At 72.3% G+C, this 55,352-nt stretch carries 51 protein-coding genes and 3 pseudogenes (1 of these 54 running past the window's edge); 20 read left to right on the top strand and 34 right to left on the bottom strand.

Annotation, left to right across the window (positions count from 1 at the left end):
- Together egtC and egtD are read left to right on the top strand one after the other, a co-directional pair.
- Window positions 1–154, top strand: the end of a protein-coding gene (gene egtC, locus ACGF8A_RS15330; RefSeq protein WP_393108195.1) for an ergothioneine biosynthesis protein EgtC. Its footprint begins 638 nt before the window's first position; only the last 154 of its 792 coding nucleotides appear in the window; its start codon lies beyond the left edge, outside the window; the stop codon is at window positions 152–154.
- Window positions 151–1,113, top strand: coding sequence for an L-histidine N(alpha)-methyltransferase (gene egtD / locus ACGF8A_RS15325; RefSeq protein WP_393108193.1), 963 nt, complete (start codon window positions 151–153; stop codon window positions 1,111–1,113). Before egtC ends, egtD begins: the two co-directional genes overlap by 4 nt.
- Here the strand turns inward: egtD and ACGF8A_RS15320 are convergent, their stop codons facing one another.
- A complete protein-coding gene (locus ACGF8A_RS15320) occupies window positions 1,114–2,373 on the bottom strand; it encodes an extracellular solute-binding protein (RefSeq protein WP_393108191.1) in 1,260 nt (419 codons plus the stop codon).
- 220 nt (window positions 2,374–2,593) lie between these two features.
- Here ACGF8A_RS15320 and ACGF8A_RS15315 point away from each other — a divergent pair, with 220 nt between their 5' ends.
- Window positions 2,594–2,809: a dodecin gene (locus tag ACGF8A_RS15315; RefSeq protein WP_393108189.1), complete on the top strand. Its 216-nt coding sequence runs from the start codon at window positions 2,594–2,596 to the stop codon at window positions 2,807–2,809.
- 16 nt (window positions 2,810–2,825) lie between these two features.
- Here the strand turns inward: ACGF8A_RS15315 and ACGF8A_RS15310 are convergent, their stop codons facing one another.
- Window positions 2,826–3,317: a hypothetical protein gene (locus tag ACGF8A_RS15310; RefSeq protein WP_393108187.1), complete on the bottom strand. Its 492-nt coding sequence runs from the start codon at window positions 3,315–3,317 to the stop codon at window positions 2,826–2,828.
- Between the two features lie 160 nt (window positions 3,318–3,477).
- Here ACGF8A_RS15310 and ACGF8A_RS15305 point away from each other — a divergent pair, with 160 nt between their 5' ends.
- On the top strand, window positions 3,478–4,476 hold the full coding sequence (locus tag ACGF8A_RS15305; RefSeq protein WP_393108185.1) for an LLM class flavin-dependent oxidoreductase: 999 nt from the start codon (window positions 3,478–3,480) through the stop codon (window positions 4,474–4,476).
- Here the strand turns inward: ACGF8A_RS15305 and ACGF8A_RS15300 are convergent.
- The 6 genes and pseudogenes from ACGF8A_RS15300 to ACGF8A_RS15275 form a co-directional block, all read right to left on the bottom strand.
- A pseudogene (locus tag ACGF8A_RS15300) lies at window positions 4,471–5,016 on the bottom strand (AAA family ATPase); the annotation flags it as partial. The gene ACGF8A_RS15305 and the pseudogene ACGF8A_RS15300 overlap by 6 nt on opposite strands.
- Window positions 5,017–5,200: 184 nt before the next feature.
- Window positions 5,201–6,010 carry a lysophospholipid acyltransferase family protein gene (locus ACGF8A_RS15295; RefSeq protein WP_393108183.1) on the bottom strand — a complete coding sequence of 270 codons (810 nt, stop codon included), beginning with the start codon at window positions 6,008–6,010 and terminating at the stop codon, window positions 5,201–5,203.
- Complete coding sequence (locus ACGF8A_RS15290) at window positions 6,010–6,783, bottom strand: GNAT family N-acyltransferase (RefSeq protein ID WP_393108181.1); 774 nt, start codon at window positions 6,781–6,783, stop codon at window positions 6,010–6,012. Before ACGF8A_RS15290 ends, ACGF8A_RS15295 begins: the two co-directional genes overlap by 1 nt.
- A 240-nt stretch (window positions 6,784–7,023) precedes the next feature.
- Window positions 7,024–7,773 (bottom strand): succinate dehydrogenase/fumarate reductase iron-sulfur subunit, encoded by a 750-nt coding sequence (locus tag ACGF8A_RS15285; protein WP_393108179.1) that lies wholly within the window; start codon window positions 7,771–7,773, stop codon window positions 7,024–7,026.
- Window positions 7,770–9,716 (bottom strand): fumarate reductase/succinate dehydrogenase flavoprotein subunit, encoded by a 1,947-nt coding sequence (locus ACGF8A_RS15280; protein ID WP_393108177.1) that lies wholly within the window; start codon window positions 9,714–9,716, stop codon window positions 7,770–7,772. Before ACGF8A_RS15280 ends, ACGF8A_RS15285 begins: the two co-directional genes overlap by 4 nt.
- Before the next feature lie 2 nt (window positions 9,717–9,718).
- On the bottom strand, window positions 9,719–10,390 hold the full coding sequence (locus ACGF8A_RS15275) for a succinate dehydrogenase (protein ID WP_393108512.1): 672 nt from the start codon (window positions 10,388–10,390) through the stop codon (window positions 9,719–9,721).
- Window positions 10,391–10,509: 119 nt separating this feature from the next.
- Between ACGF8A_RS15275 and ACGF8A_RS15270 the strand changes: the two genes are divergently transcribed.
- Window positions 10,510–11,394, top strand: a complete 885-nt coding sequence (locus ACGF8A_RS15270; protein WP_393108175.1) for a LysR family transcriptional regulator — start codon at window positions 10,510–10,512, stop codon at window positions 11,392–11,394.
- A 259-nt stretch (window positions 11,395–11,653) separates the two neighbouring features.
- Here the strand turns inward: ACGF8A_RS15270 and ACGF8A_RS15265 are convergent, their stop codons facing one another.
- The 3 genes from ACGF8A_RS15265 to ACGF8A_RS15255 all read right to left on the bottom strand — a co-directional run bounded on the left by ACGF8A_RS15265 (window position 11,654) and on the right by ACGF8A_RS15255 (window position 15,898).
- On the bottom strand, window positions 11,654–13,795 hold the full coding sequence (locus ACGF8A_RS15265; protein ID WP_393108174.1) for a putative bifunctional diguanylate cyclase/phosphodiesterase: 2,142 nt from the start codon (window positions 13,793–13,795) through the stop codon (window positions 11,654–11,656).
- Window positions 13,792–14,604 (bottom strand): SAM-dependent methyltransferase, encoded by an 813-nt coding sequence (locus ACGF8A_RS15260; RefSeq protein ID WP_393108172.1) that lies wholly within the window; start codon window positions 14,602–14,604, stop codon window positions 13,792–13,794. The genes ACGF8A_RS15265 and ACGF8A_RS15260 overlap by 4 nt, the downstream gene beginning before the upstream one ends.
- A 322-nt stretch (window positions 14,605–14,926) precedes the next feature.
- On the bottom strand, window positions 14,927–15,898 hold the full coding sequence (locus tag ACGF8A_RS15255) for an SCO0930 family lipoprotein (RefSeq protein WP_393108170.1): 972 nt from the start codon (window positions 15,896–15,898) through the stop codon (window positions 14,927–14,929).
- Window positions 15,899–16,709: 811 nt separating this feature from the next.
- Here ACGF8A_RS15255 and ACGF8A_RS15250 point away from each other — a divergent pair.
- Window positions 16,710–16,838: a hypothetical protein gene (locus tag ACGF8A_RS15250; RefSeq protein ID WP_393108168.1), complete on the top strand. Its 129-nt coding sequence runs from the start codon at window positions 16,710–16,712 to the stop codon at window positions 16,836–16,838.
- 16 nt (window positions 16,839–16,854) lie between these two features.
- Entirely contained in the window at window positions 16,855–17,619 is a 765-nt protein-coding gene (locus ACGF8A_RS15245; protein WP_393108166.1) for a hypothetical protein, read from the top strand.
- Window positions 17,620–18,039: 420 nt separating this feature from the next.
- Here ACGF8A_RS15245 and ACGF8A_RS15240 read toward each other — a convergent pair whose 3' ends face one another.
- Entirely contained in the window at window positions 18,040–18,528 is a 489-nt protein-coding gene (locus ACGF8A_RS15240; RefSeq protein WP_393108163.1) for a hypothetical protein, read from the bottom strand.
- Between the two features lie 334 nt (window positions 18,529–18,862).
- Between ACGF8A_RS15240 and ACGF8A_RS15235 the strand changes: the two genes are divergently transcribed.
- Window positions 18,863–19,525: a class F sortase gene (locus ACGF8A_RS15235; RefSeq protein ID WP_393108160.1), complete on the top strand. Its 663-nt coding sequence runs from the start codon at window positions 18,863–18,865 to the stop codon at window positions 19,523–19,525.
- A gap of 30 nt (window positions 19,526–19,555) precedes the next feature.
- Here ACGF8A_RS15235 and ACGF8A_RS15230 read toward each other — a convergent pair whose 3' ends face one another.
- Together ACGF8A_RS15230 and ACGF8A_RS15225 are read right to left on the bottom strand one after the other, a co-directional pair.
- The gene (locus tag ACGF8A_RS15230; RefSeq protein WP_393108157.1) at window positions 19,556–20,389 is read right to left on the bottom strand and encodes a polysaccharide deacetylase family protein; all 834 of its coding nucleotides are present in this window, start codon (window positions 20,387–20,389) and stop codon (window positions 19,556–19,558) included.
- Window positions 20,390–20,493: 104 nt separating this feature from the next.
- Window positions 20,494–20,737 (bottom strand): annotated as a pseudogene (locus ACGF8A_RS15225) (amino acid--tRNA ligase-related protein); the annotation flags it as partial.
- A gap of 200 nt (window positions 20,738–20,937) precedes the next feature.
- Here ACGF8A_RS15225 and ACGF8A_RS15220 point away from each other — a divergent pair.
- Together ACGF8A_RS15220 and ACGF8A_RS15215 are read left to right on the top strand one after the other, a co-directional pair.
- The gene (locus tag ACGF8A_RS15220) at window positions 20,938–21,399 is read left to right on the top strand and encodes a universal stress protein (protein WP_393108154.1); all 462 of its coding nucleotides are present in this window, start codon (window positions 20,938–20,940) and stop codon (window positions 21,397–21,399) included.
- A gap of 86 nt (window positions 21,400–21,485) precedes the next feature.
- Window positions 21,486–22,898 carry an amino acid permease gene (locus tag ACGF8A_RS15215; protein WP_393108151.1) on the top strand — a complete coding sequence of 471 codons (1,413 nt, stop codon included), beginning with the start codon at window positions 21,486–21,488 and terminating at the stop codon, window positions 22,896–22,898.
- A 198-nt stretch (window positions 22,899–23,096) separates the two neighbouring features.
- Here ACGF8A_RS15215 and ACGF8A_RS15210 read toward each other — a convergent pair whose 3' ends face one another.
- Window positions 23,097–24,257, bottom strand: a complete 1,161-nt coding sequence (locus ACGF8A_RS15210; protein WP_393108148.1) for a CapA family protein — start codon at window positions 24,255–24,257, stop codon at window positions 23,097–23,099.
- A 212-nt stretch (window positions 24,258–24,469) separates the two neighbouring features.
- Between ACGF8A_RS15210 and ACGF8A_RS15205 the strand changes: the two genes are divergently transcribed.
- From ACGF8A_RS15205 to ACGF8A_RS15195, 3 genes are all read left to right on the top strand, one after another.
- Window positions 24,470–25,015: a sigma-70 family RNA polymerase sigma factor gene (locus ACGF8A_RS15205; protein WP_393108146.1), complete on the top strand. Its 546-nt coding sequence runs from the start codon at window positions 24,470–24,472 to the stop codon at window positions 25,013–25,015.
- Between the two features lie 134 nt (window positions 25,016–25,149).
- On the top strand, window positions 25,150–25,665 hold the full coding sequence (locus tag ACGF8A_RS15200; protein ID WP_393108144.1) for a hypothetical protein: 516 nt from the start codon (window positions 25,150–25,152) through the stop codon (window positions 25,663–25,665).
- Window positions 25,666–25,834: 169 nt separating this feature from the next.
- Window positions 25,835–26,485: a zf-HC2 domain-containing protein gene (locus tag ACGF8A_RS15195; RefSeq protein ID WP_393108142.1), complete on the top strand. Its 651-nt coding sequence runs from the start codon at window positions 25,835–25,837 to the stop codon at window positions 26,483–26,485.
- Here ACGF8A_RS15195 and ACGF8A_RS15190 read toward each other — a convergent pair.
- A complete protein-coding gene (locus ACGF8A_RS15190; RefSeq protein WP_393108140.1) occupies window positions 26,482–27,351 on the bottom strand; it encodes a SigB/SigF/SigG family RNA polymerase sigma factor in 870 nt (289 codons plus the stop codon). The two genes, ACGF8A_RS15195 and ACGF8A_RS15190, sit on opposite strands and share 4 nt — an antisense overlap.
- A 607-nt stretch (window positions 27,352–27,958) precedes the next feature.
- Between ACGF8A_RS15190 and ACGF8A_RS15185 the strand changes: the two genes are divergently transcribed.
- Window positions 27,959–28,213, top strand: coding sequence for a SpoIIE family protein phosphatase (locus tag ACGF8A_RS15185; protein WP_393108138.1), 255 nt, complete (start codon window positions 27,959–27,961; stop codon window positions 28,211–28,213).
- A 4-nt stretch (window positions 28,214–28,217) separates the two neighbouring features.
- On the opposite strand, the gene ACGF8A_RS15180 is transcribed toward ACGF8A_RS15185, so the two are convergent.
- From ACGF8A_RS15180 to ACGF8A_RS15170, 3 genes are all read right to left on the bottom strand, one after another.
- On the bottom strand, window positions 28,218–29,081 hold the full coding sequence (locus tag ACGF8A_RS15180; protein ID WP_393108136.1) for an Fpg/Nei family DNA glycosylase: 864 nt from the start codon (window positions 29,079–29,081) through the stop codon (window positions 28,218–28,220).
- 64 nt (window positions 29,082–29,145) lie between these two features.
- The gene (locus ACGF8A_RS15175) at window positions 29,146–31,224 is read right to left on the bottom strand and encodes a SpoIIE family protein phosphatase (RefSeq protein WP_393108134.1); all 2,079 of its coding nucleotides are present in this window, start codon (window positions 31,222–31,224) and stop codon (window positions 29,146–29,148) included.
- Window positions 31,225–31,301: 77 nt separating this feature from the next.
- Entirely contained in the window at window positions 31,302–32,543 is a 1,242-nt protein-coding gene (locus ACGF8A_RS15170) for a DUF6777 domain-containing protein (protein WP_393108132.1), read from the bottom strand.
- Between the two features lie 150 nt (window positions 32,544–32,693).
- Between ACGF8A_RS15170 and ACGF8A_RS15165 the strand changes: the two genes are divergently transcribed.
- Window positions 32,694–34,115, top strand: a complete 1,422-nt coding sequence (locus ACGF8A_RS15165; protein WP_393108130.1) for a lipase maturation factor family protein — start codon at window positions 32,694–32,696, stop codon at window positions 34,113–34,115.
- On the opposite strand, the gene ACGF8A_RS15160 is transcribed toward ACGF8A_RS15165, so the two are convergent.
- From ACGF8A_RS15160 to ACGF8A_RS15150, 3 genes and pseudogenes are all read right to left on the bottom strand, one after another.
- Entirely contained in the window at window positions 34,103–34,231 is a 129-nt protein-coding gene (locus tag ACGF8A_RS15160) for a hypothetical protein (protein ID WP_393108128.1), read from the bottom strand. The two genes, ACGF8A_RS15165 and ACGF8A_RS15160, sit on opposite strands and share 13 nt — an antisense overlap.
- A 162-nt stretch (window positions 34,232–34,393) precedes the next feature.
- A complete protein-coding gene (locus ACGF8A_RS15155) occupies window positions 34,394–37,414 on the bottom strand; it encodes an alpha-mannosidase (protein ID WP_393108126.1) in 3,021 nt (1,006 codons plus the stop codon).
- A pseudogene (locus tag ACGF8A_RS15150) lies at window positions 37,407–38,147 on the bottom strand (endo-beta-N-acetylglucosaminidase); the annotation flags it as partial. The pseudogene ACGF8A_RS15150 and the gene ACGF8A_RS15155, both read right to left, overlap by 8 nt.
- Window positions 38,148–38,336: 189 nt before the next feature.
- On the opposite strand from ACGF8A_RS15150, the gene ACGF8A_RS15145 reads away from it, so the two are divergent.
- Window positions 38,337–39,716, top strand: coding sequence for an amidase (locus ACGF8A_RS15145; RefSeq protein ID WP_393108124.1), 1,380 nt, complete (start codon window positions 38,337–38,339; stop codon window positions 39,714–39,716).
- Here ACGF8A_RS15145 and ACGF8A_RS15140 read toward each other — a convergent pair.
- Together ACGF8A_RS15140 and ACGF8A_RS15135 are read right to left on the bottom strand one after the other, a co-directional pair.
- Window positions 39,713–40,195, bottom strand: a complete 483-nt coding sequence (locus ACGF8A_RS15140) for a GNAT family N-acetyltransferase (protein WP_393108122.1) — start codon at window positions 40,193–40,195, stop codon at window positions 39,713–39,715. The genes ACGF8A_RS15145 and ACGF8A_RS15140 overlap by 4 nt on opposite strands.
- Before the next feature lie 54 nt (window positions 40,196–40,249).
- Window positions 40,250–40,423, bottom strand: coding sequence for a hypothetical protein (locus ACGF8A_RS15135; RefSeq protein ID WP_103782545.1), 174 nt, complete (start codon window positions 40,421–40,423; stop codon window positions 40,250–40,252).
- Between the two features lie 477 nt (window positions 40,424–40,900).
- On the opposite strand from ACGF8A_RS15135, the gene ACGF8A_RS15130 reads away from it, so the two are divergent.
- Window positions 40,901–41,461, top strand: a complete 561-nt coding sequence (locus tag ACGF8A_RS15130; RefSeq protein ID WP_393108118.1) for an HD domain-containing protein — start codon at window positions 40,901–40,903, stop codon at window positions 41,459–41,461.
- Between the two features lie 450 nt (window positions 41,462–41,911).
- The gene (locus ACGF8A_RS15125) at window positions 41,912–42,082 is read left to right on the top strand and encodes a lytic transglycosylase domain-containing protein (protein ID WP_393108116.1); all 171 of its coding nucleotides are present in this window, start codon (window positions 41,912–41,914) and stop codon (window positions 42,080–42,082) included.
- Between the two features lie 16 nt (window positions 42,083–42,098).
- On the opposite strand, the gene ACGF8A_RS15120 is transcribed toward ACGF8A_RS15125, so the two are convergent.
- From ACGF8A_RS15120 to ACGF8A_RS15100, 5 genes are all read right to left on the bottom strand, one after another.
- Window positions 42,099–43,592: an SDR family NAD(P)-dependent oxidoreductase gene (locus tag ACGF8A_RS15120; protein WP_393108114.1), complete on the bottom strand. Its 1,494-nt coding sequence runs from the start codon at window positions 43,590–43,592 to the stop codon at window positions 42,099–42,101.
- 104 nt (window positions 43,593–43,696) lie between these two features.
- Window positions 43,697–45,037: a wax ester/triacylglycerol synthase family O-acyltransferase gene (locus tag ACGF8A_RS15115; protein ID WP_393108112.1), complete on the bottom strand. Its 1,341-nt coding sequence runs from the start codon at window positions 45,035–45,037 to the stop codon at window positions 43,697–43,699.
- A gap of 306 nt (window positions 45,038–45,343) precedes the next feature.
- A complete protein-coding gene (gene glgC, locus ACGF8A_RS15110) occupies window positions 45,344–46,564 on the bottom strand; it encodes a glucose-1-phosphate adenylyltransferase (protein WP_393108110.1) in 1,221 nt (406 codons plus the stop codon).
- A 57-nt stretch (window positions 46,565–46,621) separates the two neighbouring features.
- Window positions 46,622–47,773, bottom strand: coding sequence for a glycogen synthase (gene glgA / locus ACGF8A_RS15105; RefSeq protein ID WP_393108107.1), 1,152 nt, complete (start codon window positions 47,771–47,773; stop codon window positions 46,622–46,624).
- Window positions 47,774–47,856: 83 nt separating this feature from the next.
- Window positions 47,857–48,603, bottom strand: coding sequence for a (2Fe-2S)-binding protein (locus ACGF8A_RS15100; protein WP_393108105.1), 747 nt, complete (start codon window positions 48,601–48,603; stop codon window positions 47,857–47,859).
- A gap of 210 nt (window positions 48,604–48,813) precedes the next feature.
- Between ACGF8A_RS15100 and ACGF8A_RS15095 the strand changes: the two genes are divergently transcribed.
- A complete protein-coding gene (locus ACGF8A_RS15095) occupies window positions 48,814–49,884 on the top strand; it encodes a DMT family transporter (RefSeq protein WP_393108103.1) in 1,071 nt (356 codons plus the stop codon).
- Here ACGF8A_RS15095 and ACGF8A_RS15090 read toward each other — a convergent pair.
- Window positions 49,874–51,058, bottom strand: a complete 1,185-nt coding sequence (locus ACGF8A_RS15090; protein WP_393108100.1) for a transglycosylase family protein — start codon at window positions 51,056–51,058, stop codon at window positions 49,874–49,876. The two genes, ACGF8A_RS15095 and ACGF8A_RS15090, sit on opposite strands and share 11 nt — an antisense overlap.
- Before the next feature lie 330 nt (window positions 51,059–51,388).
- On the opposite strand from ACGF8A_RS15090, the gene gndA reads away from it, so the two are divergent.
- Entirely contained in the window at window positions 51,389–52,828 is a 1,440-nt protein-coding gene (gene gndA, locus ACGF8A_RS15085; RefSeq protein WP_393108097.1) for an NADP-dependent phosphogluconate dehydrogenase, read from the top strand.
- Window positions 52,829–53,271: 443 nt separating this feature from the next.
- On the opposite strand, the gene ACGF8A_RS15080 is transcribed toward gndA, so the two are convergent.
- The 4 genes from ACGF8A_RS15080 to ACGF8A_RS15065 all read right to left on the bottom strand — a co-directional run.
- Window positions 53,272–53,940 carry an aspartate/glutamate racemase family protein gene (locus tag ACGF8A_RS15080; protein WP_393108095.1) on the bottom strand — a complete coding sequence of 223 codons (669 nt, stop codon included), beginning with the start codon at window positions 53,938–53,940 and terminating at the stop codon, window positions 53,272–53,274.
- 2 nt (window positions 53,941–53,942) lie between these two features.
- Window positions 53,943–54,287 carry a GNAT family N-acetyltransferase gene (locus ACGF8A_RS15075; RefSeq protein ID WP_393108093.1) on the bottom strand — a complete coding sequence of 115 codons (345 nt, stop codon included), beginning with the start codon at window positions 54,285–54,287 and terminating at the stop codon, window positions 53,943–53,945.
- A gap of 21 nt (window positions 54,288–54,308) precedes the next feature.
- Complete coding sequence (panD, locus tag ACGF8A_RS15070; protein WP_393108091.1) at window positions 54,309–54,728, bottom strand: aspartate 1-decarboxylase; 420 nt, start codon at window positions 54,726–54,728, stop codon at window positions 54,309–54,311.
- Between the two features lie 355 nt (window positions 54,729–55,083).
- A partial coding sequence (locus ACGF8A_RS15065) for a transposase family protein (protein WP_393108089.1) occupies window positions 55,084–55,352 on the bottom strand: 269 nt, incomplete at its 5' end.

The raw sequence follows: 55,352 nt of genomic DNA, 5'->3' as shown, positions 1-55,352 counted from the left end.
GGTGGCCTCGGAACCCTACGACGACGATCCCGCATGGCACGAGGTACCCGACCGCACCCTGGTGGTCGCGAGCGGCACCGACGTGCAGCTCACCCCGCTCAAGGAGCCGAGCGACGCCTCGGCGGACCCACCCTCGAAGGAGCCCCGCACGTGAGTCCGTTCCTTCTCACCCGCACCCTGCCCGAGGACGCCACCGAGGCCGCCCTGCGCGCCGACGTCCTGCGGGGTCTGACGAGTTCGCCCAAGACACTGCCGCCGAAGTGGTTCTACGACGCCCAGGGCAGCGAGCTCTTCGAGCAGATCACCGAACTGCCGGAGTACTACCCGACCCGCGCCGAGCGGGAGATCCTCATCGACCGTGCCACCGAGATCGCCGCGGCGAGCGGCGCCCGCACGCTGGTCGAGCTGGGTTCCGGCTCCTCGGAGAAGACCCGGCACCTGCTCGACGCGCTGACCGGACTGCACACCTACGTCCCGGTCGACGTCAGCGAGAGCGCCCTCACCCAGGCCGGCCAGGCGCTCGTCGCGGAGCGGCCCGGACTGGACGTGCACGCGCTGATCGCCGACTTCACGGTGGCGCTCGAACTGCCGGACACACCGGGCCCGCGGCTGGTGGCGTTCCTCGGCGGCACGATCGGCAACCTGCTGCCGGACGAGCGCGCCGCGTTCCTCGCCTCGATCCGCTCCCTGCTCTCCCCCGGCGACGCGCTGCTCCTCGGCACCGACCTGGTCAAGGACGAGCGGGTGCTGGTCCGGGCCTACGACGACGCTGCCGGGGTGACGGCGGCGTTCAACAAGAACGTCCTGTCGGTCGTCAACCGTGAACTGGGCGCCGACTTCGACCCCGGCGCCTTCGACCATGTGGCCCGGTGGGACGCCGGGAACGAGTGGATCGAGATGCGGCTGCGCTCACGTGGCGCGCAGACCGTGAAGATCCCCTCGCTCGACCTCGCCGTCGACTTCACGGCGGGCGAGGAGTTGCGCACGGAGGTGTCGGCGAAGTTCCGCAAGGAGCGGGTGCGCACCGAACTGGCCACCGCGGGACTCGGGTTGTCCCACTGGTGGACGGACGGCGAGGGCCGGTTCGCGCTCTCGCTGAGCACCGCCGGCTGATCAGCCGAGGGGGACCGCCAGCGCCTCGGTGATCCGCCGGGAGGCGCGGCGGGCCTCCGCCGCCGGGTCGCCGCCGGTGAGCACCCGGGTCATGTACTCCTTGATGGGGTTGTCCGCCTCGACGGCGGCCCACTCGGGCGTACTGGGGGTCGCCCGCCCCCGCGCGGCTCCGGCCGCCATGGCGGCGACCCCCTCCTCTCCCGCGACGGCCGCGGCGAGGGTCGTCTTGTTGGGCACGTAGTTCATGGTCCGGGCCAGTTCGGTGTTCCACTTGGCACCGGTGAGCTCCTCGACCACGGCGACGGCGCCGTCGCGCTGATCGGTTCTCTTCGGTACGACGAGGTCGGAGCCGCCGGTGAAGACCGCCCCGGGAGTGCCGGCGGACTTGCCGGGCACGGGGAAGAAGCCCAGTTCGCCGTCGAGTCCGGGGTTCTGCTGGACGATCGCGGCGGCCTGGCCCGGTACGGCGACGATCTGGGCGATCCTCCCCTTGGCGAACTCCTCGGCCTGCGGCGGGTGTTCCTCGTCGGCGTCGACGGGGCCCTGGCCGAGCGCCTGGAGACGGCGGTAGAAGTCCATGCCGCGCAGGGCGGCGGGGCTGTCGAGGGTGCCGGTCCAGACACCGCCGCTCTCCTTCGCGAGGTCGCCGCCCTCGTCCCAGATGAAGCCGGAGAGCGTGTACCAGTCCTGTCCGGCCAGGTAGATCCCCTGGTTGCCGCCGGAGTCGAGCTTCTCGGTGGCCGCGAGCCACTCCTCGCGTGTCTTCGGCGGGGCCGCGACGCCGGCCTGCTCGAAGAGGTCCTTGCGGTAGATGACGACGCGGTTCGCCGCGTACCAGGGGATGCCGTACTGCGTCGACCGCTGCCGGCCCGGCTCGGCGAGGCCGGGGAGCCAGTCGCGCATCCCCCAGTCCCGCAGCGACTCCAGCGTCAGGTCGAGCAGACCGCCGCCGTCGACGTACTGCGGGACCTGGGTGTTGCCCACCTCGATCACGTCGGGCCCGTCGGGGGTCCCGGCCTCCAGCGCCGCCTGCACCTTCTCGCCGATGCCGGTCCACTCCTGGATGCGGATGTCGAGGTCGAGGTCCTCGTGCGTGCGCTCGAACTCCTCGGTGAAGCGCTCCAGGAACTGCGGCGAGGCGCTGCCCTTCATCAGCCATACGGTGACCGTGCGCCGTTCGGCCCCACTCGACGGCACGAGCGCGCACCCGCCGAGGAGCGAGGCGGAGACGCAGGCGAGGGCAAGGAGACGAAGCTTCACGGCGGTCCTGTTCTGTCTGGCGGACAGGGGTGGGGGGCCCGGCGTGGGGGGAACGAGCATGCACTCGTACGGGTGTCTGGATTTTGGTATGGACCAATGCCGAGGTCAAGCGGTTCCGGAAAGGCGGCCGACGCCTCGCGCTCCGCTGCCCCTTGGGGCACGGTGGAGTCACGCGGGACACAACCGACGCCGCCGTCACCCCGCGGAGAGGAGTATCCGCATGTCGAATCACACCTACCGGGTCACGGACATCGTCGGCACCTCGCCCGAGGGCATGGAGCAGGCCGTCCGCAACGGCATCAGCCGCGCCTCGCAGACCCTGCGCAATCTCGACTGGTTCGAGGTGACGGAAGTGCGGGGCCAGCTCGAAGGCGGGCAGATCGCGCACTGGCAGGTGAGCATGAAGGTCGGCTTCCGCCTGGAGGACGCCGACTGAGACCGGGGCGCCCCTCTCAGGTCCGCCCCTCGCGCTCCTGCGCCACCTTGAGCTCGGCGGAGGGGGTCGCCCAGCGCGCCCGCACGACGGTGAACCCGGCCCGCTCCGCGTCCTCGCACACGAGTTCGTCATCGTCCACGAGCATCCGGACCTGCCGGGTCCGGGCGAGTCTGCGCAGCGTCTCCAGCTTGGTGTGCCGGGCGGGCCTGCGGTCGGCGTCGCGCCGCATGTGGACCCGCCCCTCGGGCAGTCGCTGGGCGGCGAGCCAGTCGAGCGTGTCCCGCCGGCACCGCTCGGGCCGCCCGGTGAGGTACACCACCTCGCACTCCTCGGCACTGGACAGCACCAGCGCGATGCCTTCGGCGAGCGGCGGATCCGCGGGCGCGGCGGCGAAGAACCCGTCCCAGTCCCGCGGCCTGCGCTCCAGGAAGTGCTGGCGGTGGGCCGTGTCGGCGAGGGTGTTGTCGAGGTCGAACACGGCCACCGGCCGTTCGTCACGAGCTGTCACAGCACCACCCTAGACAGCCCCCGCCCCCGTCCTCCCACGGCGACCCCGCGCGGTGGGAGGTCGGGCCCGGTCGGTGCCGGGCGGGAACCTCGGAGGCCTCCGGCGCGGATCGCGGCCGGTGCGGCGGGAATGCCGGGCCCCGCCGGGTGTTGACGGATGTGTGAACTCCGTGATCGGCTCCGTCCGCTTCTCCGTGCTCGACCGTTCGCGTACCCGTGAGGGGCATACGGCGGCGGAGGCGTTGCGGGACACGGTGGAGCTGGCGCGGGAGGTGGAGGCGCTGGGGTACCACCGCTTCTGGGTGTCCGAGCACCACGGCGTGCCCGGCGTCGCCGGTTCCGCGCCGACCGTGCTGGCGACCGTCGTGGCCGGTGCGACCCGGACCATCCGGGTGGGCACCGGCGGGGTGATGCTGCCCAACCACCAACCCCTGGTCGTCGCGGAGCAGTTCGGTGTGCTGGAGTCGCTCTTCCCGGGCCGGATCGACATGGGGCTCGGCAGGTCGGTGGGGTTCACCGACGGCGTGCGCAAGGCGCTGGGCCGGGACAAGGACGACGCCGAGGACTTCGACGGCCAGCTCCAGGAACTGCTCGGCTGGTTCCGCGGCACCTCCCCGACGCGGGTCCACGCCCGCCCGGCGGAGGGTCTGCGCGTGCCGCCCTTCGTGCTGGCGACGGGTGAGGGCGCCGCGGTCGCGGCCCACGCGGGCCTGCCGATGGTCATCGGCGACCTGCGCAACCGGGAGAAGATGCGGCGCGGCATCGACCATTACCGCACGCGCTTCCGTCCGTCGCGGTGGGCGCGGGAACCGTACGTCGTCGTCTCCGGCACCGTCGCCGTGGCCGCGACCCCCGAGGTCGCCCGGCGGCTGCTGATCCCGGAAGCCTGGTCGATGGCGTACTCGCGCACGCACGGCACCTTCCCGCCGCTGCCGCCCGCCGGGCGCGTGGAGTCGCTGCGCATGACGGACAGGGAACGCGGCTTATACGAGGCCGCTCTGGCCGGCCATCTCGCCGGCACCGAGGAGCAGGTCGCGCACGAGCTGGCGAGCGTGCTGAAGGAGACGGACGCCGACGAGGTGCTCGTCACGACCAGCACCTACGACCGCGAGGCCCTCCTGGACTCCTACCGGCGGCTGGCAGCGGTCGTCCGCTCATAGCCCGGCCGGCTGTTCCGCCCGTACCTGCACCGCCCCGTCGACGGCGTCCACCCGGGCCCGGTCGCCCGGCTTCAGCTCACCGGACAGCAGCAGGTCGGCGAGGCGGTCGTCGACCTCGCGCTGGATGGTGCGGCGCAGCGGGCGGGCCCCGAATTCGGGCTGATGACCGATGTCGGCCAGCAGGTCCTCGGCGGCTCCGGTGACCTCGAAGGTGACGTCCTGAGCGCGCAGGCGGCGCCGGGTGTGCTCCAGCAGGAGCTCCACGATCCGGCGCAGCTGGGCCCGGTCCAGGCCCCGGAAGACGATGATCTCGTCGATGCGGTTGAGGAACTCGGGACGGAAGTGCTGGTTCAGCACCTCCGTCACGGACTCACGCACCGACGCGTGGTCCTCGACGCCGGCGGCGAGGATCCGGTCGGCGCCGATGTTCGACGTCATGACGACGACCGTGTTCTTGAAGTCGACCGTGCGGCCCTGGGCAGCCGTCAGCCGCCCGTCGTCCGGCAGCTGCAACAGCGTGTTGAACACGTCCGGGTGCGCCGACATGGGGCCGGGCGGCGGCGAGGCGGGCGGCCGCGTCGTGGCGGCGGGACCGCCCCAGGTCGTGGCGGGGGCGCGGGAGAGCCGGACGGCGCCCTGCCTGGCCCGAGTGCTGCCGGGCGGACGGCGAGAGGCCCCCGGGCGCCGGTGAGTGCCCGGCTGCCGGAGGCCTCCGTACGCCCGTCTAGGACGCCAGTACCGCGTGCGTCCAGCCAGGCTGCGGGGTCGCCGCGGGCTGGGCGGAGCGGGCCAGGGCCCGGCGGTCGGGGTGGGTTCCCGGCATGATCGGGTCCTCGACGTGCACCTCGGCGATCAGGCCGCGAGCCGTCATCACCCGCCACAGGGAGGCGAGCAGGGAGTCCTCGCCCACGAAGGCCGGGGCCGTGCTGGCGTGGCCGTCGGCGAGGCGGTAGTGGATGCGGACCGGCTGGACGGGGACCTGGGCGTCCAGCGCCGCCTGGAACACGGCCCTGCGGAACGTGCCCTGGGCGCGGCCGCACCAGGTGCTGCCCTCGGGGAAGACGCCGACCGCGGCGCCCGACCGCAGCAGCTCGGCGATGTGCGCGACCGTGCCCGGAAGGGCTCGCAGGCGGTCGCGTTCGATGAACACGACACCGGCGCCCGCGGCCAGCGGCCCGGCGACCGGCCACTGCCGTATCTCGGTCTTGGCGATCATCCGGGCCGGGCGGACCGAGGCGAGCAGCGGGATGTCCAGCCAGGAGATGTGGTTGGCGACCAGCAGCAGGCCACCGGTGGGTGCGGCGGAGCCGGTGATACGGACCCGGACCCCCGCGGCCCACGCGATGCTCCGGGCCCACCGGCGCACCCACGGCGCGGGAACGCGCCGGCCGAGCGGCAGGAGCACGATCCCGCCCAGCAGCAGCACCAGCACCGCGACGAACCGCAGCACGCCCCACAGGGCGACCGCGCCCCGCCCCGCGGGCTCCACACACGCCCTGGGGGTGCAGGGCGCGCTGGGCAGCCAGACGCTCATCAGGCCGGGACGAGTGAGAGGAAGTGCTTCAGATAGCGCGGGTTGACCCGGCGCATCGAGAGCAGCACGTACAGGTCGGCGACGCCGAAGTCGGCGTCGTGCGCGGGCTCGCCGCACACCCAGGCGCCGAGGCGCACGTAGCCGCGCAGCAGCGGCGGGAGTTCGGTGCGCCCGGCGGGGCGGGCGACGCCCTCCGCGGACCACGGCAGCAGCGGGTGTACCCGGTACTCCTCGGGGGCGAGGTTCTTGGCCTGGACCCGGTCCCAGGTGGCGGCGGCGACGGAACCGCCGTCGGCCAGCGGGATGGAGCAGCAGCCCGCGAGCCACTCGTGGCCGCGGTCGACCATGTAGCGCGCTATGCCCGCCCAGATCAGGCCGATGACGGTGCCGTCCCGGTGGTCCGGGTGCACGCAGGAGCGGCCGACCTCGACGAGGCCGGGGCGGATCGGGTCGAGGCGGGTCAGGTCGAACTCGCCCTCGGAGTAGAGCCGGCCGGCCACCGAGGCGCGCTCGGGCGGCAGCAGGCGGTAGGTGCCCACGACCTCGCCGGTGAGCGTGTCACGGACCAGCAGGTGGTCGCAGTACGCGTCGAAGGGGTCGATGTCGAGACCCGGCTGCGGGGTGGTGAGCATCGCGCCCATCTCGCCGGCGAAGACGTCGTGCCGCAGCTTCTGCGCCGCACGCACGTCGTCCTCGTCGCGGGCGAGGGTGACGGTGTAGCGGGTGGGTGCCGCTGGCTGCGGGGGACGGTCGAGGGTGGAAACGCCGGTCATGGCACACTCCTGGTCACGGGCCGGTTCGACGACGGCTGCGGGCGGGCCGGGTCGTTCGGCCTGCCGCCACAGTTCTTCCGATGCCGGTTGGCGTGCGCGTTACCTGTGTCCGGAGCGGGGATGTGCGGATGTTGAATGCCAGGGGTGGCCCGGAAAGCGAGACGGGACCGGGGATGAGCACCACTCCCGGTCCCGCCCGTCCGCACCCAGTCGGCGAACGTCTCTCCTACCTGCGCGGCATCACTTCCTGGCCGCCTTGCGGGTGGCGCGCAGCCACTCCTTGTTCATCCCGGTGATGGACATCAGCGGGATGCCCTTCGGGCAGGCCGTGGCGCACTCACCGGTGAGGGTGCACCCGCCGAAGCCCTCCTCGTCCATCTGCGCCACCATGTTCAGCACGCGCGTCTCGCGCTCCGGCGCGCCCTGCGGCAGCACGTTCAGGTGATTGACCTTGGCGGAGGTGAACAGCATCGCCGCGCCGTTGGGGCAGGCGGCCACGCAGGCGCCGCAGCCGATGCACTCGGCGTGTTCGAAGGCGAAGTCGGCGTCCGGCTTCGGCACGGGCGTGGCGTGCGCCTCGGGCGCGGAGCCGGTCGGGGCGGTGACGTAGCCGCCGGCCTGGATGATCCGGTCGAACGCGGACCGGTCCACGACCAGGTCCTTGATCACCGGGAAGGCGGAAGCCCGCCACGGTTCGATGTCGATCGTGTCGCCGTCCTGGAAGGACCGCATGTGCAGCTGGCAGGTGGTGGTGCGCTCGGGCCCGTGCGCGTCGCCGTTGATGACGAGCGAGCAGGCGCCGCAGATGCCCTCGCGGCAGTCGTGGTCGAAGGCGACCGGGTCCTCGCCCTTGAGGATGAGGTCCTCGTTGAGCGTGTCGAGCATCTCCAGGAAGGACATGTCGGGCGAGACGCCGTCGACCTCGTACGTGGACATGGCGCCGTCGGCGTCGGCGTTCTGCTGGCGCCAGACGCGCAGGGTGAGCTTCATGCGTAGCTCCGCTGGGTGGGGTGGACGTACTCGAAGACCAGGTCTTCCTTGTGCAGGACGGGCGACTCACCGGTGCCGGTGAACTCCCAGGCGGCCGCGTAGGAGAACTCGTCGTCCCGGCGGGCGGCCTCGCCGTCCGGGGTCTGCGACTCCTCGCGGAAGTGGCCGCCGCAGGACTCGGAGCGGTGCAGCGCGTCGAGGCACATCAGCTCGGCGAGCTCCAGGTAGTCGACGATCCGGTTGGCCTTCTCCAGCGACTGGTTGAACTCCTCGCCGGTGCCCGGCACCTTGATCCGCCGCCAGAACTCCTCACGGATCTGCGGGATCCGCTCCAGGGCCTTGCGCAGCCCGGTCTCGGTGCGGGCCATGCCGCAGAACTCCCACATCAGCTCGCCGACCTCGCGGTGGAAGGAGTCGGGTGTGCGGTCGCCGTCGACGGAGAGGAGCACGCTGATCCGGTCCTCGGTCTCGGCCAGCACCTCCTGGACCGCCGGGTGCTCGTCGGTCACCACGTCCTGGTGCGGGTTGCGGGCGAGGTAGTCGTTGATGGTCGCCGGCAGCACGAAGTAGCCGTCGGCCAGGCCCTGCATCAGCGCCGAGGCGCCGAGCCGGTTGGCGCCGTGGTCGGAGAAGTTGGCCTCGCCGATCGCGAACAGGCCGGGGATGGTCGTCTGAAGGTCGTAGTCGACCCACAGACCGCCCATCGTGTAGTGCACGGCGGGGTAGATCCGCATCGGCACCTCGTACGGATCCTCGTCGGTGATCCGCTGGTACATGTCGAAGAGGTTGCCGTACTTGGCCTCGACGGCCTTGCGGCCCATCCGCTTGATCGCGTCCGCGAAGTCCAGGTAGACGCCCTGGCCCCCGGGACCGACGCCACGGCCCTCGTCGCACACGTTCTTCGCGGCGCGGGAGGCGATGTCGCGGGGGACGAGGTTGCCGAAGGAGGGGTAGATCCGCTCCAGGTAGTAGTCGCGCTCGTCCTCGGGGATCTGGTGCGCCGGCCGCTGGTCGCCCTTGGCCTTCGGCACCCAGATACGGCCGTCGTTGCGCAGCGACTCGCTCATGAGGGTGAGCTTCGACTGGTGGTCGCCGGTCCGCGGGATGCAGGTGGGGTGGATCTGGGTGAAGCAGGGGTTGGCGAAGTAGGCGCCACGCCGGTGCGCCCGCCAGATCGCGGTGGCGTTGGAGTTCATCGCGTTGGTCGACAGGTAGAAGACGTTGCCGTAGCCGCCGCTGGCGAGGACGACCGCGTCCGCGAAGTAGGTGTCGACCTTCCCGGTGATCAGGTCCCGCGCCACGATGCCGCGCGCACGCCCGTCGACCACGATCAGGTCGAGCATCTCGGTACGCGGGTGCATCTCCACGTTCCCGGCGGCGATCTGCCGGCTGAGCGCCTGGTAGGCGCCGAGCAGCAGCTGCTGGCCCGTCTGGCCACGGGCGTAGAAGGTCCGCGAGACCTGGACGCCGCCGAAGGAGCGGGTGTCGAGCAGACCGCCGTACTCCCGGGCGAACGGCACCCCCTGCGCCACGCACTGGTCGATGATCTCGACGGAGATCTCCGCGAGCCGGTGCACGTTGGACTCGCGGGCCCGGAAGTCGCCGCCCTTTACGGTGTCGTAGAACAGCCGGTGCACGGAGTCGCCGTCGTTGCGGTAGTTCTTCGCCGCGTTGATGCCGCCCTGCGCGGCGATGGAGTGGGCCCGGCGCGGGGAGTCCTGGTAGCAGAACTGGACGACGTGGTAGCCCTGTTCGGCCAGCGTGGCGCCCGCCGAGCCGCCGGCGAGGCCGGTACCGACGACGATCACGGTGTGCTTGCGCCGGTTGGCGGGGTTGACCAGCTTGGCCTCGAAGCGGCGCCTGTCCCAGCGCTCGTTGACGGGCCCGGTGGGGGCCTTGCTGTCGACGACCGGCTCACCGGTCACGTACTCGGCGTAACTCATCTTCAGCTCACCAATCCGGTCATGACGCCTACGGGCACGGCGAGGAACCCGGCCGTGAGGAGCAGCGCGAGGGCGTTCGCGGTGGCCTTCAGCGCGCGGTCGCGCGTGCGGCTGCCGGCGCCCAGGGTCTGTGCGGCGCTCCAGAACCCGTGCCGGATGTGCAGGCCGACGGCGAGCACCGCGACGATGTAGATCACGTTGCCGTACCAGGTGGAGAAGGTGTCCACGACGTTCTGGTAGGGACGGCCGTGCTCGAAGCCGCCGGTGTGCACGGTGCCGGTGGTCAGGTCGAGGATGTGCCAGACGATGAACAGGGCGAGGATGATCCCGCCCCAGCGCATGGTGCGCGTCGCGTAGGAGGCGCGCGCCTTCTTGTGGACGTACTTGCTGGGGCGCGCCTTCATGTCGCGGCGGCTCAGCTGGTACGCGGAGACGGCGTGGGCGACGACCGCGACGACGAGGACGATCCGGACCAGCCACAGCGTCCACTCGTAGTGCAGGAACGGCTCACCCACGGTGCGCAGCCAGTGCGCGTAGTGGTTGAACTCGCCTGCGCCGAAGAAGATCTTCAGGTTGCCGATCATGTGGACGACCAGGTACAGCAGCATGATCAGCCCGCTGACCGCCATCACGGTCTTCTTGCCGACGGAGCTGTCCCACATCGTGCGCGCCATGGACGGCCGTCGGTCCGTCCGCGTTGCCAGAGCCATGTCCCGCACCGTAGGCGTGCGCGGGCCCATCAGTCCAAGACATGGTCTGCCTTGATTCGATAGCTCAGGCCTATGCTTGCTGCATGCAGTTCCAGCAGCTCCAGTACTTCGTGGCGGTGGCCGAGACCCGGCACTTCACCCGGGCCGCGGATCTCGTCCATGTCGCCCAGCCCTCGCTGTCGCAGCAGATCAAGGCGCTGGAGCGGGAGCTGGGGGCCGATCTGTTCCTGCGGGCGCGGGGGAACATCACGCTCACCGACGCGGGCGAGGCACTGCTGCCGCTGGCCCGCCGGATCCTGGCCGACGCGGACACGGCGCGGCACGAGGTGCAGGAGCTGGTGCAGCTGCGTCGGGGCCGGGTGCGGCTGGGGGCCACGCCCAGCGTGTGCACGGGACTGCTGCCGGATGTGCTGCGCGCCTTCCACGACCGCTATCCGGGCATCCAGCTGCTGATCGAGGAGAGCGGCTCGCACGATCTCGTACGGCATCTCGCACGCGGCGCCCTCGATCTTGCCCTCGTCGTGCTGCCGCTGCCGACGCCGTCACCCGCGCTGAAGACGGTGGAGCTGCTGCGGGAGGACCTGGTGGTGGTGTCGTCGCCGGAGGCGTCGCCGCCGGGCGAGGGGCGCCGGACGGTACGGATCGCCGATCTGGAGGGCGAGCGGCTGGTGATGTTCCGGCACGGGTACGACCTGCGGGAACTGACCGTCGCCGCCTGTCGCTCCGCGGGGTTCGAGCCGGACTTCGCGGTGGAGGGGGGCGAGATGGACGCGGTGCTGGGGTTCGTGCGGGCTGGGCTGGGGGTGGCCGTGGTCCCGCGCATGGTCGCCGCGCGGTCCGGGCGGGGGCTGCGGGTGACGCCGCTGGCCCGGCCCGGACTGCATCGGACGATCGCGCTGGCGCACCGCAGTGACGTGGCACCGCCCCGGGCCGCCCGGGAGCTGCAGCGGATGCTGCTGGAGCGGTGAGGGGCGCTTACCGCGGGGTCGTGGTGGTGCTTGGGCCTGAGGGTTCGGTGGGGGTCGTGGGGGCCGGTCGCGCAGGTCCCCGCGCCCCTGAGAGCGTGCGGCAGGGCGCGTCTGCGGAGGCGGAGCCCCACGGCGGGACGGCGGGTGCGGGTCGCAGGGGCCGGTCGCGCAGGTCCCCGCGCCCCTGAGGGCGTGCGGCGCACCCTCGGGGCGGAGTCGTGGGTGGGGTCGGTCCCGGGCCCCCTGAGGGCGTCGTGGGTCAGGTGGTTGCGTCGGCCATCGCCAGTTCGTGGAGTCGTTCCGGGGGGCCCGGGCGGGCGTAGTACCAGCCCTGTGCCGTGTCGCAGCCGAGTATGCGCAGCTGTTCGGCCTGGGCCCCGGTTTCCACGCCCTCGACCGTGACCGCGAGGTCGAGGCTGTGGGCGAGGGAGACGATGCCTTCGACGATCTTGAGGTCGACGGGGTCGGCCGGGAACCGCTGCATGCTCTGGGTGAAGGAGCGGTCCAGCTTGAGGACGCTCACCGGCAGACGGCGGAGGTTGGCGAGGTTGGAGTAGCCGGTGCCGAAGTCGTCCAGGGCGATGTCGACGCCCATCTCGGCCAGCCGCCGCAGCGGCTTGAGCAGGTCGTCGTCGGCGCCGATCAGGGCCGACTCGGTGACCTCCAGGCAGAGCGCGTCGGGCGCGACGCCCTCGGCCTCCAGGATGTCGACCGTGTCCTGGACCAGGCCGGGGTGGGTGAGCTGGCACGGGGAGAGGTTGACGTTGATCCGCAGCGGCGCGGAGGGCGTGCCGGCGTGGCGCTCGCGCCAGTCGCGGGCCTGGCGCACCGACTGCTCCAGGACCCAGCGGCCCAGTGGCACGATCAGGCCGGTGTGCTCCGCGAGCGGGATGAACCGGTCGGGGCCGAGGACGCCGTGCTGCGGGTGCAGCCAGCGGACCAGCGCCTCCGCGCCGCGCACGCTGCCGTCACCCAGGTGCACCAGGGGCTGGTACTCGATGAAGAACTCGCCCCGGTCCAGCGCGGTCGGCAGTGCCGTGGTGAGGCCGTGCCGGGTGATGGCGCGGGCGTCGGCCTCGGCGTCGGCCACTTCGAAGCGGTTGCCGCCGGCCGACTTGGCCCGGTACATGGTGATGTCGGCGCTGCGCAGCACCTCGGCCGCGCTGCGCTCCCCCGCCGCGCCCTCGACGACGCCGATGCTGCCGCGCACCGTCAGCTGCCGGCCCTCCACGCTGATCGGGGCGATGAGCGCGTTCATGATCCGGGCGGCGAGCTCGTCGACCTCGCGCTGGGTGTCGGGACCGGTGGTGAGCGCCACGAACTCGTCGCCGCCGAGCCTGGCGACCATCTCACCGGGTGCGGTGGCGCAGGCCTGGAGGCGGTCGGCGACCTCGACGAGCAGCCGGTCGCCGGCCGCGTGGCCGAGGCTGTCGTTGATGGTCTTGAAGCCGTCGAGGTCGAGGTAGCACAGGCCGAAGCGCTGGCCCTCGCCCGCGCCGAGGGCCTTCTCCAGGCGCTCGAAGAACAGGGTGCGGTTGGGCAGTCCGGTGAGGGCGTCGTGGGTGGCCTCGTAGCGCAGCCGGAGGTTCAGCAGCCGCCGTTCGGTGGTGTCCTCCATCAGCGCGAGCTGGTACTGCGGGTTGCCGTCGGGGTCGCGCAGCAGGGAGACGGTGAGGTTGGTCCACAGGACCGTTCCGTCGGGCCGGTAGAAGGCCTTCTCCACGTGGTAGTGCTCGCGTTCGCCGCGCACCAGCTCCTCGTAGAGCCGCCAGACGTGGGGGGCGTCGTCGGCGTGGGTCCACTCCTGGACTCTGCGACCGCGCACGTTCTGTTCGGAGCCGCCGAACATGCGCGTCAGCGCGCCGTTGACCTCCAGCACGTTGCCGTCGAGGTCCGCGATGCCGATGCCTATGGCCGCGCCCTCGAAGACCGCGCGGAAGCGGGCCTCGCTGGCGTGCAGCGCCTGCGCCACCACACCCTGGGCGCGCAGCGCCGCCTGCGCGATGCGCTCCTGCTCGGCGAGGGTGCGTTCCCGCAGCGCCTGGGCGAACCCGGCGGCCATGGCGTGCTGCAGCCGGGCGGAACGGGCCCGCAGATCCTCCTGGGGACCGTCGTCGCCGCAGTAGAGCACCAGATAGGCGTCGACGCAGTCCAGGGCCTGGCAGAGCGCCTCCGGGTCGGTGCAGTGCGCGTCGACCAGGGCGGCGCCGACCGCGCGGCCCTCGGCCGCGTCGTAGGTCCGCGCGAGCAGTGCCGCGCTCAGTCTCCTTGCCAGCGGCAGCAGTTGTCCCTCGAACTCCGGTCTGGTCAGCGAGGTCGAGGTGGCGGGGTAGACCGCCCGGCTCCAGATCTTCGCGAACCTCCGCAATCTGTCCTCCGGCCCGTCCGGCTCGGCGATCACGCGGTACGCCCCACGCCGGCGAAGCCGGAGAAGGCGTAGGGATCCTCGTCCTCCGGCGCGGTGTCGGGCCGCCAGACGGGCATCGGCACCAGTCCCGGTTCCACCATGTCGTACCCCTCGAAGAACCGCGCGATCTCCTCGCGCGAGCGCATGATCAGCGGGTTGCGGAGGTCCTTGTATACGTCGACCGCGCCACCCGCCCGCTCGGGTGCCAGCGGGATTCCCTCGTACGAGGCATGCGTCAGCACGAGCATGCTGCCGGGCGCGAGTGCGTCGCTCAGCTGAGCGACCGCCCCGTAGGGGTCGTCCGCGTCCTCCACGAAGTGCAGTACGGCGACGAGCAGCAGCGCCACCGGCCGCTTCAGGTCGAGCAGTCGCTCCACCTCGGGGCTGGACAGGATGTCCCGCGGCTTGCGCACGTCGGCCGCGGCCACGCCCGCGTCGTCGTTGCCTTCGAGAACGGCCTGGCTGTGCGCGACGGCGACCGGGTCGTGGTCGACGTAGACCACCCGCGCGCCGGGGCTGGCCGCCTGGGCCACCTCGTGGACGTTGCCGTGCGTCGGGATGCCCGAGCCGATGTCCAGGAACTGTGTGATGCCCTCGGCGGCGGCGTGCCGCACCGCGCGGCACATGAAGGCCCGGTTCGCCCGCATGATCTTCGGCAGCCCCGGCATGAACTCCATGGCCCGGCGGGCCGCTTCCCGGTCGACCTCGAAGTTGTGCGAACCGCCCAGGTAGTAGTCGTAGATCCGCGCGACACTCGGCACCGAGATGTCGATGCTCCGTGGCGCCCAGGCGGGACGCTCCATCTGTCTCTCCATGGCGTAGGCGATCCGGTGTTCGAGCAGAGGCTACTGATCGCCCGCCAATGGAGCGACCTGAAACGGAAATTGACCGTCCGTTCCCGGTCACTGCCTGCGGCGCGTGCCGAATTGACCTCCCGGGGAACGCTTACGAAAAGTATCCGGCAGGTGCCGCAGAGTCCCGGAGAAATGGGATGAGCCCAGAAGACTGCCGGTGAATCCGGAAGACTCCGGTGAATGACGCCAAAACGGTCCGCATACCGCGTGGTGCTGCGCGGGATGCGGACCGCTCGGCCGTGCGCCGGGCCCGGCCCGGGAAGGTCCTTCGCTACTGCGCGGGCGCGCCGACCGGCTTGCCGTCGGGCTTCACCGCGAACCAGGTGCCGCCCACGCCCTGGCCGTTGGTGTCACCGGGCTTCTTGTCCCCGGCGAAGGTGTAGATGGGCACACAGTCGATGGTCTGCTGCTTGATGCCGTCGGGCCGGTCGAAGACGACATAGCCCCGGTTGGCGCTGGAGCCCTGCAGGTCGATGCCCTTGGTGTCCTTGGCGTCGACCGGCGCGACGACCGGCCACTTCTCCAGGCACTCGCCGGTGCACGCCGTCTTCATCGGCCACTGCGAGTCCTTCATGAAGCGGTAGACCGTGAGGCCGTTCCTGTCGACGACGATCTCGCCGAGCTCGGGGTCCTTGCGGGTGGACAGCCCGGGCAGGTCCGCCGCCGTGGCCTTCTTGCCGTCCGGCGCCAGCGCGTACCAGGTGCCGCCCACGCCCTGGCCCTTGGTGTCGCCCGGGTTGACGTCCTTCGCATAGCGGTACGCCGGCCAGCCCGCGACGGTGAGCTGCTTGGTGCCGTCGGGGCGGGTGACCTCGCCGAGCAGCGCCTCGTCGATGCCCTCGCCCGCGGTGGCGTCGTCGGCCGGAACGGGCGGCCAGGCGGTCGCGCAGTCACCCTCGCAGTTGGTCTTCGGCGGTTCCGCCGTGTCCTGGTCGAAGCGGTAGAGGGTACGGCCGGCACTGTCGGCGAGCACCTTCCCGAGCTCCCCGTTGTCCGCGACCGAGATTTCGCCCGCGGGCGCGGCCTGGGCGCCCGTGCCCTGCTCGCCCGCCGGGGCACCCACGCCGGTGCCGGTACCGGCGCCGGTGTCGAGCCCCGTGCCGCCGTATCCGCCCGCCGCGGCGGTGGCGCCCACGTTCTGGCTGGCCGACTGGGGACCACTTTCCTGACCGCACGCCGTCGTCAGCGCCAGTACGGCCGCGGCGCTCGCCACGAGCGAGGCGCTCCGCCAGGAGGTCTTCATCGTCAACTCCCCATAATCACAAGGATATTGCAGCGCCCTGCTGTGCCGCCGCACGACAATGGGTACGAACGGGGACGCCGGTTGTCTCAACCGGATCGGAGATTTCTTTCCGGGACCACGGCCGGAACCCGGGAGCCGGGGCCCGATCAGGCCCTGTGCGCCGTACCGTTCGCCGGCCGCCACCCGTACGCGCGTCCGGGCGATCGGGCACACCGTCCCGTGCCGATCAAACCCCCTGGCGCGCACTTCCCCCATTCGGGGCAATCCCCCGGCCGCCCGGGCGTGTGGGGACACGGGAAGCCTCATGATCTCGGTCGTGCATGGTTCCGAAACGACCCAATCGCCCGTCGCCGCACGGATGTTGGTCATGGTGACGCTGGCCGTGGCGCTCGTGGGCGCCCCGGCCGGCGTCGTGGCGGCCGACTCCTGTGCGTACGCGTCCACCGGACCGGGCGGCACGGAGGCGGTGGCGGTCGCGGGGAGCCGGACATGGCCCACTCCCCCGATCTGCCCCAGCCCCACGCCCACCCCCACCCCCAGCCCGACACCGACGCCGACTCCGCCGCCCGAACCGACACCGCCGCCACCTCCGCCACCTCCGCCACCTCCGCCGAAGCCCACCCCGCCGCCGAAACCGACGCCCACCCCGCGGTCCGAGGCGCCACCCCGGCCCGCGCCGCCACCGCCACCGGCCCCCGCGCCCCCGCCGACCCCGGCTGCCAGGCCGGCGCCACCGCCGCCCCCGTCCCCGTCCCCGTCCCCGTCCCCGTCCCCGTCGGCCGAGCCCACCCCGCGTCCGACCGTGACGCCGGTGAGCTACCCCCGCTACCGAACGCCGCCGCGCAACCGCCAGACCCGGGGCGGTCAGTCGCCGGTCACCTACGTCCTGCTCATCACCGTGCCGGCGCTGCTCGCCGTCGCCGCACTGCGTCCGCGCTGATCCCTGGAGGCTTCCGTTGCCGGAATGGCTTGTTCTCACCCTCGCGATGCTGGCCGCCTGTGCCCTGGTGGTCTTCATCACCCTGCTTCGCAACCGTGCGGCGTCCGAGGACGAGGATCCCTCCGAGACGCCGGACGTCATCGAGTACATGACGATGTGGATCGGTGTGGTGTACGCCATCGTGCTCGGCCTTGCCATCGCCGGTGTATGGGAGGCGCGCAGCGTCGCCCAGGACCACGTGCGGGCGGAGGCGCAGGCACTGCACGAGATCACGGAACGGGTCCGGGTCTACCCGTCCGACGTACGTGAGCGCATTAGGGAGGATGTCAACACCTATGTCGGACACGTCGTCACCATCGAGTGGAAGGCGATGACCGAGGAGGGGAAGGTCACCGCGCGCGGTACCGAGCTGCTGGACCAGGTGCGCGCGACCGTCACCGACTACGAGCCGGGGACCGACTTCGAGGCGCAGGCCTATCAGCCGCTCGTCGACCAGGTGGCCGAGGCGGACCGGGCACGGCACGCGCGGGCGGACTCGACCGAGTCGACGATGCCTGCCGTGGTGTGGTTCGGGCTCATCGCGGGGGCCGTCATCACCATCGGGATGATCTTCGCCCTGCAGATCCGGCGCACCCCGCGCGAACTGGTCCTCGCCGTGCTGTTCTCGGCGCTGATCGCCTTCCTGCTCTTCCTGATCTGGGACTTCGACTCGCCCTACAGCAGGGGTGTCGCGGCCTCGTACCAGCCGTTCCTGGACCTCTTCCCCAACGCCGGGAACTGACGGGCGGCCGACGGGGCCCGCTCCCCGGCCCGCCGCGTGCCGGCACCCGCGCGTCGTGGGCCCCCGGGGGACGTCCGGCACGCCGCCGCCGTCCCCCGGCCGCAGCAGCGCCGGCCCCCGGACGGCCCACCTGTGTGCCCCGTTCGCACCACTGCGATAGCGAACACGCGGTCCTGTTCCTAGCGTTTCAGTCATCGAGGTGCATTTCCGGCGCGGGCGCGACGTCCGTGCCTGCTCCTCGGGGACCGGAGGATCCACATGGGCGCGATACGGGTCGCAGCGCGCGCCCTCGGCCGCGAACCGGCATGCCGCCCGCTCTCGACCACGGCACCCCCGCACATGCCGTCGGCCCCGGAACCGTGCGGGGTCCGGGGCCGACGCCCTCACGTGCGATCGGTCCTCCCGACGCGGGGCGGCGCGTCAGGCGTGGTTCTCGCAGCGGCGGCGCATCCAGAAGACGCCGCTGCCGATGACGGCCGAGGCGACCAGACCGCCGCCGATGGCCATGTCGGTGGGCGTCGCCCCGGAGGAGATGCTGCCGCCGAGACCGCCGCGGACACCGCCGATGACGGTGAAGGCGTTCGGGCGGGTCAGCCGCCGGCCGGAGCAGTGGACGGTGATGTCGTAGGTGCCGGGGCGGGCGTCGCTGTAGATCGTCGCGTTGCCCCTCGACGTCAGGTTGGCGCCCTTGACCGGTGACAGGGTGGTCGAGCGGAAGGCATCGGAGTACACGGCGCCGCCTCTGGGGCAGCCGTCCACGGTGACCGTCATCTGGCCCCCGCGGGCGATGACGCTGGGCAGGGCGACGATGTTGGCCGGGCCGTTCCCCGCGACGGCCGCCGGGGCCGCGGCCCCGAGTAGGAGCGCGGCGGCCGCGGCGGAGACCGCCAGGGCACGAGAGTTACGCATGTCATCCTCCGCGGAAGACGCCCCGGGACCCGTTCCCGGTGAATCGGCGAGACAGCGTCTCCCAGCAAAACCCTCAGTTGCCGTGCACAATCCCGCATTTCGGGGATGGGCCGTCCAGGTGAAACAACACGCCGGACGATAACCGCACAATCAGATATCGCCGCAGGTCACGGACCATGGGAAAAAACCTGCGCGCGGCAACTCGGATGGCGCACCGGGCATGACCGGTACACCCATTCGTCTCTCTCCCGTCGCCGGTTTCCCGTCAGGGTTCTAGCGTGCTCCCAAGCGCTGAATTGACGTGGCGACGGCCGCGTCGAGAGGGGATGACACCATGTTCCTTTCCGAGTTGGAGGAAGAGGAGGAGCGGCGGAGGAAGCGTGCGCCGTGGGGCGTGATAGCGCTTGTCCTGCTGACCGGTCTCGCCCTCATCCGCAATGGCTCGGGGGAGTTCGACGTGGGACCGCCGCAGCCCGCGTCGGCGGCGGCCGCGGACGCGCCCTCCACTCCGGCCACCTTCGGCAAGTCCCCGCCGGCGCTGCCGTACTCCCTGCCCGGCTGGATCCGGATTCCCGCGATCCAGGTCGACGCACCGGTGATGCCGGTCGGTCTGGACGCCGAGGGCTGGGTGGACGCGCCGCCCCCGGAGGATCCCCATCTGGCGGGCTGGTTCACCGGTGCCGTCTCGCCCGGAGAGAAGGGCACCGCCGTGGTCGTCGGCCATGTCGACAACCAGGCCGGTCCCGCGGTGTTCTACGGCCTCGGGGCACTGAAGCGCGGAAGCCGCATCGAGGTGCTCCGGCAGGACAAGAAGACGGCCGTGTTCGAGGTCTACGGCGTCGAGGTGTTCGCGAAGGACAACTTCCCCGGAGACCGCGTCTACGGTTCCAAGGGTGTCCCGGAATTGCGGGTCATCACCTGCGGTGGCGGCTTCTCGAAGCAGAACGGCTACGACGGGAACGTCGTCGCCTTCGCCCGCCTGGTCGAGGTGCGCTGAGCGTGCCCCGACCCGGCGGGCGGGCGCCGGTCACACCTGGTGCCGGCGTGGCACGGTGAGGTGGTATCCGGCGTCCAGCAGGTGCGGCAGATAGTCGCGCAGCGCCCACACGCTCTGCGAGCGGTCGCCCCCGGCGTCGTGCGCGAGGACGACGACGCCGGGGCCGGCGCCGCTCTCCACCCGGTCGACGATGGTGCGGGTGCCGGGCTCGGTCCAGTCGAGGGTGTCGACGGTCCAGGCGAGGGGTTCCATGCCCAGTTCGGCACCGAGTTGGAACGCGGCGCGGTTCCAGGCGCCGTAGGGGGCGCGGAACCACAGCGGGCGATCGCCGTAGGCCTTCTCGATGATCTCGCTGGTGCGCTCCATCTCGGCGCGGATGCGGGCGCGGGTGAGGGTGGTGAGCAGGGGGTGGGACCAGGTGTGGTTGCCGACGACATGGCCGTCGTCCGCCATCTCGGCCAGCAGGTCCCGGTGCTGGGCGGCCATCTCGCCGCACACGAAGAACGTCGCCCGTACGTCGTATTCGCGCAGGGTGCGCAGGATCTCGGGGGTGTAGCGCGGGTCGGGGCCGTCGTCGAAGGTCAGGACCATGGTGCGGCCGATCCCGTCGATGCGCAGCAGGGGTTCGCGCCGGACCGGGGTGCGGCCGGAGGCGGCCGGTGGCCCCTGGCCGGCCAGGGGCTGCAGACGGTAGGCGGACGGCTTGAGGGGGCGTCGTGCCGGGGATCCGGGGGCGGGGGCGGCGGACGGGCGGGCCTCGCCGCCCGGGCCCGCCCTCAGCAGACCGGCGGCACCGGCCGCGCCCAGGGCACCGACACCGGCGATCAACGCCCGGCGGCGCGTGAGCAACTGATCCTTCTTCATGAATCATCAGTCGCCCCACCCACCCCCGGCGCACCCCAGCGACACCGGCGCGGCGGCGGGAAAACACCCGGGCGGCGGATCCGGGCACCCGGCGTCATCCGCTTTCAGCGGCGCCGCACCAGAGGGAACGGCAGCGTCTCCCGGATGGTCGGGCCCGTGCGGAACATGACCGTCCGGTCGACGCCGATGCCGAGGCCGCCCGTGGGAGGCATGGCGTACTCGAGCGCTTCCATGAAGTCCTCGTCCAGTTCCGTGGCCTCAAGGTCGCCGCCCGCGGCAGAGCAGGCACTGTACGGTCAGGCGCCGGCGTTGTTCCACGGGGTCGGTCGGTTCGGAGCAGGCGGTGCCGAAGGCGGCGGTCGCCGCGCCCTGGATCAGCTCACGCGTCGGGCCGAGCAGGGGTTGTGCCGTAGGAGACGCCCTCATCGCTCCGCTCCAGGTCCACGGCGGCAGATCCACGGCGGCGCCAAGGCCCGGCCCTCCACCACCCACATCAACGAGCGTGGGCTCCCGGTGGGCGGACCGGGCGCTTCCGATAGCCTCGGGCCGTGACGGAACAGCATGCGCACCAGTTCGAGCGCGGCACGGACGGACCCAAGGTCATCGTGGTCGGGGTGGACGGCTCCGACTCCTCGCTGCGGGCCGCGGCCTACGCCACCGGTCTGGCCCGGCGGCAGAACGCGCTGCTGGCACTCGTGTACGTGCAGCCGGTGCTGGCCGCGGGCGCGGCGCTCGGGGCGCCCGTCGCGGTGGCCACGGACGAGATCGCCGAGGACCTGGTGACGCAGATCCGTGCCGCGACCGAGCGGGTCAAGGGGATGTCCGACCTGCGCTGGGAGTTCCACACCTTCCGCGGCGACCCGTACAGCGGGCTGGTGAAGGCGGCGGACGAGCTGAAGGCCGACGCCGTCGTGGTGGGCGCCTCCGAACAGGCCGGTCACCGGATCATCGGCTCGGTGGCGATCCGGCTGGTGAAGGCCGGACGGTGGCCGGTGACAGTCGTGCCGTAGGGGTGCGTGGCGCCTTTCCTCGGGTGCGCGCCTGAGCCATCATGATCCGCCGTCAGCGGTTCGGCGATCGCGAAGAGGTGAGGCGCATGACCCGGCTCCGAACGGGCGAGGGGATTCTCCGCCGCAAACCCATCGAGCACATCGAAGACACGGAGATCGCCGAAGGCCCCAAGCTCGAACGGTCCCTCGGGCTGTGGCAGCTGACCGCGATCGGCGTCGGCGGCATCATCGGCGCGGGAATCTTCACCCTGGCCGGTGCGGTGGCCAACGGCACGGCCGGGCCCGCGGTGCTGGTGTCCTTCCTGATCGCGGGTGTGGCCAGTGCGGCGGCCGCACTGTCGTACGCCGAGTTCGCCGGGCTGATCCCGAAGGCGGGTTCCGCCTACACCTACGGCTACGCGGTCCTCGGTGAGCTGGTGGGCTGGTTCATCGGCTGGGACCTGCTGCTGGAGTACACGGCGATCGTGGCGGTGGTCGCGATCGGCATCTCGGGCTACTTCAACTTCCTCGTCAACCAGCTGGGCGCCGACCTGCCGAGCTGGATGCTGGGCGCGCCCGGCACCGGCGAGGGCCATCGGGTGGACCTGTTCGCCGCGGTGCTGTGCCTGTTCATCGCCTACCTGCTGACCCTCGGCATCAAGAACGCGGCCCGTTTCGAGATGGTCGTGGTCGTACTGAAGGTGCTGGTGGTGCTGCTGGTCATCGGCGTCGGCGTCTTCCACGTCGACACCGCGAACTACAACCCGTTCTTCCCCTACGGCATCGGCGGCGCGTTCACCGGTGCGGCCACCGTGTTCTTCGCGGTCTTCGGGTACGACGCCATGTCCACCGCGGCCGAGGAGTCGAAGGACGCGCAGCGGCACATGCCGAAGGCGATCATCTACTCGCTGGCGATCTCGATGGTGCTGTACGTGGCCGCGTGCCTGGTGCTGACGGGCATGCAGAAGTACACGGAGATCGACCCGGAGAGCGGCTTCTCCACCGCGTTCGAGTCGGTGGGTCTCGACGCCCTCGCGAGCGTGATCGCGGTCGGTGCGATCATCGGCATCCTCACCGTGATGTTCACCTTCCTGCTGGGCGTCACCCGCGTGTGGTTCTCGATGTCCCGGGACGGGCTGCTGCCCAGGTGGTTCGCGAGGACGCACCCGACCCGCCATGTACCGACGCGAGTGACATGGATCGCGGGATTCGCGTCGGCCGCCATCGCCGGGTTCCTGCCGATCGGCGAGGCCGCCGAACTGACCAACATCGGGATTCTGCTGGCGTTCGTCGTGGTGTGCATCGCGGTCATCGTGCTGCGCTACCGGCAGCCGGAGCTGCCGCGTACCTTCCGTACGCCGTGGATGCCGTTCGTGCCGGCCGTGGGTGTCGTCTTCTCGCTCTGGCTGATCACGTTCCTGCAGCGGCAGACCTGGGCGCGGTTCGGCGTCTGGTTCGCGCTGGGCCTGGTGATCTACTTCGCCTACTCGTACCGGAAGTCGAAGCTGGCCGGGCGTTAGAGGCCGCGGAGGACGCCGAGCAGGGTCTCGTCGAAGACCTTCGGCTGCTCCAGGTTGCGGTAGCGGCCGGTGCCGTCGACGCTCACCGAGCGGCCGTCCGCGAGGGTGCAGGCCAGCCGTTCGGCGGCTGCGAGCGGGCCGGCGGGTTCCAGGCCGCCGTGGACGGTGAGCAGCGGGACGACGTCGGCTGAGCGGCGGCTACTCCCCCATCACCAGCCCCTGCTGCCCCGCGCCCCGGCTGAGGACGACCGCGTGGACGCGGTCGCGTACGCCGACGAGGTCGGCCCCCTGGGCGAGGGCCGCGTTGAGGTTGACCACCCGGCCGGCGTCGATGTCGTACATCTGCGGGATGAACTCGGCCTTGCTCACCTCCCAGCGGGCGCCGGGGGCGGCGGGCGGGGTGAACGTGAAGCGGCCGAGGGCGGACTGGTTGCCGCGGGGGTCCAGATCGCCCTGATGGTTGGTCATCCTGCCGGCGATCTGGTCGCCCATGCCGTAGATGACCCAGGTGCCGTTGATCTTCTCGTACGCCTGCGGCACATGGGCGTGGGTGCCGAGGATCAGGTCGATGTCGGGGCGGCCGGCGGAGTTGGCCGCGGTGAGGCTGCGCGCCAGGGTCAGCTGGCGCCGGTCCGGCTCCTCCTGCCACTCGGTGCCCCAGTGCACGGAGACCACGACCACGTCGGCGCCCGCCCGCCGGGCGGCCCGGGCGTCGGCCACGATCCGGTTCTCGTCCAGGAGGTTCACGGCCCAGGGACTGCCCGGCGGAAGCGGGTGGCCGTTGGTGCCGAAGGTGTAGGCGAGGTGGGCGACCTTCGCCGTGCCCGCGGGCAGGACGGTGACCGTGCGCGCCTCCTGAGCGGTACGCGCCGTCCCGGCGTGCCGGACACCGGCCTGGTCGAGGGCGTCCAGGGTGCGCCGGATGCCCTCGGCGCCGTCGTCGAGGCTGTGGTTGGAGGCGGTGGAGCAGCCGTCGTAGCCGGTCTCGGCGAGGCCCTGGGCGATCTCCGGCGGGGACTTGAACTCCGGGTAGCCGGAGTACTTCCCGTTCTCGCCGTACACCGTCTCCATGTGACACAGCGCCAGATCGGCGCCGGAGACCACGGGTGCCACGCCGGCGAACATCGGCCGGAAGTCGTGGCCCGCGCCGCCCGCGTCGAAGCGGGCCTGCTCGATCACGGACGTGTGCGGCAGGACGTCGCCGGAGGCCACGAGGGTGAAGGGGCGGTGGGTGGCGGCGGCCGGCGGGCCCGTGCGGGCGCCGGGCTCCTCGTCGCGGGCCTGGCAGGCGGCAGCCGCGGCGAGCACAGCCGTCAGGGCCAGGGCCACCTGCCGTCTGCGTGCGATGCGTACGGTCATCAGCTCACCTCAGTGCGGTCGCATTTACGCACAAATAGGTACGAAGCTGGACGCCGTCGCAAACAACTCCAGGGGTCCCTTTAACCCGTCCGCGTCGCGCGAGTGGGCGAGGCGGACCGTTCGTCGCACCGTTCGCCGACGTGTTCGACCGTCCGTCGCAGCACCGTGCCCGCTCCCTGTCCTGCGACCGCGCCCTGCGATGCCATACCGCCATGACGGCCGGAACCACGATCACCAGCGGGACGACCGCCGAGCACGAGCTCGCCGCGCTCCAGCGGGAGCACGGCCGACCGCTCTTCGCACTGCTGCTCAGGCTCTGCGACGGCGACCGGCAGCGCGCCGAGGACCTGGTGCAGGAGACCCTCGTCCGCGCCTGGCAGCACCCCGAGGCGCTGCGCGCCGACGCCTTCGAGTCCGTACGGCCCTGGCTGCTGACCGTGGGCCGGCGGCTCGCGATCGACGCCCGGCGGGCCCGGCAGGCTCGCCCGCCCGAGGTCGGCGACGCGGTCCTGGAGAACGCGCGGGTGTGCGCCGATCACGCCGAACGCTCGGCCGCCACCGTCGACGTGCGCCAGGCTGTGAAGACACTCACGCCCGAGCACCGTGAAGTCCTGGTGCTCGTGTACTTCCAGGGGGCGAGTGTGGCGGAAGCGGCCCAGACCCTGGGCATTCCGCCCGGTACCGTGAAGTCCCGCGCTTACTACGCCCTGCGCGCCCTGCGCCGGGTGCTTCCGGGATACGCGGCCGACCTGCGATGAAACCGATCGGCGAGTCAAGCCTCCGTAAAGCGCCTTGCTGAGGACCCCGGTTGAGTAATCGGCTGTCCTCATCCGTGTTCCGGACTGGAGAGCCGGATCGGGCGACGCGCACCACCGGAGGAAGGCAGGAAGGGATGCAGCACAGAGGTCAACAGAGCATGGGCGGCACCGGTGGCGGTGAACTCACCGTCCCCATGGCCTGGTTGTACGCCGAGTACATCGCCGACGAACTGCTGCGGACCGGCGACCTGATGCCGCCGACGTCCTTCGAGTTCCGTGCCGGGCGGGACGCCCTGGCGCTGACGATCTTCCTGTCCGACACCGACGGGGAGCTGTCCGGCATCCGGGTCGTCTCCCAGCTGGAGACCTGGCTGTCGCTGACGGCGTACGACCAGCCGTGGCAGGAGTGGGTGCGGGAGCGGATGACACAGGTGGCCGCCGAGGCGGTGGAGTCCGGCGGGCCGGCACCCGACCTGGAGCTCGCGGAGGCGGCCTGGCGCTGGCTGCAGGAGACCGAGCTGCTCGCACCGGACCTGAACGCGGTGCCGGGCGGCGGCCCGGTGGTGGGCGAGGAGGAGGGCCCGAAGGTGTGGACGCCGGCGTGGCAGCTGGGGCTGCCCCTGGGGCATCTGGCCATCCATCTCTTCTAGCCGGCAGCCGCTCACGGGATTCGGCGGGAATCCGACCAATCCCCGGGGCCGGGCGCTCCGAATCCCTTGGTTGCGATTCTGTACAGGCCTTGAGTGATTCCGGTGCCTGGTCCGTACCGATGGGAGCAAGGAGTAACCCCACCCGCACCCAAAGGCACGAGGATTCGGCATGAGGTCCCTGGAGAGGCATCGCGACGTCGGCGCCTACGCGCTCGGTGTGCTGGACGAGACGGACGCCTTCCGTTTCGAGGACCACCTCATGGAGTGCCCTCGGTGCACCGTACAGGTCACGGAATTCGGGCCCACCGCCCGGCAGCTGATGCTCTACCGGCGGGCCACCCCGCGCGCGGTGCATCCCATGGCGGGGGCCGGGCCGCGGCTGCTGGACCGGCTGCTCGGCGAGGTCGCGGCACGGCACCGGGCCGGCCGCAGGCTGCGGCTGTTCGCCGTGGCCGCCGCGGTGGTGTGCGCCCTGGCCGGCCCCGCGGTCGCGATCGTGGCCGAGCGCGGGGAGCAGGCGGTGCGGGTTTCGGCCACGGACGAACGTTCCGGCGTGTGGGCGCAGATCACGACCGAGGACGTGCCCTGGGGCAGCAAGGTGATGCTGGAGGTCAAGGACGCGGCCGGGCCCCGGGCCTGCCGGCTGGTCGTGATCGGCGGGGACGGCTCGGAGGAGACGGCGACCAACTGGACCGTGCCCAGGCACGACGCCCGCCCCAACACCATGCGGGGCGCCACCGCCCTGCACCCCGACCAGATCGACCGCTACGAGGTGCGCACGACGGCCGGGGAGCGGCTCGTGACACTGGACGCCCACTAGGCCCTGGGCAGGCCCCCGGGGTCGCCGGATTCGGCGGGGCGGAGTGTCTCGTCGCGGATCCGGGCGCAGGTCTGGGCCAGGAGCCGGGAGACATGCATCTGGGAGATGCCCAGCCGCTCGGCGATCCTGCTCTGGGTCCAGTCCTCGAAGAAGCGCAGATAGAGGATGGCCCGCTCACGCCGGGGCAGCCGCCGGACCGCGTCCTTGACGCTTTCGCGGTCGACGACCAGCTCGTAGCCGTCGTCGGGTCCGCCCAGCAGTTCCGCGATGCTCGGCCCGACCGCGTCGGCCCCGTCACCGGCGTTCGCCGCGTCCAGGGACAGGGCACTGTAGCTCTCCAGGGCCGCCATGCCTTCGCGCACCTGTTCCTCGCCCAGGCCGGTACGGTCGGCGAGCTCGGTGACGGTGGGCCGCCGGCCGCCGGGGACGTGCGCCAGCTCGGCGTAGGCGGCCCGCACCGCGTTGCGCAGCTCCTGGACCCGGCGGGGCACCCGCACGTCCCACATCCGGTCCCGGAAGTGGCGGCTCAGCTCGCCCCTGATCGTCGGTATCGCGAACGGCTCGAAGGGGCCACGGTCCGGATCGAACCGGCGGATCGCCTTCAGCAGCCCCAGCGCGGCGACCTGCCGCAGGTCCTCCGTGCTCTCGCCCTTGTCGCGGAAGCGCCAGGCGATCCGGTGGGCCATGGGCAGCCACGCCCGCAGCAGCTCCTCCTGCACCCGCTCCTTCTGCGGCCCGGCGGGCAGCGCGGCGAGGCTGCGGAAGGCGGCCGCGGTGTCGGGGGCGTCGCGGGCCGGGCGGGCCGCGGTTCCGTGCGGGGCGGTGGCGGGGGTCTCGGGCGGGGCCGTGGTGACGACGGTCGGCATCGTGGGTCCTCAAAGCCTTTCGTACGGTGGGGCGGTTGTTCCTCCCGACCGTCTCTGCCCATCACCCCCTTGTCCGCATTCGGGACTTTGGTCCTTAATCGTGCGAAACCTCACCGGGCGGGTGCCACGCGGCGGCGTGAGACTGCTGAACGACGTGACCCGACGCGGCACGGCCGCCGACGAGGGGAGACGAGGTGACGACGGCGGACGCCGGTGACGGCCGGCTGGAGGAGTTCCTCGCCGCTCCGGACAGCTCGGCGCTGGACCTGTCCACCGCGGTGGCCCGCTGCTCCAAGGCCCTCGGCCTGCAGCGCTGCGTGGTCCGCCTCGCCGACCTCCAGCAACGACAGCTGGTACCGCTGACCGACGTCGCCTCCGCGCTGCCCGTCGACGACTCCCTCGCCGGCTGGACGTACCGCACGCCGGCCGCCTGCCGCAACGCGCGGGCACCGGCGCCGATCTGCCGGAGCTGGTGCAGAGCGTGGACGGCGCCCTGGCCGAGTGGCTGCCGGACCAGTTCTGCACCGGCGGCTTCTCGTGGACGCGATGGAACGGGCGGCCGATCCGCCGATGAGCTGCCTCGCTGCTGGCCGCGCGGCCGCGGCAGGTGCACGGGATCACGCTCCGGCCCGGCGACCGGGTCCTGCTGTACACCGACGGGGTCACCGAGGCGCGGACCAGGGACGGCGACGAGTCCGGTATGGAGCGGTTCGCCGACCACGTCATCCGGGCCACCGCCGCCGGCGAACTCGCGCCGGAGACGCTGCGCAAGCTGATCCACTCGGTCCTCGACGCCCAGCCCGGCCGGCTGCGCGACGACGCGACGATCCTGCTCGTCGAGTGGTGGCCGCCGTCCCTCTGAACACTCACTTCAGCAGCCGGGACAGCCTGCGGTCGGCGAGCGGCTTGCCGCCGGTCTGGCAGGTCGGGCAGTACTGCAGCGAGGAGTCGCTGAAGGAGACCTCGCGGATGGTGTCGTCGCACACCGGGCAGGGCTCCCCCGTGCGGCCGTGCACCCGCAGCCCGCTCCTCTTCTCGGCCTTCAGCCGCCCGGCCGCCACGCCCCGCGAGCGTTCGACGGCTTCCGTGAGCGTCGCGCGCAGGGCCTCGTACAGTCTCCGGGTCTCCTCGGGGGTGAGGGACGCGGCCAGTTTGAAGGGGGACATCTTCGCGGCGTGCAGGATCTCGTCGCTGTAGGCGTTGCCCACGCCGGCGATCAGGCTCTGGTCGCGCAGGGCGCCCTTGAGCCGGCGGCGCTCGCCCTGGAGCAGCGCGGTCAGCCGCGCCTCGTCGAAGTCGCCGGCGAGCGGGTCGGGGCCGAGCCGGGCCACGCCGGGGACCTGCTGCGGATCGGCCACGACGTACACCGCGAGCCGCTTCTGGGTGCCGGCCTCGGTGAGGTCGAAGCCCGCGCCGGTCTCCAGGGCCACGCGCAGGGCGAGGGGCCCCTTCCCGGGACGGGGCGGGCCGTCCGGGAGGCGGTCCTTCCACTGCAGCCAGCCGGCCCGGGCCAGGTGGGTCACCAGATGCGGGCCGCCGCCGGTCTCGACGTCCAGGAACTTGCCGTACCGGCGCACGGCCACGACCTCGTGGCCCTCGACGGCCGACAGCGGCGGGTCGTACGTCTTCAGCACGCTGACGGCGACCGGCAGTACGCGCACGATCTCGTGACCGACGAGGTTCTCCGTCAGGAAGTCCTTGAGCGCTTCGACCTCGGGCAGTTCCGGCATACGTCAAGAGTGCCATCCGTGGCCGGCGGTGCCGGGTGTCCGGCGGCCGAGGGGCACCCGGCGTTCAGTCGCGGTCCGGCACCACGAACTCGCACCACACGCACTTGCCGCCGCCCCGCGCCTCCACACCCCACACGTCGGTGAGCACGTCGACGAGGAGCAGGCCGCGCCCGGAGACGCCGGAGTCGCCGGCCTCACGGCGGCGGGGCAGGGCGCTGGAGGAGTCCTCCACCTCGACGCGCAGCCGCCGGTCGGTGTCGGAGATGACCCGCAGGGTGACGATCGCGGCGCCCTCGGTGTGCATCAGGGCATTGGTGATCAGTTCGTCGGCGACGAGTTCGACCTCGTCCGCGCGGTCGGCGGCACCCCAGGCCCGCACGGCGGCGCGGGTCATGTGCCGGGCCTGGCTGAGGGCCTCCGGGTCGCCCGGAGCGACGTGCTGCTGGAGCCGGCCGCCGCTCTGCGGGGCTTCCGCGCCCCGGCGCCGCAGCAGGAGCAGGGCCACGTCGTCGTCGCCCCCGCGCTCCTCCGCCACCTCGCTGAGCAGGTCGGCGAGTTTCCACACGTCCTGCGGGCCGGAGGCGACGAGCGCGGTGAGGACCTGCATGCCGTCGTCGAGGTCGGCGCCCGGCTGCTCGACCAGGCCGTCGGTGCACAGGATCAGCGTGTGCCCGGGGTCCAGTTCGATGGTGCCGACGGGGTAGGCCAGGCGCCCGAACTCGGCGGACAGGCCGAGCGGCAGGCCGCCCTCCACGGGGGCGCGGCGGCAGCTGCCGTCGGGCGCCCGGATCAGGGGGTCGATATGGCCGGCCCTGACCACCTGCACGACTCCGGTGGCGAGGTCGGCCTCGGCGTACAGGCAGGTCGCGAAGCGGTCCGTGTCCAGCTCGTGCAGGAAGACGGAGGCGCGGGCCATCACGGTGGCCGGGGTGTGGCCCTCGGCGGCGTACGCGCGCAGCACGATCCGCAGCTGGCCCATCACGGCGGCCGCGTGCGTGTCGTGGCCCTGGACGTCGCCGATGACCGCGCCGACCCGGCCGCCCGGCAGCGGGATCAGGTCGTACCAGTCGCCGCCGATGTCCCGGCCGACGGAGGCCGACCGGTAGCGCACCGCGACGTCGGCGCCCCGCACGCTGGGGATGGTGCGCGGCAGCATGGCCTGCTGGAGCCCGCCGGCGAGGTCCTTCTCCTGCTCGTAGAACATCGCGCGTTGCAGGCTCTGGGCGATGCTGCTGCCGAGGGCGACGAGGATGTTGCGTTCCTCGGTCGTGAAGCCCCGCCGGTCGCCGTAGAGCAGGCCCATCGCGCCGATGGGGCGGGCCTGGACGATGAGCGGCAGGTAGGCGGCCGAGGTGATGTCGAGGTCCGTGATGTGCGGCCACAGGATCGGATAGCTCTCGGCGAACTCCTCGGGGGACTCGATGAACCGGGGGGCGAGCGTGCGCACGACCTCGCTCATCGGATACGGCTCGTCGATCCGGGTGACCAGGGTGCCGGGGACGAAGCTGCCCGCGGGGCCCTCGGCGACCAGCCGGATGCGCCCGGCCTCCAGCAGCCCCATGACCAGGCTGGTCGCGCCCAGATGGGTGACGCCGTGGGTGTCCTTGAGGACGTCGATGACGTCCTGGACGGTCCGGGCGTTGGCGAGGGCGGCGGTGATGAGCTGCACGACGTTGGTCTGGTCGCGCCGGGCGGCCAGGTTCCAGGCGGTCTGGTCGCGGCGCGCCGCGTACTCGTTCAGCTCGCGGGTGGCGTCCCGGACGATGCCGATGATCCGGCGCGGCCGGCCGGTGGCGTCGCGGCGGATGCAGCCCTGGGTGTGGGTCCAGCGCAGCGTGCCGTCGCGGCGGCGGAGGCGGAAGTACGCGCCGTAGTTCTCGCTGCCGTCCTTGATGGCCTGGGCCACCAGGCTGTCCAGTCGCCGTCCCTCGGCCGGCGGGACCCGCAGGTTCAGGGTCTCCGGGCGGCCGTCGTACTCCTCGGGGCGCATGTCGAAGACCTCGTGCGCCTGGGCGTCCATGTGGAACAGGCCGGTGTCCAGGTCCCAGTCGAAGCTGCCCATCTGGTTGAGCGCCAGGATCGGGTCCGGGTGGGCGGGCCAGTCGTCCGGGAGTGACAGGGCGCTCGCTCCCCGATCAGCCATGCGCCCACCTTGCCAGTATTTGACTGATTCTTCGACCGGATCCGCCCGGTCGCACGGTGGGGCCATTTCGCTGCGCTTCAGCCCGCGAAGATGTCCGTCATGCTGCCGAAGATGCTGTCGGCGGTCTCCGGCGCGTCCGTGTCACCGGACCCACCCGTGTCACCGTGTGCGCCCACGTCACCCGCGTCACCCACGGCGCCCACGGCGCCCAGGTCGTCGCTCACGTCCGGGTCGTCCGGGATCAGACCGCCGCCGTCGGGCAGATCGGGGATCTCCGGGACGGTCGGGGGGCCGATCTCCTCGGAGAGATCCCTGGGCCCGGCGGGCTCCTGCGGCAGCGCCCCCTCGGGCAGCGCGGGGGCCGTCCCGCCGCTCTCCGGCGGCAGGAGCGGGGCGTCGCCGCCGGCGGCCGGGGCAGCCGTGCCGGTCGCGGGTTGCGGGGGCAGCGGGGCCGCCCCCGCGCCGCCCTCCGCCAGGACGGTCCCGTCGCCCGGCAGGCCCGTCCCGTCGCCCTGCGGCTGCCAATGCGGCCTGGGGACGACCCTGTCGTGACGGACGTCGTGACCGATCCGGCGCTCGATCCAGGTGTCGTCTACGACGTTGACCAGCGTGATGTCGGTGATGGTCTCGGGCGCCGGACTCACCATGATCACCTCGGCGGGCTCGTACCCCTCCCATGCCCGGCCGCCGCTGCCCGGCGTGCCCTGCATGGCGACCGGCGCGCCGAGCGGGTTGCCGCAGGCGCAGCGGACGCGGGGCACGCCCCGGTTGTCCACGAGGACCGCGGTGCCCGCCTGCAGGACGGCCTGCCGGGCGGTGGCGTCCCCGGCGCGGTACCCGTGGCTGGTGACGCGGGTGTCGGCGCGCAGCTCGGCCGAGGTCAGCCCGCGCAGAAAGGCCGGGATCGACGCCTCGAAGACGCCCGCCGCGCCGGCGAATGCGGCGGCCTTGCCGGGGTCGGCGGTGAGCAGGCGGATCTGCCGGTCGACGTCACAGCTGCCTGCCTGGGCCCGCCCGCCGTAGAGGCCGGGCGTCCAGCCGGAGAGAGAGCGCACCCCGGCGAGATCGGCGGGGGCGGCGACGCCGGGACCCGAGCGGCCGACGGGCACCGACTGCGGCGTTCGGGTGACAGGGGCCGGGGTAGCCGGGGAGGTGGCCGTGGACGCCGTGAAGGGGTCCGGGCCCTGGTCCTCGACCGGCTGGAGCAGGAGTTCCCTGCTCGCACTCGTGCTCTTCTCGCCGCCCGCGCCGCACCCGGCGGCGCACAGGGCCACCGAGAGCGCGCAGGCCGTGACGAAGGTTCCGGTGGATATGCGCACCACGTTCTCCCGCCTCGTCCTGGGGGTTTTCGCCACTATTGTCTGCTTCACTCACATGGGTCACGCAAACGGAACGTGTGGCTACCAGCAGTGACCGCCCCTCCGGAGCCCGGAGGGGCGGCGCGGAACGAAGGACAGGAGCGCACGACCGTGGAGTGGTTCACCGCACCCGACTACTGGCTGACCCGGCTGGTCTTCCAGCGCGCCCTGGCGGCGGTCTACCTGGTCGCGTTCCTGACGGCCGCCCTCCAGTTCCGGGCGCTGATCGGGGCACGCGGCATGCTCCCGGTCCCGCGCTTCACCGGGTCCGTGCCGTTCACGCGGGCGCCCAGCCTGTTCCACCTCCACTACACCGACCGGTTCTTCGCGGGGTGCGCCTGGTCGGGCTGCGCGGTGTCGGCGGCGCTGCTGGCGGGCGTGGACGCGCTGCTGCCGCTGTGGGCCGGCATGCTGCTGTGGGTGGTGCCCTGGCTGCTGTATCTGTCGATCGTGAACGTCGGTCAGACCTGGTACTCGTTCGGCTGGGAGTCACTGCTCCTGGAGGTCGGCTTCCTCGCGGTGTTCCTCGGCAACGACGAGGTGGCGCCGCCGGTCCTGGTGCTGTTCCTGCTGCGCTGGATCCTGTTCCGGGTGGAGTTCGGCGCGGGCCTGATCAAGCTGCGCGGAGACGCCTGCTGGCGCGAGCTGACCTGTCTGGACTACCACCACGAGACCCAGCCGATGCCGGGCCCGCTGAGCTGGTTCTTCCACCATCTCCCCCGGCCGCTTCACCGCGTCGAGGTGGCCGCCAACCACTTCACCCAACTCGTCGTGCCGGTCCTGCTGTTCACCCCGCAGCCGATCGCGACGGCCGCCGCCGCGCTGATGATCGTCACCCAGCTGTGGCTGGTCCTGTCCGGCAACTTCTCCTGGCTGAACTGGATCACCATCGTGCTGGCCCTCGCCGCGATCAGGTTCCCGGCGGACGCGCCGCCCGTCCCCGGGGCCCCGCTCTGGTACGTGGTCGTGGTACTGGCCGTCGCCGCGCTGATCGCGTTCCTCAGCTATCACCCGGTGACCAACATGATCTCCCGCGGCCAGGTCATGAACCGCTCCTTCGACCCGCTCCACCTGGTCAACACCTACGGCGCGTTCGGCAGCGTCGGCCGGGTCCGCTACGAGGTGGTCCTCGAGGGCACCGCCGACGACGTGCCTCGCGAGGACTCCGACTGGCGGGAGTACGAGTTCAAGGGCAAGCCCGGTGATCCCCGGTACTGGCCACGCCAGTTCGCGCCGTACCATCTGCGGCTGGACTGGCTGATGTGGTTCGCGGCGCTCTCCCCGTCCTACGCCGGCCCGTGGTTCGGGGCCCTGGTGGAGCGGCTGCTGGAGAACGACCGCGACACGCTGAGGCTGCTGCGCCGCTCCCCCTTCCCGGCGGACGCGCCCCCGCGCTTCATCCGCGCCCGCCTCTTCCGCTACCGGTACACGACATGGCGGGAGCTGCGGGAGACGGGGGCCTGCTGGGACCGGACGTTCGTACGGGAGTACCTGCCGCCGACACGGCTGACGGGGAGCGCTCAGAGGTCGTAGACGCGGCCGGCGGTGGTTGCGCACACCGCCGTGCGGTCGCTCTCCGTGACGAGGGTGACGCAGGCGCCGAGGACGGAGATCAGGTTCCGCCCGGTCAGGAACCAGGAGGAGGGCATCTTCACCCGGAGGCGCCGAGGGCGGCGGCCGCGCACGTCGGCAAGGTGGAGCAGTGGCTGCGCGCGCGGCTCGGCGACCAGGGGCGCGGGCGCCCTCCCGGCGGACGGTCCCGACGCGGGCACGTGAGGGCCCAGGGGCAGGCCCTCACGGCACCGGCCGGGTCAGCCCCGGCGCAGCCGCAGCGTCATCAGCTCGAAGGGACGCAGGCGTACGGTGATCCGCCCGCCGTCGGTCACGGGCGCGGTGGCCTCCGGCAGCCGACGTTCCAGCAGGTCGGTGACCGTGACGCCGCCGACCTCGAAGCCCGCGGTGAGCGTCGCCCGCGCCCGGCCGCCGTGCGCCTCGTGGAAGCGGACCACCACGTCGCCGCTGCCGTCGTCGGCCAGCTTGACGGCCGTGACGACAACCGCCTCCTGATCGACCGTCACCAGCGGCGCGACCTCCGCGGCGCCCGTCACCCGCCGCTCCGGCACGTTGATCCGCCAGCCCTCACGCACAGCGTCGCCGATCCCGGCGCCCGGCACCAGGGCGTGCCGGAAGCGGTGGACGCCCTGGTCGGTCTCGGGATCCGGGAAGCGCGGGGCGCGCAGCAGGGAGACACGGACCGTGGTGGTCGTACCGCCGTCACCCCCGGTGCGGACGGCGCGGGTCACGTCGTGGCCGTACGTCGAGTCGTTGACGACGGCCACGCCCCAGCCGGGTTCCTCCAGGTGGACGAAGCGGTGGTTGCAGGCTTCGAACTTGGCCGCCTCCCACGAGGTGTTGGTGTGCGTGGGCCGGTGGAAGTGCCCGAACTGCGTCTCCGACGCGTACCGTTCGGCGTGCACGTCGAGCGGGAACGCGAGCTTGAGGAACTTCTCCGTCTCGTGCCAGTCCACCTCCGTGTCCAGCACCAGCCGCCGCTCCCCCGGCGGCAGCGACAGCACCTGGGTGACGCGCGAGGCACCGAAGGACCGCGCGATCCGCACCGACTCGCCGTCCTCACCGGCGGTGATCTCGTCGAGCCCGGTCAGGTCGGTGACGGTGTTGCGGTAGAACTCGTCGACGTCCCAGGCGTCCCACATGTTCGGCAAGTCGGGGTGCAGCTGGAGCAGGTTGGCCGCCCGGCCCGGCGCGACGGTCTCGCGGCCGGCCGCGATGTCGTACGCGGAGACGACCAGGCCCCGCTGGTCGATCTCGATCCGCAGCAGGCCGTTGTCCAGGACGTACCCGCCCTCGGCGCGCGGGCTCACCGAGGCCGCGCCCTGGACCGCCGGGGCGCCGGCCCCGCCCGCGGGGACACCTCGCCTGCCGTGCGGCGCGGCGTTGAAGACCAGCTCCCGCTGCCCCTCCCCCGCCAGCGCGCGCTGGGCCGCGTCGATGATCCCGTCCAGCTCGCCGGCGAGCCGCTCGTAGGTGGCGCGGGCCTCGCGGTGCACCCAGGCGATCGACGAGCCGGGCAGGATGTCGTGGAACTGGTGCAGCAGCACCGTCTTCCAGATGCGGTCCAGCTCCTCGTACGGGTAGGGGAGTCCCGTCCGCACGGCGGCCGTCGCCGCCCACAGCTCGGCCTCCCGGAGCAGGTGTTCGCTGCGCCGGTTGCCCTGCTTGGTCTTCGCCTGGCTGGTGAGGGTGGCACGGTGGAGTTCGAGGTAGAGCTCGCCGACCCAGACGGGCGGGTTCGGGTACTCGGCCGCGGCCTTGGCGAAGAAGGCCGCCGGGGTCTGCCAGACCACGGTCGCGGAGCCTTCCAGGTCGCGCAGCCGGGCCGCCTTGGCGACCATCTCACGGGTGGTGCCGCCGCCTCCGTCGCCCCAGCCGGTGGGTGCGAGGGAGTGGCGGGCGACGCCCTTGTCCTTGAAGTTGCGGGCGGCGTGGGCGATCTCGCCGCCCTTCATGGAGCAGTTGTAGGTGTCGACGGGCGGGAAGTGGGTGAAGATCCGCGAGCCGTCGATGCCTTCCCAGGTGAACGTGTGGTGGGGGAACGTGTTCGTGCGGGACCAGGAGATCTTCTGCGTCAGCAGGTACTTGGATCCCGCCGCCTTGATGATCTGCGGCAGTCCGGCCGCGAAGCCGAAGGTGTCGGGCAGCCAGGCCTCGTCGTTCTCGATGCCGAACTCGTCGAGGAAGAACCGCTTGCCGTGCGTGAACTGACGGGCCATCGCCTCCGAGCCCGGCATGTTGGTGTCCGACTCCACCCACATGCCGCCGGCCGGCACGAACCGTCCGTCCGCCACCGCCTTCTTCACCCGCGCCCACACCTCGGGCCGGTGCTCCTTCACCCACGCCCACTGCTGCGCCTGCGACATGGCGAAGACGAAGTCGGGCTCGTCGTCCAGCAGGGCGGTCATGTTGGCGGTGGTGCGCGCGACCTTGCGGACCGTCTCGCGCAGCGGCCACAGCCACGCCGAGTCGATGTGGGCGTGACCGACGGCGCTGACGCGGTGCGCGGAGGGCGCGGCGGGGGCGGCGAGGACGCCGGAGAGGCGGGACCGGGCGCCGGCCGCCGTGCCGTTCACGTCCTGGAGGTCGACGGCGTCCAGGGCCCTGTCCACCGCCCGCAGGATCTCCGAGCGGCGCGCGGAGTCCGCCGGCAGCTCGGCCATCAGCTCGCCGAGCACCTCCAGGTCCAGCATCAGCTGCCACACCGTCTCGTCGAAGACGGCGAGGTCCATGCGCGTGAGGGTGTACTGCGGCGCGCTGCCCGCGGTCTCCTTGTCGCCCAGCTCGGTCGGCCGGAAGGGGTGGTGGCCGAGGATGACCGGGTTGGACGCGGCCTCGATGTGCAGGCGCACTTCTTCCCCGCCCTCGACGGGCGTGCCGACGCGCACCCACTGGTTGCGCGGGTTGAGGCCCTTCACCGGGGTGCCGTCGGGCCGGTAGACGAGGCCCTCGCACTGGAATCCGGGCATGTTCTCGTCGAACCCGAGGTCGAGGATCGCCTCCACGGTACGCCCGGCCCAGTGGCCGGGGACGGTCCCGGTGACCCGGAACCAGCTCGTGCCCCACGGAGCACCCCAGCGGGCGCCCACCTCGATCGGGCCGGGCTCGGCCGCGAGCCCCTCGGCGACCGGTACGGGCTCGTCGGGGGCGTGCCAGACGGCGACGTCCAGCGGCACGGACTCGGGGTACACGGCGGGTCGGATGCGTTCGTCGAGGACACGCCTCAGACGGGCTTCGACGAGGCTGCGGTCGTCATGCATGGCGGGTGCTCCGTAGCTCTGGTGCGAGTGGTTGCCAAGTGTGGTGCACGGTGACGGGGTCCGACGAGGTGTACAGCTCCCCTGCGGAGCGCAGTTCGAACCGTGCCACCTGCTCGCCCTGCTCGGGCCGCAGGCCGCCGGCGAACCAGGCCCGCTGGCAGGTGCCGCCGAGGAAGCGCCGGGTGCCGTCGGGCAGGAGGCGGTGCAGGGTGTGGTGGCGGACCTCGCCGGGGCGGGCGGCCAGGCGAAACGCAGGTCGCCTGCGGAGGCGGCGGTGACGCGGAACGCGGTGGGCGCGGCGGGGTCCGGGGCGGCTGGTCCGCGCGCACGGCGAGGTGTCCGAGGCGCCGGCGCACCGGAGCGCCGGTGGTGGGCGTGAGGCGCACACCGAGGGCCCGGATGGTGCCGGACGGGCCGGGGAGCCGCACGTCCGAGGTCCGCCAGCCACCGGCGGGGTCCACGGGGAGGAAGGTGTACGGGGGCGCCGATCCCGGCGTGCCCGGTTCGGCCGTGGCCACCGCCAGTTCGACGCTCACCCCGCCGGTGCCGGCCCGGTGCGCCAGCTCGACGAGCGTGTCCGCGGTGATCGGCAACCGGGTCACGTACAGGTCGAGGACCACGGGCGCGTCGAGCGCGCCGTCGACGAGCACGCTCTCCCGCCGGACCACGCGTGCGCGAAGTCGAAGTTCACCGTGGGCCGTACGCCCCCGGTGTGCCCCGCGCGGCGGGATGACTGAGCAGCAGCCCCGCACGGAGGGCGGGCAGCCGCTCGCGGCGGGTGGATCGGCTCGGGACGGCGGAGGCTCGCGCGGGGTGGGGCCGTCCTGCAGCGGAGGCGGGTTCAGCCCCTCGTGGAAGCCGGGGCCATGCTGCGAGGATGGCGGCGCAGACCGCCATCCTGCCCCAGGACAAAGGAGCGCCCGTGACCGATTGGGTCGGACGGACCGCCGTCGAGATCGCCGCAGCCGTGCGGGAGAAGCAGGTCGCGCCGCGCGAGGTGGTGGCCGCGCATCTGGCGCGGATCGAGCGGCTGGACGGACGCATCGGGGCGTTCCGTGTCGTCCGGGCCGAGCGGGCGCTCGCCGAGGCCGACGAGGTGGGGGCGCGTACCGATCTGGCCGAACTGCCGCTCGCGGGCGTGCCCGTGGCCGTCAAGGACAACCTCGCGGTGCGCGGCGAGAGCATGCGGATCGGCTCGGCGGCGACACCGGACGTGCCGGCCGGGCAGGACCACGTCACCGTCGCCCGGCTGCGCGCCGCCGGAGCGGTCGTGGTGGGGCTGACCAATGTGCCGGAACTCTGCGTCTTCGGTACGACCGAGGGGGTGCACGGCACCGCCCGCAACCCGTGGGACCCGACGCGTACGGCGGGCGGCTCCTCCGGTGGCAGCGCGGCAGCCGTGGCGGCGGGCATGGTGCCGATCGCGCTCGGCAACGACGGCATGGGTTCCTTGCGCATCCCGGCCGCCAACTGCGGCGTCGTCACCATCAAGCCGGGCCACGGGGTGGTACCGGCCGGCATCAGCGACGGCGACTGGTTCGGCATGTCGGAGAACGGCCCGCTCGCGACGACTGTCGAGGACGCCCGGCTGGTGCTGTCCCTCCTCGCCGGCACCGGCGCCTCGGTCCAGGCCGCACCCGCGACCCGGAAGGTCGCCGTCTCGCTGCGCAGCCCCGTCGCCGGCGTCACCGTCGCGAAGCCGTACACGACCGCCGCGCGGGAGGCCGCCGGACTGCTCGTCAAGGCCGGCCATCAGGTGCGGCGCGCGGACCCGCCCTATCCGGCCTCGCTCGGCTTCACGTCCCTCGCCCACTGGACCGCGGGCACCTGCGTCGACACCCAGGGGCTAGACGTGCGGCTGCTGGCACGGCGCACCCGGGTGCACGCCGCCGTGGGACGGCGGTTCTTGCGGACCGTGCGCACGGGCACGAGCCGGGAGGCACTACGGCGGCGGCTGGAGCCGTTCTTCGCCGAGTACGACGTGCTCCTCACGCCCGCGCTGGCGCGCCGCTCGCCCGAGGCGGGGCCCTGGCACGAGCGGGGCTGGCTGCGCAACGTGGCCGCCAACACCGGCTACTCGCCCATGACGCCCCCGTGGAACCTCACCGGCTGGCCCGCGATGGCCGTGCCGTTCGGCACCCTGCCGTCGGGCGCGCCCTGCGCCGTACAGCTCGTGGGGCGGCCGGGGACGGAGGGGCAACTGCTGGAGCTGGCACGTCAGTTGGAAGACGCGCGGCCGTGGCGGCGGACCGCGCCCTTGGACCACATGGACCGGGGGGAGCAAGGGGCTCCCGTGGGCTAGAGGGTCCTGTGCATGATGTGGAGTCCGACCCTGCCGTGCCTGGGGTGGTCGAACGCGTCCGGCACCGTGCCCAGGACCGAGAAGCCGAGGGACGTCCACAGCTGTACGGCCGGGTTGGTCTCCACGACCGCGTTGAACACCATGGCCCGGTAGCCGTGGGCCTTGGCCTCGGTCAGGATGTGCTCGGCGAGGGCCCGGCCGATGCCGCGCCCGGCCTGGCCGGGGTCGACCATGAAGCCGGCGTTGGCGATCCGGGCGGCGGGGCCGCTGTAGTTCGCGGTGAGGTAGGCGGAGCCGATGACGGTTCCGTCGTCGTCCTGCGCGACGTACACGCGTTTGGCCGGGTTCATCCACAGGGCTCGGGCCGCGTCCTCGGTGGTGTCCGGGTCCCAGGCGTAGGTCTCGGCGGCGGCGACGATGCGGTGCCAGAACGGCCAGATGTGCGGCCAGTCCGCGGCGGTGGCTTCCCTGATCAGCATGGGCGTGAGTCTCGCACGCCCATGCGGTCGGCGATCGCGAACGGCTCCTGCCCGTCAGTCCACGCTGGGCAGGATGTGCGGCTCGGCAAGGTCCTCCTCGTAGCCCGCCAGGCGGATCGGGGCGGACCGGGCCCACACGTCGAGGCTGCCGATCTCGCCCGGCCGGCGGCCCGCGCGCTCCGTGCGTTCCTTGGGGCGCTGTTCGCGATTCGTCTTCTCCGGTGTCACCGCGCACTCCTTATGTGTCGGGTCACCCTCGGGGCGCGCCGGCGGCCTGCGGTCCGCTGCCCGACGCCCGTTCGGGACTGCCATGGATGCTGTTGGACGCGGTGGCGTCGGTAACTCGCGTGAGAGCAGGCCGTTTGTGCACCGGCTTGTCCCGGGACGGACGATGGGTGTGGGTAGGGACCCGTTGCTGCTGTCCGTCCGGACCAGATTAACCAAATGAGCGGGGCGCCGCTCGATGGCGCTGAAAACTGCGGGTAACGTTCCCGCGTCATCCCGTGCTCGATCAGGCGAATTTCGCTGCCTTTTATAACGAAATGGACCCATAGTGACTCACCCGACCGGCCTACTCGGGCGAACAGGCCCGCGATCGACGGCCCTCGTGGCGTCGCGCAGTTCAAGTCCCGTTGGCCGGTTCGCAAGCCGGCCATGATCTGCTGACGCACGGCAGAGGCTTGACCGGCGGGAGGACTGACGCATATGGAACTGCGCAGTGTCGAAGAGCTGATGGATCTGCTGCACGCCTGCCGCGGCGCCTGGGACACCCCGGACCGCACCGGCGACCCGGTCGACCTGCACGACCACGCGCTGCAGACGGCCGCGCTGCTGCGCCGAAGCCGCCCCGCCGACAAGGAGCTCCAGGTCGCGGGCCTGGTGCACGACATCGGCCATCTGCTGCGGCCCGGCGACGACGCGGGGCACGCGGACCACGCGGCGGACGCCGTCCGGCCCCTGCTCGGCGAACGGGTCGCCCGTCTGGTACGCCTGCATGTCCCGGCCAAGCGCTACCTCGCCGCGGTCTCCCCCGAACGCGGCCCGTCCCCGCAGAGCGCGCTGACCCTGACCCGGCAGGGCGGCACCATGAGCCCGGCCGAGGCCGCCGCATTCGCCGGGGACCCCCTCGCCGAGGACGCCGTAACCCTGCGCCAGGCCGACGACGCGGGCAAGGTCGTAGGCCTGGACGCGGGCGTGATGGAGGACTGGCGAACGGTCCTGGAACTGGTCGCGTCCCGAAACTCGCGACTCGGCGCGGTGGACTGACCGAGGCACGGGGGCCGGCTGGGGTGCCGCCTGATCGCGCCGGCCGAGGTTGACCCGACGCTCGCGTGCCGTCCACCGACCGCGAGCGACGGGTGCCGATGGGCGCCGTCCACCGACGGCAAGCGGCAGGCGGGGCCCCGGCCACCGCGGACACGACAGGCCACCTACCCCACGGCCGCCCGATGAGCGGCGCGCGGCCCTTCGCCGATCATCACGCCGGTGACCGGAGCAAGGGCGTCGCCACCTGCCGTGCACGGGTACCGCGCACCGGCGTGGCCGAGCCGCCGTCGGCTCGGCGCCGGGCGGCGGGCGCGGGGCTCAGCTTCCCGGTGGACACGGCAGGCGGCGTGCGGTGGCCGGTGGGATCATGGAGGTGGAGCCTGTCGGGCGGTGTGTCCCGGCTGTGGGGCCGGGTCGCTTCGGCAAGGTGCCGTGAGGAAGGTGACCCGCATGAGCGACGTCACGCCGCCCCCGCGCCCCCGGCGCACCCCGGATCTCGGGGGCCTGTCCCGAACCGTCCTGTACTTCGCCCTGGCGCTGAGTGCCCTGCTGGTCGGCGTGGCCGCCCTGCTCATGGGCATCGCCTGGATGGACCTGGTCGAGAACACCCGCGACTACTGACCGGACGGCGCGCCCCTCACCACTTGCCGGGCGCGTAGTCCTTGAGGAAGACGCCGTACAGATCCTCGCCCGCCTCACCGCGCACGACCGGGTCGTAGACGCGGGCCGCGCCGTCGACGAGGTCGAGCGGGGCGTGGAAGCCTGCCTCGGCGAGGCGCAGCTTGTCGTAGTGGGGGCGTTCGTCGGTGATCCAGCCGGTGTCGACCGAGGTCATCAGGATGCCGTCGGACTGGAACATCTCCTGGGCGCTGGTGCGCGTCACCATGTTCATCGCGGCCTTGGCGGCGTTGGTGTTCGGGTGGCCCGCCCCCTTGTAGCCACGGCCGAAGACGCCCTCCATCGCGGAGACGTTCACCACGTACGCGCGTCCGCTCGCCGCCTTCTTCGCGGCGTCGGCCATGGCCGACCGGAGCTTGCTGATCAGGATGAACGGCGCCGTGTAGTTGCAGAGCTGGGTCTCCAGGAGCTCCACCGGGGAGATCTGCTCGATGGTCTGCACCCAGGTGTTGGTCTCCACGACGTCGGGGACGAGCCCGCCCGCGTCGATGGCGGTGCCGGCCAGGTGCCGCTCCACGCTGGCGTTGCCCGCGACCAGGGCGAGGTCGGCGACCTTCTGGGCGTCGAGGGCGCTGATACCGACGGGCAGCGCGGCGATGCCGTCGACCGCGCCGGAGTTGAAGGCGCCGATGACATGGTGGGCGGGGAGCTCACCGGCGGGCAGCGGGGCGCTCTCTCCGTCGACCAGCGCGGCGTAGGCGGAGGGCAGGCGGCGCACGGTCTGGGTCGCGTTGTTGATCAGGATGTCGAGGGGGCCCGCCTCGGCGACCCGGTCGGCCAGGGCGACGGCCTGTGCCGGGTCGCGCAGGTCGATGCCGACGACCTCCAGGCGGTGCATCCACTCCCCCGCATCGTCCATCGCCTTGAAGCGGCGGATGGCGTCCTTGGGGAAGCGGGTGGTGATCGTCGTGTGCGCGCCGTCGCGCAGCAGCCGCAGCGCGATGTACATGCCGATCTTGGCGCGGCCGCCGGTGAGCAGGGCGCGCTTGCCGGTGAGGTCGGCGCGGACGTCACGCTTGGCGCGGTTCAGGCCGGCGCAGCCTGGACAGAGCTGGTGGTAGAAGTAGTCGACCTCGACGTACCGGGTCTTGCAGGTGTAGCAGGAGCGCGGGCGCTGGAGTATCCCCGCGATCCTGCCCTCCTCGGTGCGTGACGACGGCAGCAGGCCCTCCGTCTCGTCGTCGATCCGCTCGGCGGAGCCGGTCGCCGTGGCCTCCGTGACCGCCTTGTCGTGGGCGGTCTTGGCGGCCCGGCGCTCCTGGCGGCGGCGTTGCTTGACGGTCCGGTAGATGCCGGCGGTGGCCCGGCGCACGGCGATCGCGTCGGGGTGGTCGACCTCCAGCTTGTCGAGCTCCTCCAGCACGCTCAGGCAGACGGCGAGCCGCTCCGGGTCGATGCCCGGCCCGTACACGATCTCGTCCGTGATCGCCGAGCCGTCCTCTGTCACCGTCATCGCCGCTGCCGTTTCCTGGTCTGCCGTCGCGGCGCTCCGGTCGCCACCGCATTCGAACGGCAGATTTTACGGAGCGCCGGGCCGCACCGCCAAACCCGTCATGATCACGGCGCACAGGCCTTGATCAGCGTCTCCAGCTCGTCTGCCACCGCCTGGGCGAACCGGTCCAGGTCCGGTACGGCCGTCGCGTCGGCGACCAGCCCGTAGTGGACCTGGCCCCGGTATGTCGAGACGGCGACGGCGAGGGACTGCCCGGCGGCCAGCGGCGCGAAGGGAAACACCTCCGTGAGCGGGTTGCCGCCCAGCTTCAGGCCGAGGCCGGGCAGCGGCACGCTGGTGACGAGGATGTCGAACCAGAGCCGCGCCGCCTGGCTGACCAGGGGTCCGCCGAGACGGTGGCCGAGCGCCGGGACGTGGTCGGCGAGCAGCGCGACCGCGCCCGCGCCCCGGTTGGGGCCGGCGTCCTTGTTGCGGTCCATGGCCGTGCGGACCGTCTCGAGGCGGCCGCGCGGGTCGGGGTCGTCGACCGGAAGCCGTATCAAGTACCCCGACAGCCGGTTGCCCTGCGGGTGTGCGGTGCGCGGGCGGCGCTTGGAGACCGGGATCAGGGCGCGGGGAGCGACGCCGTCGCTGCCGTCGCCGCGTTCGTCGAGCCAGCGGCGCAGGGCGCCCGCGACGACGGCGATCAGGACGTCGTTGACGGTGCCGCCGGCGGCCTTGCGGATGCGGTGCACGTCGTCGAGGTCGAGGACCACTCCGGCGGTGCGGCGGGTCCCGGAGGCCTCGCAGCTGAGCGCGGGCGAGGAGCGCACGGCGAGGGTGGACAGCGCGACGGAGGCGCCGATGTCGAGGGCGCGGCACACGTCGGACAGGGTGCCGCGCACGACGTCGGGCAGTCTGCGCGCGTCGGGCAGCAGGCGGCGGGGCGGCTGAGCCGGGCGGGGACGGGACGTGTGCAGATCCGTGGGGTCCAGGATCGCCGCCGCCAGGGTCAGCGCGCGCAGACCGTCGGCGAGGGCGTGGTGGAACTTGAAGAGCACGGCGAAGGACACACCGTCCGCCCCGGGCAGCACGTGTGCCTCCCACGGCGGCCGGCCGCGCTCCAGCGGACGCTCCATCAGCCGCCCCGCCACCGCGTGGAAATCGGCCGTCGGGGCATGCAGCCGGACGTGGTCCAGCGGGTCGAAGTGCGGCGCGGGCTCCCGTGCCGCACCGCCGAAGGCGAGCGGGCGCCGCAGGGCCGGCGGCCGCCATACGTTGCGGATCCGCATCCGCAGCCCGGGCACGGCGGCGGCGCGCGCGGCGAGCAGGTCGGCGGCATGGGCACCCGCGGCGGGCGAGTGGGAGGTGAACACGCCCAGCGCCCCGAGGTGCATGGGGTGCCGGTCGGACTCGATGTTCCAGAACGCCAGGTCGAGGGGGGCGAGCAGGTCGTCAGAAGTCAATGAAGTGCCTCGCGTCGACGACGGGTGGGCCAGCAGTCAATCGCCCACGCGCGATTACGGTCAAGTACGATCAGGCTACGCACAGTTAACAACAGATTAAGTCCGACTGCCCGAGACGAGGCGGGGGACTCACGGGACACATGTGACGTAAAAGGTCGCGAAGGAGGGGCAGGGGCAGCTCGGAGATGTAGGGAGCGTCACACGAAGACACCGCGCGCGCCACACGAGACGTCCGCGCGCCGCAACCGGTCACCCCGCCCGGAGCACGAGGCCGAACAAGCAATCGACCCGCCCTCCCTCACGTCCTCACGGCACCCGCTGTCCCTTCCCCAACGCGATCACCCCGCCCTTGGACACCGTGTACAGCTCGGCGTCCCGCTCCGGGTTGACCCCTACGGTCGCGCCCGGGGGCACCTCGACGTTCTTGTCCAGCACCGCGCCCCGCACCACCGCGCCCCGCCCCACGTGCACGTTGTCGTGCAGCACCGAGCCCTGCACGACCGCCCCCGGGTCGACCACCACCCCCGGCGAGAGCACGGACCGGGTGACCTGCCCCCGGATCAGGCAGCCGGCGCTGACGATCGACTCGCCGGCGATGCCGCCGGCGTTGAAGCGGGCCGGCGAGAGCTGGTTGGAGTGGGTGTAGACGGGCCAGCTGCGGTTGTAGAGGTTGAAGGCGGGCCGCTCGGCGATGAGGTCCATATGGGCGTCGTAGTACGCGTCGAGGGTGCCGACGTCGCGCCAGTAGCCCTGGTCGCGGATGGTCTCGCCCGGCACGTGGTTGTCGCTGAAGTCGTACAGGTGGGCCTCGCCGCGCGCGGTGAGCTGGGGCAGGATCGAACCGCCCATGTCGTGCACGGAGTTCTGGTCCTCCGCGTCCCGCTGGAGGGCCTCGACGAGGGCCTTGGTGGTGAAGATGTAGTTGCCCATCGAGGCGAGCACGCAGTCGGGATCGTCCGGGAGGCCCGGCGGGTCCGTGGGCTTCTCCAGGAACCGCTCGACGCTGCTGCCGTCCGAGCCCGGCGTGATCACCCCGAAGGAGGACGACTGCGAACGTGGCACACGGATGCCGGCCACCGTCACACCGGCGCCGGAGTCGATGTGCTGCGCGAGCATCTGCCGCGGGTCCATGCGGTAGACGTGGTCGGCGCCGAACACCGCGACGTACTCCGGCTGTTCGTCGTGGATCAGGTTCAGGGACTGCAGTATCGCGTCCGCGCTGCCCAGGTACCAGCGCGGGCCGAGCCGCTGCTGGGCCGGTACCGGGGTGACGTAGTTGCCGAGCAGACTGGACATCCGCCAGGTGGTGGTGATGTGCCGGTCCAGCGAGTGCGACTTGTACTGCGTGAGTACGCAGATGCGCAGGATGTCGCCGTTGACGAGGTTGGACAGGACGAAGTCGACGAGGCGGTACGTGCCGCCGAAGGTCACCGCGGGTTTCGCCCGGTCCGCGGTCAGGGGCATCAGGCGCTTGCCTTCTCCGCCCGCCAGTACGATTCCCAGCACCGAAGGTCCACCGCGCCGCATCCCGCCGCCCCTCTAGCCCGTTTGTGCGCCGTGCTCTGCTTGTCGACTACCCCGGATCTACCGCGGATCGAGGACTCCCGCGTAAAGACCGGCCGTGCGCCGGGCGACCGTGTCCCAGCCGAACTCCCCCACGGCGCGCTCCCGCCCCGCCTCACCCATCCGCCGGGCACCCTCCGGGTCGGCGAGCAGCGCGTCCAGAGCGCGGGCGAGTCCGGCTTCGAAGTCGTCGTCCACGGGCACCAGCAGGCCCGTCTTGCCGTCGGCGACCACCTCCGGGATGCCCCCGACCTGGGAGGCCACCACGGCGGTGCCGCAGGCCATCGCCTCGAGGTTGACGATGCCCAGCGGCTCGTACACCGAGGGGCACACGAAGACGGCCGCGTGCGTGAGGAGTTGGATCACCTCAGGACGGGGCAGCATGCGGCGGATCCAGTGCACGCCGTCGCGGGCCCGGCTCAGCTCCCGGTACAGCTCGCGGAACTCCTGGTCGATCTCGGGGGTGTCGGGCGTGCCCGCGCACAGCACGACCTGCGCCGACGGTTCGATGTCGCGGACCGCGCGCAGCAGATGGGGCACGCCCTTCTGCCGGGTGATGCGGCCGACGAACAGCACGTAGGGGCGGGCCGGGTCGACACCGAGGCGGCGCAGGACGTCGGTGTCCGGGTCCGGCCGGTACATCTCGGTGTCGATGCCGTTGTGCACGACATGGACGCGGGCCGGGTCCAGCGCCGGGTAGCAGGCGAGGATGTCCTCGCGCATCGCCCCGGAGACGGCGATCACCGCGTCGGCGGCCTCGGCCGCGGTGCGCTCGGCCCAGCTCGACAGGGCGTATCCGCCGCCGAGTTGCTCCGCCTTCCAGGGCCGCAGCGGCTCCAGGGAGTGGGCGGTCATCACGTGCGGGATGCCGTACAGGAGCTTGGCGAGGTGGCCGGCGAGGTTGGCGTACCAGGTGTGGGAGTGGACGAGTTCGCGGCCCTGGAGGGCGGCGGCGACGGAGAGGTCCACGGAGAAGGTGCGCAGGGCGTCGTTGGCGCCGTCGAGGGTGGGCCACGGGCGGTGGCGGACCACGCCCTCGCTGCGGCCCTCGCCCCAGCAGTGCACGTCGAGGTCGACCAGGTGCCGCAACTCCCGCGCGAGGAACTCGACATGGACGCCCGCGCCGCCGTACACGTCCGGCGGGTACTCCCGGGTCAGCAGTCCCACTCGCACCCGGAACCCCCTGTCTCAGCGGCTGCTGCCTTCATGGTCACCCAGATGCGCCGCGGGCGGAAGACCACGGGATGGCCACCCGGTCAAGCCGTGGGCGCCCGGGTGAAACAACAGTCGCCGCACAGGCCCCCGCCGGGCACGCGGTAGTACAGACAGCAGCTGCGGCGCCGGAACGCGGTGCCGGTGAGGATGCCGGTGCCGCTCAGGAGGGGATGCCGGAACAACTCGGCGGTCAGTGCCCGGGCCCGGGTGGCGGTGTCGTCACGGCGGTTCGCCCGCGCCCAGCGGTCCAGTTCCCGGGCGGCACCGGCAAGCGCGGATCCGGCGTTGCCCCACAGCAGTCCCTTCGCGAGCCGGTGACGGGCGCGCAGGGTGGCCGCCAGGGGTTCGAGGTGGCCGTGCAGCACGGCGTCCACGAGGGTGCCGGCGTCCCCCGGCAGCGGGTGCACCTCGGTGAGCCACAGGTCGTCGGGGGCACTCGCGTCGGCGTCCCAGCGCAGCAGCCGCGCGTCGAGGTCGGGGATGCTGCCGTACAGCACGGCGCAGCCGAGGGCGGCCGACCAGAGGCGGGCGGCGAGGCCCAGGTGGGCCACCGAGGCCGCGATCCGTGCCTCCGGGGCGCGCAGGGCCGTCGCCACCTTCTGGACACGGAAGGTCAGAGGGTCCCGGCAGGCGTCCCGCTCCGTGCCGTCGTACATCTGCCCGAGGGTCGGCAGTGCGCCGGCCCGGCCGTGCGGGGCGGCCACGACCGTGCGCAGGACGAAGAAGCCACCGAGGGGTGCCAGCGCGGTGAGATCGGGGTCGAGGTCCACGAGGACCAGTAGTACCAAGGACCCCAGGGGCGCGGCCCCTAGGGTGTCCCTCTCCGGTGGCCCGCCCTGGGGATGACGGGCGGCCGGTCGTACTCCATCGGCAGTAGGTCCTATTGCGTGCTCAGGTACGACGACGGGAACAGTACGACAGGGCATCGTGTTGGTCATGCAATCCGACCGATCGCCGCGCCGGGGCCGGTGCCCCCGCCGCCCGCAGAGGAGCAGGCCATGAGCGCCCTCGCGCTGTCCGTGCTGCTGTCGCTCGTCTCTGCCGTGGCCTACGCGGGCGGGGCGATCGTGCAGGAGCGCGTGGCGGAGGCGGACGGGCAGTACGCGCCGCTGCGCAGGCCCGGCTGGTGGGCCGCGGTCGCGCTGAACGGGGTGGGTGGCCTGCTGCACGTGGCGGCCCTCGCCTACGGCCCGCTGAGCGTGGTGCAGCCGCTGGGCGCGCTGACCATCGTGTTCGCGCTGCCCATGGCGGCGTTGTTCGTGGGACGCAGGGCCGGGTCGACGGCCTGGCGGGGCGCCGTCATGGCGACCGCCGGACTCGCGGGCCTGCTGTCCCTGGTCGGCACCTCCGGCTCGCGCTCGCTGGACGGGCCCGCGCAGCTGAGCGTGTTCGCGGTGACCACCGGGGTGGTCGGCACGCTGATGGTGATGGGCCGCGCGGCCCGCCGGCAACCGGCGGTGCGCGCGATGGTGCTCGCCACCGCGTCCGGCATCGCGTTCGGCATGTCCTCGGTCTTCACGAAGTCCGTCGCGGTCGACTGGACCGGCGGGCCGACGGCGGCGCTGCTGCCGTCGCTGGCCGCCATCGGGGTGCTCGCCGTCGCCGGTCTGCTGCTTTCCCAGGCCGCCTACCGCGGCGCCGGACTCGCGGCCCCGCTCGCCACGCTGACGGTCGTGAACCCCGTCGTGGCGGCCGCCGTCGGCATCACCATGTTCGGCGAGACCTTCCGGTACGGCACCACGGGCACGGTGCTCGCGCTGGGCTGCGGCGTGGTGGCGGCGGGCGGGCTGATCCTGCTGACGGCGGCGCGGGTCGAGCGCGCCGAGGGCGTGACGCCGCTGCCCGAGCAGGACCTCGTCCCCACCGGCGAGCCGGCCGCCATCGCCGTGGCGGACGGTGTCTTCCTGCCGAGCCCGCTCGCGGAGGGCAGCTACGCCGGCACCGCCGACGCGCACAACTCCGTGACGGCCGTGGTCCCGGACACGAAGCCGCCGTACTACGCCCTGTACGGCGCGCCGTACATGCCCTTCCCGGCCCTCGACCGCAGTCGCGTCCGGGTCAGATCCTGACGCCCCCGGCCCGCAGGTACGCCAGCGGGTCGACGTCGGAGCCGAAACCGGGCCCGGTCCGCACCTCGAAGTGCAGATGCGGGCCCGTGCTGTTGCCGGTGGAACCGACCCGCCCGATGCGCTGGCCCGCGCTGACCGACTGCCCGGACCGCACGGAGATGGCCGACAGATGCGCGTACTGGCTGTAGCGGCCGTCGGAGTGCCGGATCACCACCTGGTAGCCGAAGGAGCCGCCCCACCCGGCGTCGACGACCTGACCCGCCCCGACGGCCTTCACCGAAGTGCCGGTGGGCGCGGGGAAGTCGACGCCTGTGTGGTAGCCCTTGGACCAGTTGGAGCCCGTCGCGTGGTAGGCGGTGCCCAGCGGGCCGCTGACCGGGGCGACCAGGGAGCCGGCACGCCGGCCGGTGCCGCCGTCGTCGGAGGCGGACCTTTGCGGCGCTGTTCTCGGCGCGGACTTCGGTGGGGACTTGGGCTGCGCCTTGGGTGCCTTCCGGGTCGTGCGCGGGGCGGCGGGGGCGGCCGTGGCCTCGGCCCGCAGGTTCAGCCGCTGGCCCGGCAGGATCAGGTCGGGATCGGCCCCGATGGTCGGGCGGTTGCCGGCGTACAGGCGCTGCCAGCCGCCATGGACGTCCCGCTCGTCGGCGATGGTGGAGAGCGTGTCGCCGCGGACGACGGTGTACATCTCGGCGGTACCGGCACGCGACTGGGGTGGGGTCTGCGGCTGGACGTCCGCCGCCGCGGACTTCGGGGTACGTGGCGCGCCGCCGGCGGGTCCGATGTCGGGTCTCTCACCGCCCCGCGTCAGCCCGGCGCGCTGCGAGCACACCGGCCAGGCGCCGGGCCCCTGCCCGTCCAGGACCTTCTCCGCGACCGCGATCTGCCGTTCCTTGGTGGCCAGATCCGCGCGTGCCGCGTACGCCGTGCCGCCGTAGGCCTCCCAGGTGGACTGGCTGAACTGCAGTCCGCCGTAGTACCCGTTGCCGCTGTTGATGTTCCAGTCGCCGGTCGACTCGCAGGCGGCCACCTTGTCCCAGGTGGCCACGTCGGCCGCGTGAGCGGCACCGGTGCCGACGAACGGGAGGGCCATGCCGGCGCCGCCCGCCGTGACGGTGAGCGAGGCGCGGTTGATCCTGTTCGGCTGATACCGGCGGTGCCGGCCGCGTACGGCCATGGGGAGCCCCCTCGACAAGCGTCAGAAGGGCCAAAAGTATGCGCCGCGAACAGGCCATGACAAGACGGCAATCGGCCGCCTGGAGCTTCGAATGGCCGGGATCGGGCTGTCGTTGTGCGACCCGTGCGACGGACGTGCACCGCGCACGGCCGGCTGTGCGGCGCGCGGGGGCGCGCGTCGGTTGAGTGCGGCACGGGCCATCGCGCGTATGTGCCTGCGCGGCGTCGGCCGACCCGCCGGTGCGGACGGAGGATCTGCACGTCAGGATGGTGGTGGCCATACTGGCGTGCACGACCGGCAGCACCATAACCAGGTCACTAGGAGTTACCGATGAGCACTTCAGCCCAGATCGGCGTCACGGGTCTCGCGGTCATGGGCCGCAACCTCGCCCGCAACTTCGCCCGCAACGGCTACACGGTCGCGGTGCACAACCGGACGGCGTCGCGGACACACGCGCTGGTGGAGGAGTTCGGCAGCGAGGGCGACTTCGTCGCGGCCGAGACCGCCAAGGACTTCGTCGCGGCACTGGAGCGTCCACGCCGCCTGGTCATCATGGTCAAGGCCGGTGAGCCGACGGACGCGGTCATCCAGGAGTTCGCCCCGCTGCTGGAGCCCGGCGACATGATCATCGACGGCGGCAACGCGCACTTCGCGGACACCCGGCGCCGGGAGCGCGAGCTGCGCGAGCACGGCATCCACTTCGTCGGCACCGGCATCTCCGGCGGCGAGGAGGGCGCCCTGCACGGCCCGAGCATCATGCCCGGCGGCTCGAAGGAGTCCTACGGGTCGCTCGGCCCGATGCTGGAGAAGATCTCGGCAAAGGCGGACGACGGGGCGCCCTGTGTGACCCACGTGGGTCCGGACGGCGCCGGGCACTTCGTGAAGATGGTGCACAACGGCATCGAGTACGCCGACATGCAGCTGATCGGCGAGGCGTACCAGCTGCTGCGCGATGTCGCCGGGTACTCCCCCGCGGAGATCGCGGAGATCTTCCGCACCTGGAACACGGGGCGGCTGGACTCCTACCTGATCGAGATCACCGCCGAGGTGCTCTCCCATGTGGACGAGGCGACGGGCAAGCCGTTCGTGGACGTGGTGGTGGACCAGGCGGAGCAGAAGGGCACCGGCCGCTGGACCGTCCAGATCGCGCTGGACCTCGGCGTTCCGGTCTCCGGGATCGCGGAGGCGGTCTTCGCGCGCTCGCTGTCCGGGCACGCGGCGCTGCGGGAGGCCTCGCGGGGGCTGGCGGGCCCGAAGGCGGCTCCCCTGGACAAGGCCGAGGCCGGGGCGTTCGCGGACCGGGTCGAGCAGGCGCTGTACGCGTCGAAGATCGTGTCGTACACCCAGGGCTTCCACGAGATCGCCGCGGGCAGCGAGGAGTACGACTGGGACATCGACCTCGGGCAGGTCGCCTCGATCTGGCGGGGCGGCTGCATCATCCGCGCGGCCTTCCTGGACCGGATCCGCGCCGCGTACGACGCCCGGGCGGACCTGCCGAGCCTGCTGTCCGACGAGACGTTCGCACGGGAGATCGCCGAGGCGCAGGACGACTGGCGCGAGGTGCTGATCGCCGCGACGCGGCAGGGCGTGCCGACGCCGGGGTTCGCGGCGGCGCTGGCGTACTACGACGCGCTGCGTGCCGAGCGGTTGCCCGCCGCGCTCACGCAGGGGCAGCGGGACTTCTTCGGGGCGCACACGTACCGGCGTACCGACCGGGACGGGGCGTTCCACACGCTGTGGGGCGGGGACCGCTCGGAAGTTTCCGCCTGAAGGTGCCCGCCCTAGGTCTCCCTTCCGGGCTCCAGGCGGTCAGGCCGCGGCACGGCTGGTGGGCGGCGCCTCCTGCGTCGCCCGCGGCACGGCGGTGGGCGGCGCTTCCCGCGTCACCCACCGTCTTCGTTCAGGTCAAGGGCGGGCCTGGTTCAGGAGACGGGACGGGTTCAGGGCCGGGGGGAATCGGGGACGGGCTCGGGTCCGGGGCCGGATGCGGGTGCGGGGACGGCGGTGGCTCCGGTGCCGGAGGCGGTGGCGGTGGCGGTGGCGGAGCCGGCGGTGGTTCCGGAGGCGGCACCGGGTGTGGCTGCGGGCCTGGCGGCGGTGGGACCGGTTCGGGCTGCGGGCTGGTCATGATGTCCTCCGGCCAGTCGGTGGGCGTCGGCTCTGGACTACTCCCCCGCGTACCCGGCACCCCCGCCACCAGTCACCCCCTGGAGTCACTTCGTGGCCCGGTTGGGCTCCCCGCCGGCCGCCGCGCCGGCCGCACGCGCCCCCGCCGCCAGTCCCGGCCGGGGGCTGGACAGCACCGGGGCGGTGGCCGACGTCAGCCCCCGGGCGGGAGTCATGGAGGCCTGGGCGAGAACGATCACGTCGGCGCCGGTGACCTCGTCGGCCGCCCTGGCCACCAGGCGGGCGTACTCCCGGGTGTCGCCGGCGGTGAAGCACTCCCAGGCGTCCTCGACCAGCAGGGTGCGCACCGCGACGGGGCGGCCCGCGCGGCGGGCCTCCTCCTCGACCAGCGCCACGGTGGGGCCGAGCGTGCTCGCGACCGTGGCGAGGACGACGATCCGGGGTCCGACGGCCACCGCGGCGGCCGCCATCGGACGGTCCACACGCAGTACCGGCACCCCGGCGTCGGCGGCGGCCGCCTCAGCGACGCCGCCGACGCTCGAACAGGTGCACAGCACGGCACGGGCGCCGTCGGCGACGGCCCGGTCCAGTACGGCCCGTACGTCTCCGGCGACCGCCTCGGGCCCCTCGTGCCCGGCACGGGTCAGCAGGTCCTCGCGGACGACGTGCCGCAGCTCCAGGCCCGGGTGGTCCTCGTCGCGCAGGGCGTCGAAGACCGGGACGTGGAGGGGCGAGGTGTGCAGCAGCGCCAGCACGCTCAGAAACGTCCGGGGTGCGCGACCAGCCACTCCTTCGCGGCGTCCAGCAACTCGGGGCCGGCCGCGGGCGCCTCGTCCGGGTGGCGTTCGGCCCACTTGCTGACGTACGGGCAGAGCGGGGCGACGGGGACACCCTCACGTGCGGCGGTGGCGTACAGCTCACGCGCCAGGGAACCCGCGATGCCCTTGCCCTCGTGGGCCGGTTCGACGATGGTGTGCACCGGCACGAGTGCGCGCCGCGGGGCCTCCAGCACGAAGTACTCGATGCGGCCGACGACTTCGCCGTCGGCGAGGGCCTCCAGGCGGCCGGCCGCCCGGTCGTCGCGGATCTCGGTCTCGCTCATGGGGCACTCCTCCTCGACGGTTCACACCCTGACGGCCTGCGGGCTGCGTTCCTGGCCGGAGCCCGGCACGGGCTCTCCCGGGTCGGCGGCCAGGCGCACGATCCGGTTGTCCCCGTCCACGTGGACGACGCGAGGCTCGAGCGCCCGTGCCTCGGAGTCCGTCACCTGAGCGTAACTGATGATGATCACAAGATCCCCGGGGTGGACCAGGTGGGCGGCCGCCCCGTTGATCCCGACGACACCCGAGCCGCGCTCACCCTCGATGACGTACGTCTCCAGCCGGGCGCCGTTGGTGACGTCCACGATGTGCACGAGCTCACCGGGCAGCAGATCGGCGGTGTCCATCAGTTCGGCGTCGATGGTCACCGAGCCAACGTAGTGCAGGTCGGCCTGGGTGACGGTGGCTCGGTGGATCTTGGATTTGAGCATGGTGCGAAACACGGAGAAACTCCCGGTTTGTCTGCTCCCTGCCTGCCACTTGCAGGTCAAAGGCGTTCTCCGGAGAGTACAACGACTCGCTTCTTCGGTCAGCTGTCCTCAGGTGTTTCAGGGCTCACACCGACCAATGCTGAAGGGGAAATGCCTGTGAGCTGTCCCTATCAGTAACCGGCACGGCGACTCACCTGCATCATCGCCAGAGCGGCTCCAGCATGCCCAGACGTTGCAGCTCCACAACGTGCTCTGCCGCCCGTCTTGGTGCTTCACCACCGCTCACCAGTACTCCCGCCTCAACGTTGCGGTGGGCCGCGGACTCAGTGAGCCTTTCCCAGTAATGGATCATGACGGTGTGTGATCGTCAGATGGTGCGGTCGTATTCGAGTTGGAGCAGGACGAGGGCTGCGGCGGCGATCTTCGTGATGCGGCTGGGGTCGAGGCTGACCCTGCGCAGGGCCTTGAAGGTCGTCTTGAGCAGGGAGTTGGCGCGCTCACAGACGCCGTGGATGCCGCGGATGACCCTGTTGTACGTCTGTTGCTCCTCGGTCAGCTCGCCTCCGGCGGGCTTCTTGTGCGGGTGGCGGAAGCCGTCGCCGGCGTTCTCGTAGCCGAGGTCGACCAGGGTCGGCA

Source organism: Streptomyces sp. NPDC047706, from assembly GCF_043204795.1.
Taxonomy (GTDB): domain Bacteria; phylum Actinomycetota; class Actinomycetes; order Streptomycetales; family Streptomycetaceae; genus Streptomyces.
Note: the sequence above shows the minus strand (reverse complement) of the source record. Positions and strands in the feature narration are given on the sequence as shown.

What these genes read in the sequence shown, in the direction of transcription:
- ACGF8A_RS15240 (WP_393108163.1), bottom strand. Translation starts at nt 18,528, where the DNA reads ATGCGTAACTCTCGTGCCCTGGCGGTCTCCGCCGCGGCCGCCGCGCTC.
- ACGF8A_RS15275 (WP_393108512.1), bottom strand. Translation starts at nt 10,390, where the DNA reads ATGGCGCGCACGATGTGGGACAGCTCCGTCGGCAAGAAGACCGTGATG.
- ACGF8A_RS15285 (WP_393108179.1), bottom strand. Translation starts at nt 7,773, where the DNA reads ATGAAGCTCACCCTGCGCGTCTGGCGCCAGCAGAACGCCGACGCCGAC.
- ACGF8A_RS15280 (WP_393108177.1), bottom strand. Translation starts at nt 9,716, where the DNA reads ATGAGTTACGCCGAGTACGTGACCGGTGAGCCGGTCGTCGACAGCAAG.
- ACGF8A_RS15140 (WP_393108122.1), bottom strand. Translation starts at nt 40,195, where the DNA reads ATGCTGATCAGGGAAGCCACCGCCGCGGACTGGCCGCACATCTGGCCG.
- ACGF8A_RS15290 (WP_393108181.1), bottom strand. Translation starts at nt 6,783, where the DNA reads ATGACCGGCGTTTCCACCCTCGACCGTCCCCCGCAGCCAGCGGCACCC.
- ACGF8A_RS15195 (WP_393108142.1), top strand. Translation starts at nt 25,835, where the DNA reads ATGAGGTCCCTGGAGAGGCATCGCGACGTCGGCGCCTACGCGCTCGGT.
- ACGF8A_RS15270 (WP_393108175.1), top strand. Translation starts at nt 10,510, where the DNA reads ATGCAGTTCCAGCAGCTCCAGTACTTCGTGGCGGTGGCCGAGACCCGG.
- ACGF8A_RS15175 (WP_393108134.1), bottom strand. Translation starts at nt 31,224, where the DNA reads ATGGCTGATCGGGGAGCGAGCGCCCTGTCACTCCCGGACGACTGGCCC.
- ACGF8A_RS15295 (WP_393108183.1), bottom strand. Translation starts at nt 6,010, where the DNA reads ATGAGCGTCTGGCTGCCCAGCGCGCCCTGCACCCCCAGGGCGTGTGTG.
- glgC (WP_393108110.1), bottom strand. Translation starts at nt 46,564, where the DNA reads ATGCGGCGCGGTGGACCTTCGGTGCTGGGAATCGTACTGGCGGGCGGA.
- ACGF8A_RS15210 (WP_393108148.1), bottom strand. Translation starts at nt 24,257, where the DNA reads ATGACCGTACGCATCGCACGCAGACGGCAGGTGGCCCTGGCCCTGACG.
- ACGF8A_RS15095 (WP_393108103.1), top strand. Translation starts at nt 48,814, where the DNA reads ATGAGCGCCCTCGCGCTGTCCGTGCTGCTGTCGCTCGTCTCTGCCGTG.
- ACGF8A_RS15130 (WP_393108118.1), top strand. Translation starts at nt 40,901, where the DNA reads ATGGAACTGCGCAGTGTCGAAGAGCTGATGGATCTGCTGCACGCCTGC.
- ACGF8A_RS15125 (WP_393108116.1), top strand. Translation starts at nt 41,912, where the DNA reads ATGAGCGACGTCACGCCGCCCCCGCGCCCCCGGCGCACCCCGGATCTC.
- ACGF8A_RS15155 (WP_393108126.1), bottom strand. Translation starts at nt 37,414, where the DNA reads ATGCATGACGACCGCAGCCTCGTCGAAGCCCGTCTGAGGCGTGTCCTC.
- ACGF8A_RS15200 (WP_393108144.1), top strand. Translation starts at nt 25,150, where the DNA reads ATGCAGCACAGAGGTCAACAGAGCATGGGCGGCACCGGTGGCGGTGAA.
- ACGF8A_RS15120 (WP_393108114.1), bottom strand. Translation starts at nt 43,592, where the DNA reads ATGACGGTGACAGAGGACGGCTCGGCGATCACGGACGAGATCGTGTAC.
- ACGF8A_RS15260 (WP_393108172.1), bottom strand. Translation starts at nt 14,604, where the DNA reads ATGGAGCGTCCCGCCTGGGCGCCACGGAGCATCGACATCTCGGTGCCG.
- gndA (WP_393108097.1), top strand. Translation starts at nt 51,389, where the DNA reads ATGAGCACTTCAGCCCAGATCGGCGTCACGGGTCTCGCGGTCATGGGC.
- ACGF8A_RS15215 (WP_393108151.1), top strand. Translation starts at nt 21,486, where the DNA reads ATGACCCGGCTCCGAACGGGCGAGGGGATTCTCCGCCGCAAACCCATC.
- ACGF8A_RS15315 (WP_393108189.1), top strand. Translation starts at nt 2,594, where the DNA reads ATGTCGAATCACACCTACCGGGTCACGGACATCGTCGGCACCTCGCCC.
- ACGF8A_RS15190 (WP_393108140.1), bottom strand. Translation starts at nt 27,351, where the DNA reads ATGCCGACCGTCGTCACCACGGCCCCGCCCGAGACCCCCGCCACCGCC.
- ACGF8A_RS15255 (WP_393108170.1), bottom strand. Translation starts at nt 15,898, where the DNA reads ATGAAGACCTCCTGGCGGAGCGCCTCGCTCGTGGCGAGCGCCGCGGCC.
- ACGF8A_RS15230 (WP_393108157.1), bottom strand. Translation starts at nt 20,389, where the DNA reads ATGAAGAAGGATCAGTTGCTCACGCGCCGCCGGGCGTTGATCGCCGGT.
- ACGF8A_RS15180 (WP_393108136.1), bottom strand. Translation starts at nt 29,081, where the DNA reads ATGCCGGAACTGCCCGAGGTCGAAGCGCTCAAGGACTTCCTGACGGAG.
- ACGF8A_RS15075 (WP_393108093.1), bottom strand. Translation starts at nt 54,287, where the DNA reads ATGAGCGAGACCGAGATCCGCGACGACCGGGCGGCCGGCCGCCTGGAG.
- ACGF8A_RS15090 (WP_393108100.1), bottom strand. Translation starts at nt 51,058, where the DNA reads ATGGCCGTACGCGGCCGGCACCGCCGGTATCAGCCGAACAGGATCAAC.
- ACGF8A_RS15235 (WP_393108160.1), top strand. Translation starts at nt 18,863, where the DNA reads ATGTTCCTTTCCGAGTTGGAGGAAGAGGAGGAGCGGCGGAGGAAGCGT.
- ACGF8A_RS15160 (WP_393108128.1), bottom strand. Translation starts at nt 34,231, where the DNA reads ATGCCCTCCTCCTGGTTCCTGACCGGGCGGAACCTGATCTCCGTCCTC.
- ACGF8A_RS15205 (WP_393108146.1), top strand. Translation starts at nt 24,470, where the DNA reads ATGACGGCCGGAACCACGATCACCAGCGGGACGACCGCCGAGCACGAG.